This is a genomic window from Pleurocapsa sp. PCC 7319 (genome assembly GCF_000332195.1).
In the GTDB taxonomy this organism is placed as follows: domain Bacteria; phylum Cyanobacteriota; class Cyanobacteriia; order Cyanobacteriales; family Xenococcaceae; genus Waterburya.
This window is the reverse complement of sequence record NZ_KB235922.1, coordinates 4,890,761-4,948,431: the sequence shown is the minus strand read 5'-3', so window position 1 is coordinate 4,948,431 and position 57,671 is coordinate 4,890,761. Positions and strand designations below refer to the sequence as shown.

The 57,671-nt window shown below is 40.4% G+C and carries 48 protein-coding genes, 2 tRNA genes, 3 rRNA genes and 1 pseudogene (2 of these 54 running past the window's edge); 30 read left to right on the top strand and 24 right to left on the bottom strand.

The genetic code is table 11. The features are described from left to right. The 4 genes from PLEUR7319_RS0126590 to PLEUR7319_RS0126575 all read right to left on the bottom strand — a co-directional run. On the bottom strand, nucleotides 1-753 hold the 5' portion of the coding sequence (locus PLEUR7319_RS0126590; protein ID WP_019508272.1) for an Ig-like domain-containing protein. It extends 711 nt beyond the left edge of the window; only the first 753 of its 1,464 coding nucleotides appear in the window; its start codon is at nucleotides 751-753; its stop codon lies off the left edge, out of view. Continuing rightward, nucleotides 750-1,541 (bottom strand): TIGR03943 family protein, encoded by a 792-nt coding sequence (locus tag PLEUR7319_RS0126585; protein WP_019508271.1) that lies wholly within the window; start codon nucleotides 1,539-1,541, stop codon nucleotides 750-752. Before PLEUR7319_RS0126585 ends, PLEUR7319_RS0126590 begins: the two co-directional genes overlap by 4 nt. A gap of 18 nt (nucleotides 1,542-1,559) precedes the next feature. Further along, nucleotides 1,560-2,555, bottom strand: coding sequence for a permease (locus PLEUR7319_RS0126580; protein WP_019508270.1), 996 nt, complete (start codon nucleotides 2,553-2,555; stop codon nucleotides 1,560-1,562). Nucleotides 2,556-3,018: 463 nt separating this feature from the next. Beyond that, nucleotides 3,019-3,900: a LysR family transcriptional regulator gene (locus PLEUR7319_RS0126575; protein ID WP_019508269.1), complete on the bottom strand. Its 882-nt coding sequence runs from the start codon at nucleotides 3,898-3,900 to the stop codon at nucleotides 3,019-3,021. A 107-nt stretch (nucleotides 3,901-4,007) separates the two neighbouring features. Here PLEUR7319_RS0126575 and PLEUR7319_RS0126570 point away from each other — a divergent pair, with 107 nt between their 5' ends. From PLEUR7319_RS0126570 to PLEUR7319_RS0126555, 4 genes are all read left to right on the top strand, one after another. Next, the gene (locus tag PLEUR7319_RS0126570; protein WP_019508268.1) at nucleotides 4,008-4,994 is read left to right on the top strand and encodes a zinc-dependent alcohol dehydrogenase family protein; all 987 of its coding nucleotides are present in this window, start codon (nucleotides 4,008-4,010) and stop codon (nucleotides 4,992-4,994) included. Nucleotides 4,995-5,016: 22 nt separating this feature from the next. After that, on the top strand, nucleotides 5,017-5,994 hold the full coding sequence (locus PLEUR7319_RS0126565) for an LLM class oxidoreductase (protein WP_019508267.1): 978 nt from the start codon (nucleotides 5,017-5,019) through the stop codon (nucleotides 5,992-5,994). After that, complete coding sequence (locus tag PLEUR7319_RS0126560) at nucleotides 5,991-6,785, top strand: SDR family NAD(P)-dependent oxidoreductase (protein ID WP_019508266.1); 795 nt, start codon at nucleotides 5,991-5,993, stop codon at nucleotides 6,783-6,785. The genes PLEUR7319_RS0126565 and PLEUR7319_RS0126560 overlap by 4 nt, the downstream gene beginning before the upstream one ends. A gap of 338 nt (nucleotides 6,786-7,123) precedes the next feature. Continuing rightward, nucleotides 7,124-9,445, top strand: coding sequence for an ATP-dependent helicase (locus PLEUR7319_RS0126555; protein WP_026102802.1), 2,322 nt, complete (start codon nucleotides 7,124-7,126; stop codon nucleotides 9,443-9,445). 51 nt (nucleotides 9,446-9,496) lie between these two features. Here the strand turns inward: PLEUR7319_RS0126555 and PLEUR7319_RS0126550 are convergent, their stop codons facing one another. From PLEUR7319_RS0126550 to PLEUR7319_RS0126535, 4 genes are all read right to left on the bottom strand, one after another. After that, nucleotides 9,497-10,246, bottom strand: coding sequence for an SDR family oxidoreductase (locus PLEUR7319_RS0126550; RefSeq protein ID WP_019508264.1), 750 nt, complete (start codon nucleotides 10,244-10,246; stop codon nucleotides 9,497-9,499). 119 nt (nucleotides 10,247-10,365) lie between these two features. Continuing rightward, a complete protein-coding gene (locus PLEUR7319_RS0126545) occupies nucleotides 10,366-11,028 on the bottom strand; it encodes an NADPH-dependent F420 reductase (RefSeq protein ID WP_019508263.1) in 663 nt (220 codons plus the stop codon). A 40-nt stretch (nucleotides 11,029-11,068) separates the two neighbouring features. Beyond that, nucleotides 11,069-11,632 carry a nuclear transport factor 2 family protein gene (locus tag PLEUR7319_RS0126540; protein ID WP_019508262.1) on the bottom strand — a complete coding sequence of 188 codons (564 nt, stop codon included), beginning with the start codon at nucleotides 11,630-11,632 and terminating at the stop codon, nucleotides 11,069-11,071. Between the two features lie 44 nt (nucleotides 11,633-11,676). After that, nucleotides 11,677-12,435, bottom strand: coding sequence for an SDR family oxidoreductase (locus tag PLEUR7319_RS0126535; protein ID WP_019508261.1), 759 nt, complete (start codon nucleotides 12,433-12,435; stop codon nucleotides 11,677-11,679). A gap of 294 nt (nucleotides 12,436-12,729) precedes the next feature. Between PLEUR7319_RS0126535 and PLEUR7319_RS0126530 the strand changes: the two genes are divergently transcribed. Further along, nucleotides 12,730-13,671, top strand: coding sequence for a LysR family transcriptional regulator (locus tag PLEUR7319_RS0126530; protein ID WP_019508260.1), 942 nt, complete (start codon nucleotides 12,730-12,732; stop codon nucleotides 13,669-13,671). Between the two features lie 234 nt (nucleotides 13,672-13,905). Further along, nucleotides 13,906-14,484 (top strand): annotated as a pseudogene (locus PLEUR7319_RS36805) (RNA-guided endonuclease TnpB family protein); the annotation flags it as partial. A 179-nt stretch (nucleotides 14,485-14,663) separates the two neighbouring features. Here the strand turns inward: PLEUR7319_RS36805 and PLEUR7319_RS38575 are convergent. Both PLEUR7319_RS38575 and PLEUR7319_RS40950 read right to left on the bottom strand, forming a co-directional pair. Continuing rightward, nucleotides 14,664-18,107, bottom strand: coding sequence for a peroxidase family protein (locus tag PLEUR7319_RS38575; RefSeq protein WP_019508258.1), 3,444 nt, complete (start codon nucleotides 18,105-18,107; stop codon nucleotides 14,664-14,666). A 677-nt stretch (nucleotides 18,108-18,784) separates the two neighbouring features. After that, on the bottom strand, nucleotides 18,785-18,970 hold the full coding sequence (locus PLEUR7319_RS40950) for a hypothetical protein (protein WP_144054387.1): 186 nt from the start codon (nucleotides 18,968-18,970) through the stop codon (nucleotides 18,785-18,787). A gap of 257 nt (nucleotides 18,971-19,227) precedes the next feature. Between PLEUR7319_RS40950 and PLEUR7319_RS0126510 the strand changes: the two genes are divergently transcribed. Then, nucleotides 19,228-19,884 (top strand): hypothetical protein, encoded by a 657-nt coding sequence (locus tag PLEUR7319_RS0126510; protein WP_019508257.1) that lies wholly within the window; start codon nucleotides 19,228-19,230, stop codon nucleotides 19,882-19,884. Nucleotides 19,885-19,896: 12 nt separating this feature from the next. Beyond that, a complete protein-coding gene (locus PLEUR7319_RS0126505) occupies nucleotides 19,897-22,920 on the top strand; it encodes an FAD-binding and (Fe-S)-binding domain-containing protein (RefSeq protein ID WP_026102800.1) in 3,024 nt (1,007 codons plus the stop codon). Nucleotides 22,921-23,862: 942 nt separating this feature from the next. On the opposite strand, the gene PLEUR7319_RS0126500 is transcribed toward PLEUR7319_RS0126505, so the two are convergent. Continuing rightward, nucleotides 23,863-24,972, bottom strand: coding sequence for an RNA polymerase sigma factor, RpoD/SigA family (locus tag PLEUR7319_RS0126500; protein ID WP_019508255.1), 1,110 nt, complete (start codon nucleotides 24,970-24,972; stop codon nucleotides 23,863-23,865). Between the two features lie 968 nt (nucleotides 24,973-25,940). On the opposite strand from PLEUR7319_RS0126500, the gene priA reads away from it, so the two are divergent. After that, nucleotides 25,941-28,571 (top strand): primosomal protein N', encoded by a 2,631-nt coding sequence (gene priA, locus PLEUR7319_RS0126495; protein WP_019508254.1) that lies wholly within the window; start codon nucleotides 25,941-25,943, stop codon nucleotides 28,569-28,571. 167 nt (nucleotides 28,572-28,738) lie between these two features. Here priA and PLEUR7319_RS0126490 read toward each other — a convergent pair whose 3' ends face one another. The 4 genes from PLEUR7319_RS0126490 to PLEUR7319_RS0126480 form a co-directional block, all read right to left on the bottom strand. Continuing rightward, a complete protein-coding gene (locus PLEUR7319_RS0126490) occupies nucleotides 28,739-29,137 on the bottom strand; it encodes a type II toxin-antitoxin system VapC family toxin (protein WP_019508253.1) in 399 nt (132 codons plus the stop codon). Next, complete coding sequence (locus tag PLEUR7319_RS0126485) at nucleotides 29,127-29,375, bottom strand: type II toxin-antitoxin system VapB family antitoxin (RefSeq protein ID WP_019508252.1); 249 nt, start codon at nucleotides 29,373-29,375, stop codon at nucleotides 29,127-29,129. Before PLEUR7319_RS0126485 ends, PLEUR7319_RS0126490 begins: the two co-directional genes overlap by 11 nt. Before the next feature lie 49 nt (nucleotides 29,376-29,424). Beyond that, a complete protein-coding gene (locus PLEUR7319_RS42890; protein ID WP_237743621.1) occupies nucleotides 29,425-29,586 on the bottom strand; it encodes a hypothetical protein in 162 nt (53 codons plus the stop codon). 65 nt (nucleotides 29,587-29,651) lie between these two features. Beyond that, nucleotides 29,652-29,873 (bottom strand): hypothetical protein, encoded by a 222-nt coding sequence (locus PLEUR7319_RS0126480; RefSeq protein WP_019508251.1) that lies wholly within the window; start codon nucleotides 29,871-29,873, stop codon nucleotides 29,652-29,654. 91 nt (nucleotides 29,874-29,964) lie between these two features. Between PLEUR7319_RS0126480 and PLEUR7319_RS0126475 the strand changes: the two genes are divergently transcribed. Together PLEUR7319_RS0126475 and PLEUR7319_RS0126470 are read left to right on the top strand one after the other, a co-directional pair. Beyond that, on the top strand, nucleotides 29,965-30,714 hold the full coding sequence (locus tag PLEUR7319_RS0126475) for a TIGR00297 family protein (RefSeq protein ID WP_026102798.1): 750 nt from the start codon (nucleotides 29,965-29,967) through the stop codon (nucleotides 30,712-30,714). 78 nt (nucleotides 30,715-30,792) lie between these two features. After that, nucleotides 30,793-31,428 carry a glutathione S-transferase family protein gene (locus tag PLEUR7319_RS0126470; protein WP_019508249.1) on the top strand — a complete coding sequence of 212 codons (636 nt, stop codon included), beginning with the start codon at nucleotides 30,793-30,795 and terminating at the stop codon, nucleotides 31,426-31,428. 92 nt (nucleotides 31,429-31,520) lie between these two features. Here PLEUR7319_RS0126470 and aat read toward each other — a convergent pair whose 3' ends face one another. Then, a complete protein-coding gene (aat, locus tag PLEUR7319_RS36790; RefSeq protein ID WP_019508248.1) occupies nucleotides 31,521-32,138 on the bottom strand; it encodes a leucyl/phenylalanyl-tRNA--protein transferase in 618 nt (205 codons plus the stop codon). A gap of 128 nt (nucleotides 32,139-32,266) precedes the next feature. On the opposite strand from aat, the gene PLEUR7319_RS0126460 reads away from it, so the two are divergent. The 7 genes from PLEUR7319_RS0126460 (at nucleotide 32,267) to rrf (ending at nucleotide 39,431) form a co-directional block, all read left to right on the top strand. Further along, nucleotides 32,267-32,605: a hypothetical protein gene (locus PLEUR7319_RS0126460; RefSeq protein ID WP_019508247.1), complete on the top strand. Its 339-nt coding sequence runs from the start codon at nucleotides 32,267-32,269 to the stop codon at nucleotides 32,603-32,605. Nucleotides 32,606-32,642: 37 nt separating this feature from the next. Continuing rightward, nucleotides 32,643-33,884 carry a GTPase gene (locus tag PLEUR7319_RS0126455; protein WP_019508246.1) on the top strand — a complete coding sequence of 414 codons (1,242 nt, stop codon included), beginning with the start codon at nucleotides 32,643-32,645 and terminating at the stop codon, nucleotides 33,882-33,884. Between the two features lie 340 nt (nucleotides 33,885-34,224). Next, nucleotides 34,225-35,716 (top strand): 16S ribosomal RNA (locus PLEUR7319_RS0126450). A 141-nt stretch (nucleotides 35,717-35,857) separates the two neighbouring features. Next, a tRNA-Ile gene (locus PLEUR7319_RS0126445) sits at nucleotides 35,858-35,934 on the top strand. Nucleotides 35,935-35,985: 51 nt separating this feature from the next. Continuing rightward, nucleotides 35,986-36,061, top strand: a tRNA-Ala gene (locus tag PLEUR7319_RS0126440). 315 nt (nucleotides 36,062-36,376) lie between these two features. Beyond that, nucleotides 36,377-39,204, top strand: a 23S ribosomal RNA gene (locus PLEUR7319_RS0126435). Between the two features lie 109 nt (nucleotides 39,205-39,313). Further along, nucleotides 39,314-39,431, top strand: a 5S ribosomal RNA gene (gene rrf, locus PLEUR7319_RS0126430). Together the 16S, 23S and 5S rRNA genes with 2 tRNA genes alongside form the textbook arrangement of a ribosomal RNA operon. 70 nt (nucleotides 39,432-39,501) lie before the next feature. Here rrf and PLEUR7319_RS0126425 read toward each other — a convergent pair. Together PLEUR7319_RS0126425 and PLEUR7319_RS0126420 are read right to left on the bottom strand one after the other, a co-directional pair. Continuing rightward, nucleotides 39,502-39,711 (bottom strand): RNA-binding S4 domain-containing protein, encoded by a 210-nt coding sequence (locus tag PLEUR7319_RS0126425; RefSeq protein ID WP_019508245.1) that lies wholly within the window; start codon nucleotides 39,709-39,711, stop codon nucleotides 39,502-39,504. Next, complete coding sequence (locus PLEUR7319_RS0126420) at nucleotides 39,708-40,490, bottom strand: N-acetyltransferase (RefSeq protein ID WP_019508244.1); 783 nt, start codon at nucleotides 40,488-40,490, stop codon at nucleotides 39,708-39,710. The genes PLEUR7319_RS0126425 and PLEUR7319_RS0126420 overlap by 4 nt, the downstream gene beginning before the upstream one ends. 63 nt (nucleotides 40,491-40,553) lie before the next feature. Here PLEUR7319_RS0126420 and PLEUR7319_RS0126415 point away from each other — a divergent pair, with 63 nt between their 5' ends. The 6 genes from PLEUR7319_RS0126415 to PLEUR7319_RS0126390 all read left to right on the top strand — a co-directional run bounded on the left by PLEUR7319_RS0126415 (nucleotide 40,554) and on the right by PLEUR7319_RS0126390 (nucleotide 47,641). Further along, nucleotides 40,554-41,186 (top strand): GUN4 domain-containing protein, encoded by a 633-nt coding sequence (locus tag PLEUR7319_RS0126415; RefSeq protein WP_019508243.1) that lies wholly within the window; start codon nucleotides 40,554-40,556, stop codon nucleotides 41,184-41,186. A 212-nt stretch (nucleotides 41,187-41,398) separates the two neighbouring features. Continuing rightward, complete coding sequence (locus tag PLEUR7319_RS0126410; RefSeq protein WP_019508242.1) at nucleotides 41,399-42,034, top strand: antibiotic biosynthesis monooxygenase; 636 nt, start codon at nucleotides 41,399-41,401, stop codon at nucleotides 42,032-42,034. A gap of 50 nt (nucleotides 42,035-42,084) precedes the next feature. Next, nucleotides 42,085-43,755 (top strand): response regulator, encoded by a 1,671-nt coding sequence (locus PLEUR7319_RS0126405; protein WP_019508241.1) that lies wholly within the window; start codon nucleotides 42,085-42,087, stop codon nucleotides 43,753-43,755. A 396-nt stretch (nucleotides 43,756-44,151) separates the two neighbouring features. Continuing rightward, nucleotides 44,152-44,403, top strand: a complete 252-nt coding sequence (locus PLEUR7319_RS36785) for a DUF1816 domain-containing protein (protein WP_019508240.1) — start codon at nucleotides 44,152-44,154, stop codon at nucleotides 44,401-44,403. Between the two features lie 566 nt (nucleotides 44,404-44,969). Further along, on the top strand, nucleotides 44,970-46,145 hold the full coding sequence (locus PLEUR7319_RS38570) for a sensor histidine kinase KdpD (protein WP_158441883.1): 1,176 nt from the start codon (nucleotides 44,970-44,972) through the stop codon (nucleotides 46,143-46,145). 116 nt (nucleotides 46,146-46,261) lie between these two features. Next, on the top strand, nucleotides 46,262-47,641 hold the full coding sequence (locus PLEUR7319_RS0126390; RefSeq protein WP_019508238.1) for a sensor histidine kinase: 1,380 nt from the start codon (nucleotides 46,262-46,264) through the stop codon (nucleotides 47,639-47,641). A gap of 142 nt (nucleotides 47,642-47,783) precedes the next feature. Here the strand turns inward: PLEUR7319_RS0126390 and plsY are convergent, their stop codons facing one another. The 3 genes from plsY to PLEUR7319_RS0126370 form a co-directional block, all read right to left on the bottom strand. Continuing rightward, a complete protein-coding gene (gene plsY / locus PLEUR7319_RS0126380) occupies nucleotides 47,784-48,422 on the bottom strand; it encodes a glycerol-3-phosphate 1-O-acyltransferase PlsY (protein ID WP_019508237.1) in 639 nt (212 codons plus the stop codon). Between the two features lie 81 nt (nucleotides 48,423-48,503). Further along, nucleotides 48,504-50,003 carry a DUF3086 domain-containing protein gene (locus PLEUR7319_RS0126375; protein WP_019508236.1) on the bottom strand — a complete coding sequence of 500 codons (1,500 nt, stop codon included), beginning with the start codon at nucleotides 50,001-50,003 and terminating at the stop codon, nucleotides 48,504-48,506. 67 nt (nucleotides 50,004-50,070) lie between these two features. Further along, nucleotides 50,071-50,394, bottom strand: coding sequence for a DUF3119 family protein (locus tag PLEUR7319_RS0126370; RefSeq protein WP_371265402.1), 324 nt, complete (start codon nucleotides 50,392-50,394; stop codon nucleotides 50,071-50,073). Here PLEUR7319_RS0126370 and PLEUR7319_RS42885 point away from each other — a divergent pair. Next, entirely contained in the window at nucleotides 50,321-50,566 is a 246-nt protein-coding gene (locus PLEUR7319_RS42885; RefSeq protein ID WP_237743703.1) for a hypothetical protein, read from the top strand. The genes PLEUR7319_RS0126370 and PLEUR7319_RS42885 overlap by 74 nt on opposite strands. A 79-nt stretch (nucleotides 50,567-50,645) precedes the next feature. Here the strand turns inward: PLEUR7319_RS42885 and PLEUR7319_RS0126365 are convergent, their stop codons facing one another. The 3 genes from PLEUR7319_RS0126365 to PLEUR7319_RS0126355 form a co-directional block, all read right to left on the bottom strand. Beyond that, complete coding sequence (locus PLEUR7319_RS0126365; RefSeq protein ID WP_019508234.1) at nucleotides 50,646-51,437, bottom strand: MlaE family lipid ABC transporter permease subunit; 792 nt, start codon at nucleotides 51,435-51,437, stop codon at nucleotides 50,646-50,648. 101 nt (nucleotides 51,438-51,538) lie between these two features. After that, nucleotides 51,539-52,153, bottom strand: a complete 615-nt coding sequence (gene cobO, locus PLEUR7319_RS0126360; RefSeq protein WP_019508233.1) for a cob(I)yrinic acid a,c-diamide adenosyltransferase — start codon at nucleotides 52,151-52,153, stop codon at nucleotides 51,539-51,541. A 47-nt stretch (nucleotides 52,154-52,200) separates the two neighbouring features. After that, complete coding sequence (locus PLEUR7319_RS0126355; RefSeq protein WP_019508232.1) at nucleotides 52,201-53,088, bottom strand: NAD(P)-dependent oxidoreductase; 888 nt, start codon at nucleotides 53,086-53,088, stop codon at nucleotides 52,201-52,203. 391 nt (nucleotides 53,089-53,479) lie between these two features. Here PLEUR7319_RS0126355 and PLEUR7319_RS0126350 point away from each other — a divergent pair, with 391 nt between their 5' ends. From PLEUR7319_RS0126350 to PLEUR7319_RS0126325, 5 genes are all read left to right on the top strand, one after another. After that, complete coding sequence (locus tag PLEUR7319_RS0126350) at nucleotides 53,480-53,692, top strand: type II toxin-antitoxin system VapB family antitoxin (RefSeq protein ID WP_019508231.1); 213 nt, start codon at nucleotides 53,480-53,482, stop codon at nucleotides 53,690-53,692. Beyond that, a complete protein-coding gene (locus PLEUR7319_RS0126345; protein ID WP_019508230.1) occupies nucleotides 53,679-54,080 on the top strand; it encodes a PIN domain-containing protein in 402 nt (133 codons plus the stop codon). Before PLEUR7319_RS0126350 ends, PLEUR7319_RS0126345 begins: the two co-directional genes overlap by 14 nt. Nucleotides 54,081-54,090: 10 nt before the next feature. After that, the gene (locus PLEUR7319_RS0126340; RefSeq protein ID WP_019508229.1) at nucleotides 54,091-55,266 is read left to right on the top strand and encodes an amidase; all 1,176 of its coding nucleotides are present in this window, start codon (nucleotides 54,091-54,093) and stop codon (nucleotides 55,264-55,266) included. A gap of 27 nt (nucleotides 55,267-55,293) precedes the next feature. Continuing rightward, a complete protein-coding gene (locus PLEUR7319_RS0126335) occupies nucleotides 55,294-56,874 on the top strand; it encodes a gamma-glutamyltransferase family protein (protein ID WP_019508228.1) in 1,581 nt (526 codons plus the stop codon). Nucleotides 56,875-57,411: 537 nt separating this feature from the next. Then, nucleotides 57,412-57,671 carry the 5' portion of a hypothetical protein gene (locus PLEUR7319_RS0126325; RefSeq protein WP_019508226.1) on the top strand. 202 nt of this gene lie beyond the right edge of the window, so 260 of the gene's 462 nt are visible here — the first part of the coding sequence; its start codon is at nucleotides 57,412-57,414; the stop codon falls past the right edge of the window.

Below are 57,671 nucleotides of genomic sequence, written 5' to 3'. Positions count from 1 at the left end.
AATAATTTTGCCATCTTGGGAGATATCGAATTTGTTATTTTGATATTTCTGATTGTCTAAAACTAGTTTAATTTTGGGAGTGATTTTGCTGGAAGCATTTAGTTGGGTAGTTACGGTATAGAGTTTTAAATATCTAATTCCTTCTACACCCTGGCTGGTGTCAGCAGCAGAAAACAAGAGAAAATTTCCTTGTGGATCGGGTTTAAAGTCAAATACAGCCAAATTTTTAGGAGTTAAGATTGCTGTTTGCTGGCTCGTCCAATTAGATAAAACTAATCTTCCTTGTTCTTCTCCCTTAGTACCAATATAAGCTAAAGCACGATCTCGACTGTAAAATTCGGCATTAAAAGGCTTAATTTCCTCTCCTGCTTGTTCTTGATGAGAAAATCTATCTCTTGCTCCTGCTAACGTAACCTGATAAGTTTCTCCATAGGTTATGGGGTCATTTAGAGTATAAGCCAGCCGCAAACCCGACCAACTAATTTTGCCTGGTAAGGGAGGAGTAATACTTAAATTCTTTTCGACACTGAGACGATCCATCGGACGATTAAAAGTCAAAATAAAAGCGCGATCTTGTCCGCCAACAGTTTTATTTTCCCAGCTAAAATTACTGACTCTTGCACCTGCATGGAATAGGCATTCATCCTCGCAAGCAGTTCCACCCCAAACTAATAACCCCATAATGAAAGTTAAAAGTACAATTAAAATGATCGCCAGTTTATCTATTGGTTGAGCTAGTCTTGATTGATTCATCGATAACTATAGGGATCGGCAGGAGTGGGAATTGTGGTAATCGAGCGTGCATTTAAGACGACAGAACGTTTTTGAGCAACAGCTTGATCGTCTGCTCGATCTTTGACAGGTATAGTTTCGGCACTCATTACCCCCCGAACAGTCAGCCAACTATCTACAGGATAATTACTACGGCTAGTTTCTAGTTTAACGGGGATACCTATAGGATAGGCATCTACCGCACAACAGGTAACAACAAAGCGAGAAAGCATTATGTAGTTGTTTGGCAGTTCTGGTAAATGTAGGACAAAACCCGTAATGTTGGCTGCTTGTCCACTGTAGGCATCGGGTTCGGGATAGGCGTTAATTGTCCTGATCCATTCGATCAGCGATCGCGATTCGGTTTTAGTAGCGGTACGAAAAGCTTGGGGTTGAATTGTGGTAAAAGGTAAATCTCCCACACCTCTTTTGAGAGCAGTTTGGCTGGTCAAAACTTTCGGTGGAATTAATAATCCTGCGATCGCTACGAGCAATAATAATCTACTGCCCAAACCTGGAGGAAATAAGGTGATGTGTTCGCGATTATTTTGCGCTCTATTTTTGACAATAGACTCAATTTTAATGATGCCCAAAATAATTAAAACTATGCCACTACCTAATACCAAGCTGAAATAGTTAGGATGGATTAATAACTTATACTGTCCTGTCAAGGTATATTTTAAGAGTAAAATTCCCCAGGCTAGTAAACTCAATCCTTCTAACCAAGAGAATAACAAGTTTTTTTTATTTTTAGCAGAAGTCAAACGCATTTTTATATGATAAATAAATTAAAGCAAATAACTATAAATTAAAGTAAAAATAAATGTTAGTTGAGCAACTAAAGTAAAAATATAGATAATAATCTTTGGTTTAAAAATTGATGCCATCAACCCAATACTTTTGATATCGATTGTTGGACCAAACACTAAAAAAGCTAATAAAGAACCGCTCGTAAAAGTAGAGGCAAAAGACAGAGCGAAAAAAGAATCTACAGTAGAACAAATCGAGACGATCGCAGCCAATAACATCATTGCCACAATTGAAGTTATTGTATCTTGACCCAAGCCTAAGACAATCTCACGGGGTATAAATACCTGAATTATGACAGCGATCGCACTCCCTAAAACCAAGATTCCTCCTAGTTCGCTAAATTCTTGGAGTAGGTTGCTAAAAAATAACTGCCATTTTGTCCTAAAATTACTAGTTTTGTCCAGTTTAGTTGTCACTAATAAATCATCATCAAAAGGAATAGATGCACCCTGTCTCAGTAAAAAAGTACCAGATTGTAATAGTAGTGATTTATTTGGTGGAATATTAACTATAGGTTTGAGTCTTTTGGCAAAAGATGTCTGCAACAACTCACGAGCGTCTGGTTGAATACTAAACACACAACCGACGATAGTTGCGATCGCACTAGAAAACAATACCCTACAGATAACAATACTCGGGCGATCGCCAAAAGCGATCCAGGTAGCCCAAATGACAATGGGATTAATAGTCGGTGCTGCCAAAAGAAACGAGATCGCCACCGAAGGAGAAACCCCTGTTAATAATAATCTTCTAGCTAGAGGAACGTTACCGCATTCACAGACAGGAAACAAAAAACCGATACAGCTACCAACTAGCGAACCTAACAAGGGATTTTTAGGTAATTTGGCAATTAACTGCTTTTCGCTAATCAAAAATAACAAACCACTAGAGAGCAATACCCCCAGCAGCAAAAAAGGCATTGCTTCAACCAATAAACTCAAGAACAGCGTGAAAGCATCGTGCAGTTGATTCATAAACGGTAGTTGGTAGTTCGGTTTATCGATTTGTATTTAAATTTCTCGCTCTTCTCAATTTAAACCTCAATTTAAACCTAAAGCTATGCATAGGTAGACTTCTATACATAGTTCTTTCGGGAAACTCAAGCTTTCTAACACATACATAGTTGCAGGCAGCTAGTCGTCGTGACTTATACTCGTTCAGCAGCAGCCAATATTAAAAGTAAAATTCGCGATTGCGCTGTGCGCACCAGCAGAGCCGATCGCCTGAGACAATGACCTAAAAAATAACTATCACAAGACTATATCCTAACGGGTTGAAATATAACACATATGTTATAGCGATCGCGGCAAAATCAGCATAAAGCGATCGCCCGAAAAAACCGAATAGTTCGACTCAAGACTGAGTAATTCTTGTACGCTCAAGTCGAACAGGGGGAGATTTGTATTGACAATCTTTTTCTCAGTTATTTGGTTCTCTCTAACGCTCCCAGGGTGGAATCGGCTGAAACTGTTCGATTAGAAATTTAATCATTACGCGAACTCTTGGTGCAATAATCTGGCGACTTGGATAAAGTAGCCAGATAGACGCTTCTGTGACGAGTGGAAATTCTGGCAGCACTTCAACAAGAAGCCCAGACTTTAGACTTTCGCTAGCATTCCAAACGGACTTCATGCCAATACCCATTCCCTGCTCGAGCATTTTTCGCATTGCCTCACCATCGTTGAGGGTGTTCGAGAACGAAATGCTAATGATTTGTCCGTCTTCAAATTTCCATCTTGTTTCTCCGAGTGTGACGCATCGATGTGCTGCGAGGTCGCCTGGTGTAGTAGGAATACCATATTGTTCGAGATAGGCGGGAGAAGCCACAAGCAGCCGTCTGTCAGCAGCTAGTTTACGTACAATTAATCTACTATCTGCTAAGCTTGCATTTCGGATAATTAGGTCATAAGCGCCTTCGATGACATCAAGGACTTCATCAGATAGTCGCAAGTCAAGCTTAACTTGTGGATAGCGAGATTGAAATTTGTCCAGAAGAGGAATGATATACATCCGTCCGAAGGAGCCAGGCATTGTCATTCGGAGTATTCCCTGTACCAATTCCTCCTGCCCTCTCACTGCATTTAGCCCAGTCTCCAATGTCTCTAAGGTTTGTTGAGCGAAGGGCAAAAATAGCTCTCCATCAGTCGTCAGTGAAACTGCTCTGGTTGTTCTGTTGAATAAGCGAAATCCTACAATTTCTTCGAGTTTAACTAAGCGAGCGCTCGCACTTGCAGGCGAAAGTGAAAGGTCATGTGCTGCTGCCGTGACACCACCCAGTTCGGCAATTCTGATGAATAAGCGGAGTGATAGAATATCCATTTATCAAAAATATCCGAATTATCATTTCGTTTCAAGCCCATTTATCTTTTCAATCCGAATGATTAAGATACAATTATCGCTTCCACAAATTGAAAGGAGACAGCATCATGAAAGCAATGCTTGTAAAAGCGTACGGTGAAAATGCGGAGTTTGAACCTGCGGAAATCGAAAAACCTCAAGTCAAAGCGGGTCATGTCCTGGTGAAGATCGCAGCGTCGAGCGTAAACACGGTCGATACGATGATTCGGAAGATGGGCAAGGAGTTACCCCTCTCGCCCGATACGCCAGCGATTCTGGGTATGGACTTCGCTGGGACGGTCGAGGCTGTTGGCGAGGGTGTCTCAACCTATTCAATTGGCGACGAAGTTTACGGCTGTGCGGGTGGATTAGCAGACTTACCAGGCACGTTGGCTGACAACATAGTGGCGGATGCCAACCTGATTGCCCATAAACCAAAAACCTTGTCGATGCTTGAAGCTGCTGCCTTACCGTTGGTTGCTATTACTGCTTACGAAGGTCTAACTCGTGCGGGTATCAAGCAAGGGCAGAAAGTTCTCGTACATGGAGGTTCTGGTGGCGTTGGCCATGTTGCTTTGCAACTAGCAAAACACTTTGGTGCCGATGTCTATTCTACGGGGGGTGGTGATAAACAGTTAGCCCTAATCGAACAACTGGGTGCAACTGGCATCAACTACAAAACAGAATCGGTTGAAGAGTATGTTTCCAAACACACGGGTGGGACTGGTTTTGATTTAGTTTTCGATTCTGTTGGCGGTGCAAACATGGTTAATTCATTTGAAGCAGCAGCACTTAATGGTCAAGTTGCATCAACCGTTTCGATGTGTGAGCTGGATTTGACCTTAGCTCACTTCAAAGGGTTGTCATTGCATGTCGTGTTTATGCTCATTCCGATGCTGCACAACTTCAAACGAGAACAACACGGGTCAATTCTGCGGAGCATAGCTCAGATTGTCGAGTCAGACGGATTAAAGCCCGTACTTGATGAGGAGTATTATTCGCTGGAACAAGCTGGACAGGCACATGCTCGTTTAGAAAGTGGACAAGCGATGGGCAAGGTCGTTATTAAAAACTAAGATGATTGAGATATCAACTTAAATGAAAGATTTTGAACCGATAAACAGAGGGTATAACAGCGTTTTTCAACCCAACCAGTTGAGTGTGGGAATTGTAGTTCCGATTGAAAATTACGCTCAAAGTCCCGTGCCAACTATGAAGCATCATTTAGCCAGAGTGCAGTTAATCGAGCGACTGGGGTTCAAAGCATTATGGCTGAGAGATGTTCCCTTTAACGTACCGACCTTTGGAGATGCTGGACAAACCTTCGATCCTTTTACCTATCTTGGTTATTTAGCTGGTCAGACAACAGATATTGCTCTAGGAGTCGCCAGTATTGCTTTACCCTTACATCATCCCGTTCATGTGGCAAAATCTGCTGCCACAGTAGATCGATTGTCCGAGGGAAGATTAATTCTAGGGGTGGCATCGGGCGACAGGTACGAGGAGTATCCCGCAATGGGAATAGATTATGAAAATCGAGGAGAACTATTTCGGGAAGCATTTGCCTATATCCGTAAAGCCCAGGAGAGTTTTCCTATTTTGGAATCCAACTACTATGGAAATTCCCCAGGACATATTGATGTACTGCCGAAAGCTACTGCCCACAAAATTCCCTTATTAGTTACTGGAAGTAGTCGGCAAACCTTGGAATGGAATGCCGAAAACGCAGACGGCTGGATGTCTTATCCTAGAGAACTATATCTACAGCAAAACACCATAGCCCAGTGGCGCGATCTGGTGGCAAAAACCCAAACTTACAATAAGCCATTTATGCAACCGTTGTATGTAGACATCCAAACAGACGATGACTTTAAACCCCAAACAATTCACCTAGGTTTGAGGATTGGAGTTAATTATCTAACTGATTATTTGCACCGTATAGAAGACATTGGGGTTAATCATGTGGCGTTAAATCTTCGCTTTAATTCAAGGGATATGGATCGCACGTTAGAACATCTTGCTGAAAAAGTATTACCCCATTTTCATAAAAACCCAATACAGCAAAAAGTATCATGAACATATTAATTACTGGCAGTACCGACGGAATAGGAAAGCTGGTCGGAATAAAACTAGCCGAACAAGGGCATGAAGTTTATTTACATGGCAGAAATAGAGAAAAGCTGAATAAAGTAGTCTCAGAAATCAAAGAAGAAACAAAAAATGAAAATATCAAAGGGTTTGTGGCAGATTTTTCGGATTTAGATGCTGTCAAACAGATGACTCAAGAAATTAAGCAAGACCTATCAAAACTTGATGTACTGATTAATAATGCAGGAGTTTATAACAGCAGTAAAAGTCAAAATAAGGATGGCTTAGATATGCGCTTTGCAGTCAATTACCTAGCCCCTTTTTTACTGATCCATGAGTTAATTTATCTCCTCAAAAAAGCAGAAAAACCTCGCATTATTAATCTGAGTTCGGCTGCTCAATCTCCGATAAACTATGAAGTCTTAACTGGTCATGAGGAGCGTTCTGAAGGTGAAACCTATGCCCAGAGTAAATTGGCTTTGACCATGTGGAGTTTCTATTTAGCTAAAACAGAACCTTCTATAAATGTAATCGCTGTAAACCCAGGTTCGTTGCTCAATACAAAAATGGTTAATGACGCTTTCGGAAAACATTGGTCGTCCGCCGATAAAGGAGCAAATATTCTCTACGAATTGTCAGTTTCAGAAGATTATCAAGATGTTAGTGGAAAGTATTTTGATAACGACCGCGGAACTTTTGCCGAAGCACATCCCGATGCCTATAACGAAACTAAAATCAATAAACTTATTACTACAACGGCTAAAATTCTAGCTGATTGAGCATTCTGTTTCTAGGTTGACTCTTTATCCTTTTTTTTTAAAGCGTCTGAGTTTTGAGGTAGTTTACGTTTACTCTTTTGTTCACATTTTATAGAATTCGCTCTTTCTCAGGTTTTGGCGAATTAATTCTGAAGTTCCCATAACTCCGTTTGCAGGAAAGTATTTTAATTACCAATAATCAGCATTAGGAAAAATTAAATCCTATACCCTACTTAAAGTTAATCCAGAAGATTATTCAAGTACCTTAGTACCAAACAATTGCTACAATCAAATATTACTTTTCTCTGGAATATCAGATGTTATCTAACTCCGAAGAACAGATATTGCCCACCCAATTTCTGGCGAAGGATAAAACGCTAAACCAAGAGCAGTGGTTAAAAACTCAACTTAAGATATTGCGCAATAGTTTACGAACTGGGCAACAGAGTTTGGCAGATTGGCAAGGAGGAGAGATGGCTGTTTCGGCTGTACCTGGGGCAGGAAAGTCTCATAGTCTATCAGTAGCGGCAGCGATCGCTATAGCCAGAAATCAATTACATAGTCGTAGACAGCTAGTAGTTGTCACCTATACTCGTTCAGCAGCAGCCAATATTAAAAGTAAAATTCGCGATCGCCTCAAAGATCTATTGTTGCCTCCAGGTGGTTTTGTGGTTCATACACTCCATGGTTTAGCGCTCAATATTGCTAACTCCAGAAAAGAACTGTCGGGACTCAATTTAGATAATGTCACTATTGTGGTTCCTAATACAGGACACCGCATTATCCGTGGGGCAGTGGAAAGATGGATTGCCGCTCATCCAATTCAATATCAAAGACTACTTGAAGGGGTACAGTTTGATGGCGAAGAAACCGAGAGATTGCGTCGTCAATCTGTGCTGCGAACTGAGGTATTGCCAGGGTTAACTCATACTGTGGTACGAGAAGCAAAAAGTTCGGGGCTATTACCAGAACAGTTAGAAGAATTAAGCCACAATGCTACAGACGAGTATGGGATTTTAAACATCGCCGCCGGGCTTTATACCGAATATCAACAGTTAATGCGATCGCAAGATTTTATTGATTATGATGATCTAATTTTGGCTGCTTTAAAAGTTCTCGAATATCCGCCAATGCGATTATTGTGGCAGAACCAAGTTTATGGAGTATTTGAAGACGAAGCCCAAGATTCTAGCCCACTACAAGAAAAATTGATCGCCATTTTGGCTGGTCATGCCATGCGAACAAATTCGCCTCCCAATTTAGTGCGAGTTGGGGATCCTAATCAGGCAATTAACTCTACTTTTACCCCTGCCGATCCAATCTACTTTAACTGGTTTTGTGAAACCTGCAAACAGCAGCAAAAACTAGCAACCATGAACCAAGCAGGACGCAGCAGTAAAATTATTATCGATGCTGCTAATTTTGTGGTGCAGTGGGTTAATCAAAGGGAGAATAAAGACAAGCCTCATAAACTAGAGGAAACTATTTTACCTTTTCGTCAGCAAAATATTGTATCTGTAGATCCTGAAGACCCCCAACCAGATGCCAATCCGCAGCCAGAAGGCAGTGGAGTAGTAATCTGTAACCCTGATGATATTTATCAGACAGTAGAATTAATTGGCAAACAGGCGATCGCTTTGCTCCAAGCTCATCCTGAGAGAAATGCAGCTATCTTAGTTCGGGAAAATCGTCAGGGACGTTTTTTGGCAGAAGAATTAGCTTACCTAACCAGAGAACATCAAATAAATATCTATGAAGTAGGAGAAAACGAAAGATTTTCTCAGATCCCAGCCGAAATTTTTAAATTACTTCAGTTTCTTGACCGCCCCCATTCCCCAGACAATCTCAAAGCTGCCCTAGAAGTCCTTCAACAGAGAAGCTTAATTCCCACCCAAGATCTTAATGCTTTGGCTACTTCACCCGAACAGTTTCTCTATCCTACTCCTCTCCATCCCGAACATAAACCTCAAGTAATAGAAGCCCGTCGCTATTGTTGTAATTTACTTCGCGCTCGTATGGAGTTGCCTCACTATCAATTGATTCCCTTTTTGGGAATGACATTAAAATATACGGGGTCAGAGTTAGCTACAGTGCAAAAGCTTTCTGAAAAAGTTAATCAGCAAATTACCAGACAAAGTTCTCTCAAAACGACAATCCAAGCTCTAGAAGAGATAGTCACTGCCGAAAATTTTGAGGGTGTAGAAGAAGATCATGGCGATCGCTATACCCGTGCAGGGCAACTAACTATTATTACCATGCACAAAGCTAAAGGACTAGATTGGGACTATGTATTCATTCCCTTTCTCCACCAAGATATTTTGCCAGGTCAACCCTGGATACCTAATTCTAGTAAGTTCTTAGGGAGCTTTACTCTTTCAGAAGTAGCTCGCGCTCAGATTCGAGCTGTGGTACACCATCAATATTTAGCGCCAGAGGAACCGCTGGTCATTCGACAACCAATGACAGCCTGGCAAAATGCTGTAAAACTCAAGCAAGCAGAAGAATATCGTCTGTTATATGTAGCGATGACCAGAGCTAAACGTCTTCTATGGATGTCAGCGGAGCAATTGGGTCCTTTTCGTTGGAGTGTCTTTCGAGCAGATAAACCCAACAGCCTTCAGCAAAAGAAACCTTGTCCCGTATTACCTGCATTAGTTCGTTATTTGAGAACATTATCTTAGAAGCTGTTTTATGGCTACAGCTCACAAATTTTTGTTTATCTTCAGTGTTATTTACCAAGGAAGTACTACTGCACCACCAAATTTGCGCATTTCCGCAAAAAATCCACCTTGCGAGGCTCCATCGAGTAGCGTAGCTAAATAAATTGCTGTTTCTGCGCCCTCATCAGTCGTATAAGGTGCATCTTCTCCCCCAATATCAGTTTTCATCCAGCCAGGAGAGTAGTTATTAACCAGAATATTAGTATCTTTTAGTTCTTTGGCTAGCATAGTCGTCATGGCATTCAAACCCACCTTCGACATTCGATAAGCTGGTGCGGGGGGATAAAAATCTTGAGGAATTTGTTGCAGAGAAGCCATTTCGGTAGAGACATTAACGATTCTGCCGTAACCTCGCTGTTTCATCAGAGGAATTACCGCCTGACACATTCTTAATGCACCGATCGCATTAGTATTAAAAGTATCGAGCATGGTTTCGGCTTTGGCAGTTAAAATACTCGCTTCTTCTGCTACTTGAGAAGGATTCACCCCTGCATTGTTAACTAGAATATCAACGCGACCATAAGCAGAAGTTACCCAATCCATAAAATCATTCACGCTATTAGGATCGGTAACATCTAATTGATGACAGTCTACTTCGATACCTTCTGCTTTTAGCCTTTGTTCCGTTGCTTGGCAATCTGCTTCTTTACGAGACGTGATAATTACCCAGATATCATCTTGTTGAGCTAATTTACAGGCGATCGCTAGTCCCAGTCCTTTATGGCTGCCCGTAATTACCGCTACTTTTCTACTTGTCGTCATAATTGTACTGTTTGACCTGGTGTGTATAAATTTTTGTTGGTTACTCTTCAATCATGTCCGTAGGATTCCAAAAACCAACTAAGTTAGTAATCTTTCCTAATTCATTGGAGAGATGAGGCTTATCTGCCACCTAAATGCTGCTTTTCAGCTTCAGGTAAAGTTTCAACAGAGATAGTTGTATAAGAACCAAGTTTTTGACCAATGATTAGATAACGAATAAAGTCTCCTAATCCTTCCAGAAGTCGAGCAAAACGTAACTCACCACAATCAACCGGGGCAAAACCAATATCTGCTGCCAAACTCATCACAGTTTTTCTCGCATCTTCGTCATCGCCTGCTACGAATACCGAAACGTTATATTCTTTGAGTGGTTGTGGTGCTAGTTCAAAAACTTCTTGCGCCATTGTGTTAAATGCTTTTACTATTCGCGCCTGGGGAACTTCAGAAGCTAATTTCTCTGCCAAAGAATACTCGATCGCTGGATAAGCAAAGTTTTCGGGTATTTCATAGTTATTACAATCAATCATAATTTTGCCATCTAGAACATTAATCGAAGTCAGTACCTCTGAAGGATTAACACCACGAATTGTATATAATAGGACATCTCCAAAAGCTGCTGCTTCATCGTTTGTGCCGCCTTGGGTATTGTTTCCCGCAGATTCTGCTACTGCTTGACCTTTTTCTGTTGTACGCGAGCCAAAAAATATTTCATGTTTTTGCTCCGCCCAAAGAATACCTAAAGAGCGTCCCATATTACCACTACCGATAATGCCAATTTTCATATTTATGCTCCCGTGTTGTTGGACAAATAATTTAAACGTATTAATTCTTTGGTGTTTTGGCTGCTTCTTCCCGCATGGCATTATCTGGTAAATAAGCACCATTAATAGACATCTGTTGATAAATTCGATGTTGTAAATACCAACGAGCTTCTTTTTTTATCCAGCGATCGCAGACAACCCCGTGACCGATAGTTCGAGGCAGTAATGAATCTAGCTTTTCACCAGGAGATTCATTGCGAGATTGAGCAGGAAAAAGTTGCAGCACTAAAATGTAGCTAACCGACTCCGCGGTATCTTGACTAATCCTGCGAGTAATTGAATTCAAACAATTATGTCGTATACCATCAAAACCAGCAGGAGAATTTTTAAACCATTCGATAAAGCTACTAGCACTCTCATGTTTGCCAAATAAAGGATGCTCGTTAATATAGTCATCGACTAAGATTTGCTTTAGTGCCTCGTAATCTCGACTGTCTTCACATAAATAGACACGGTGGAGTAACTCTGTAATTTGAACGCGATCGCTAGTTGAAAGTTGTTGCTCTAGTGTAGTTTCTGGATTGCAGAATCCTGTGGGTAACTCTGTAACATCATGAAATGGCATATTTTTTTACCTCTGAAAGTCTGTCATCCAAGAAAATTCAATTTTTAAATCGCCGTAAAGCCACCATCTACATTAATTCCGTGACCCAAGACAAAAGAAGCCTCATCAGAACAAAGCCAAACAACGGCATTAGCAATTTCATGAGGTTTACCTAATCTACCGATAGGATGCAAGGACTTCATATAGTCGATAGTCGCACTATCACCCTCTGCAAGACCATCGAGCAGTGGAGTTTCTATCGCCCCAGGACAAACCGCATTAACGCGAATTCCTTGTTGAGCGTATTCTAAAGCAGCAGTTTTAGTTAAACCTAGTACAGCGTGTTTAGAAGCTGTATAGGGTGCATGACCAGGATATCCAATTACTCCGGCGATGGAAGAAGTATTAACAATTGCTCCTCCTCCGTTAGCCAACATCTGCTCAATTTCGCATTTCATTGAGTACCAGACCCCTTTAAGATTCACATTTATCACCAGATCGAACGTGGCTTCTGTTTGCTCTGGAGTCATAGCTTGAGGGTCTTCTACTCCTGCGTTATTAAAGGCAGCATCTAAGCCACCATAAGTATCTACCGTATATTGAACTAAATTTTGGACATCTTTTAAGTTGCTAACATCAGTTCGATAGAAACTGGCTTTTCCTCCTGCTTGTTGAATTAAATCTACCGTTTCTTGTCCCGCTTTTTCCTTTCGATTACCAATAACTACCGATGCTCCCTCGGCAGCAAATTTTAGTGCAGTAGCGCGACCAATACCTGAACCGCCCCCAGTAACTAGAGCAACTTTACCTTCAAATCGATTCATAAATTAATCCTGTTTTCTTAGGTTGAGATAGATTCAGAGAATTTGCTATTCAATACTCTTCAAATAGGTCATAAATTCTCTTAGAAAATCGGTGTGGGAGTTAGATGTTAGGGAGGAATTAATTTTTCTGATCTCCTAACCCCTAAAACCTCTTCCCTGTATTAATAGATAAATATTGTTAATCGAACATTTTCAATCTTATAAACCACGATAAATTGCGATTTTCAAGCTGTATCTGTAGATTAGTAAAACTGACTATATTAGTCAAACAAATATCATAGATAATATATATCGATGCCATCGATTCCAGATTCTTTCCCCGTGAATATCGACTACACTAATCTTCGCCAACTAGATTTAAATTTGTTAGTCGCTCTTGATGTATTGATCGCAGAAGCCAGTGTCACCAAAGCTGCTGAAAGGCTTAATATGAGCCAATCAGCAATGAGTTATTCTTTGAAAAGATTGCGAGCTATTTTGAATGACGATATTTTGATTCGCACCGCCAGGGAAATGGAGGTTACACCCTATGCACGGCAAATAAGCGATCGCGTTAGACAAATTTTGGTAGAAATTCAATCGACTTTATTAGACAAGGAAACTTTTGACCCTTTAACGACCAACGAAACTTTTAAAATTGCTGTCAGTGACTATGTTGAAGCGACAATCGGCATTAATTTACTACAACAAGTAGCCAATCAAACCTCGGCTATCCGGATTCGGATCAACAATCTAGACAAAGAAACTGTTATGGATGCCTTGGATGAAAATCGTATCGATATAGCAATTAATCCTAAATTGCCCCTAAAAAGTTGGCACGTCCAAGAAAATTTATATCGAGAAGAGTTGGTTTGTGTTTTCCGTGGTGATGATTCTGTCAGTGAAATAACTCTTGCTGATTACCTAGAGCGATCGCATATCTTAGTATCTTTGCGAGATGATTTTCAAGGCTATTACGATCAAATATTACAGAGTCAACAGCAATCTAGACAGGTGGTTTGGTCTACTCCTCACTTTATGGCAGTTCCCTTTTTGCTAGCTAATTCCGACTGTATGGCGTTACTTCCCAATCGGATGGCTCAACAATGCGCTAAAGCAATGAACCTGAAGATATTACCACCACCAATTCCCATTGAAGGATTTACTGTATCGATGGTTTGGCATCAGCGCAATACTAATAATCCCGCACATCAGTGGTTGCGACAGCAGATAATTGAAGCAGTTAGAGAGATTTAGCTTTCCGTGCGGGAAGTCCCACGTCTGTATTCCCAACGGGGCGTTTAAAGTGCTGAAATAAATTAAGCACGTAGCCCCTCAAGAATGTAGAAATCAGCGTAGGAGGATTTCATACGAAATCCGATTGTCAAAACTAGCGCGTTCCTTCGATGAGGAAACCTCATCAGGGTCGCTCATCAAAATCAACTTTAAATTTTAAGGATAAAATCAACTTGAACCCTCCTGCCTCCTGACTCTTCGAGCCAAAAGAAAGCCTCGAAAGGCACGCGCAGTAGCAGACGTAGATGTCGGCAACTGTTGAAACTGCTGTCGGGGAAAGAGCGAAGGTTTCAGCGTCATATCAACCATGTCATCAGCAAGACAGTAGTAGCTGATGCACTTCAAGCTAACAGCATCATTGCACTTGAAGATCTTACTGGCATTAGAGAAGATACTAATCAACAACCAAGAACTAAGACTGAAAGACGACGCTCTAACTCGTGGGCATTTTTTCAACTTCGACAATTTATCGAGTACAAAGGAATTACTCAAGGAGTTGAAACTTATATTGTTCCACCAGCCTACAGTAGTAAAAGTTGTCATAAATGCCTACACCTTGGTTTAAGAAGTGGAAAGAAATTCAAATGCGCTAATAGTGCGTGTAAATGGTCGGGAGATGCCGATCAAAATGCTAGTCGAGTTCTAGCAATTATTGGAGGGGTTGTAAGCCTCCTTCGAGGTTCGGATTCTTTGTCTTGTACATGGGATTCAGGGCTACTGAAACATTCCACTGACGGCGGAGTGCGAAAGCCCCGTCACTTCAGTGCGGGGTGAGCTTACGGAATAGACATTCTGGCTGATTTGATCCGTAGTATTGAGCAAAAATTGTACCGGGTCTTGATCCAGACTCGGCACAAATCAGAAACTAAATTGTTGAAGCTGAGGCGTGAATCAAAAGCCTCAGCTTCAAACTTTCCATAGTCTATATTGAGACTAGATATGGAGAGTATGGCCTAAACCACTACGTCTTGTGCGGCAATGAAAACATTCTCCTCAAGAGCACCTCTTTCCAAATCAGTATTAAAAGAGATAATGTCGCCTAAATTATGCTGATAGCTAATACCGAAGTGTTCCTCAATCGCTGCCAAATCTTCTAGTTCTGAACCGTTAAGGTGGAAGAATCGGTCGCCATCACGAAGAGCTGTAAACTGGTCGGCCCAGATTGCCCTTTGTAGTTCGCCAAATTCCGAGCCATCCACATGCTTCTCTAAAAGCATACCAGTAAAACCATCAACCAGATCTAAAGCTTGGAGTTCTGTTTCATCTCCGGGAATAAATTCGCGATAAATAGCTTCTACCATAGCTGCCTTAGTTGTTCTGCGGATAGCAGTAACCCCTTCAACTTCTCCGTTAGGAGTAGCTAGTATCTCTGCAATCTGTTGAGGATCGGCGACGACATTTCCGTCTCGATCTAAAACCGCCAGAAAATCGATCATCGCCGGGTCGTTAAGATCTACATCTTCCCAGTTATCGATTAGATGTTCACCATCTATTTCAATTGGGTTTCCATTTAGGTCGAAGCCGTTTAACTCCGTGTCATCTAAGAACTGTTTGATCTCGGCAACATTTTCTCCAGTCATCTCAGTAAAGGAAGTAACTCGCTCCAGCCCATAATCTTCCCGCAGGTCATTATAGAAAGGCATACCATGGTCCCGTCCCCGTTGAATGTCGATGGAGCCTATATCTACCACCCCATCAAACAGATTGACAATTGGGGGACCATCAGTAAATGCTGGATTTTCCTCGAATACTGGAAGTTGAAAGAGAATACTACGTAACTGGTTATCTATTTGTTCGTCATTGTTGTAATTAATTTCTACAAGTCCTTCAAAAGCAGGACCTAAACCAACTTTGGAGATTACACTTGGATTACCAGATTGAGTATTTACTGGTATCTCAATCACTCCCACGTCAAGATCGCCATCTGCCAAAGCTCCCTGTGCTTCCAACATGTCTTTGTCAGCGTCGCTTAGTAATCTGGTGGGGAAATCAAAGTCTCCATGAACCATACTATGGGCACGATAGCCGACAGTGGCAAACTCATTTTGCAGACTGGCATCGACAGTATCGTCATAGCCCTGATAACCATCTAGTTCCACTCCTACTGTAGGTAAGAACTCATTGTAAGTAATGTGCTGCTGGGTTGCAATCACGACCTTACGAGCGATATCGAATTTAGTTTGTTCCTCAAGAACACTTGGCAGAAGACTCACAATGCGATTGTGTTCCCGGGCAAAGAGGGTATGAAGTGAGGTCAAAGCACTATTTTCATTAGCTCGGACATCACCAGCGAAAGCAGCAGCGCCGGGGTCTCCTTGCAAGCGTGACATAAAGGCCATTAGTGGCACTGCACTTAAATCACCACCTGCATATTTATCTGCCAGAAACTGGCGGGTAGGTAAATGGTTATTATCTAATTCCAAGTAAGCGCTATTGTTGTCCGGATTTCCATCTTTGGCTCCTTCCCGCAACCAATCTAATCTGGACTCTTCTCCACCATAAACATTCCAGGAATCGAGATAAGAACTAACCGTATTAATTTGCTCTCTTTGATTGTTGGCATTGGCATCATTATCAACAGAACGGTTAAAAAGAATATGTCCCACTTCATTAGTGAATTCTTCTAAGGGATCATCGCCGTTCCAAGTAATATTTGCTTCTTCTCCTCCTCCTTGTGCTAAACCGAAGGTATGGTCTAAAAACTGTCCCCAACCAAAAACCAAATGGGTCAGTCTGTTTTCCGAAAATAAATTAATATGAAGGTCGTTAAAGACGCGATTGCTAACTTCTCTTGGCTCTGGCCCAGAGACCATTTCACCAAGGCCATCAGCATAATTGGCATCACCCTTTCTGAGGTATATCTCACCAGCTTTACCTTGGATTGGATTTGCTAAGTTATTGCCACTACCGTCTAGACTTTGAATTTCGAAGTCTAAGGCAGGAGCTTTTTCAAAAACAAAATCATGGATATTGATCTTGACACCTTGGAGTTGAGCTAAATCTTCTCCCGTTGAACGGTTGCGAATGAGAGTATTATTGCCTTGGCTTGATATATCAAGATTACCGAACTTTAGTCCACCACCAAGCTGAAGTTTATCCTCTCCATTTATGAAGTCTTTGATAATATTAACTCCACTACCTGGAGTCAGAACAAAGGTATCATTACCTCGACCACCGAAGATATGATCCTGGCCTTGGCCTCCATCGAGGGTATCGTTGCCCTGACCACCGAAGATACTATCGTTGCCATGACCACCCTTGAGATAGTCATTGCCAATTTCACCATCTAGAGTGTCGGCACCACTACCTCCTTCAACATAGTCATCTCCCGCACCGCTTTTGACAAAATCATTACCATCTCTACCAAAGATGCGGTCATTACCCATACCACCAAAGATACGGTCATTACCCGATTCACCATCGAGGGTATCGTCACCATTTCCTCCCTTGACCTCGTCATGGCCAGCTCCAGCTTTGAGTTGGTCATGGCCATTTTCACCATCGAGGGTATCATCACCAAGACCACCTTCAATATAGTCATCCCCCGCACCGCTTTTGACAAAATCATTACCATCTCTACCGAGTATGCGGTCATTACCTATACCACCAAAGATGCGATCGTCTCCAGATTCACCATCGAGGGTATCGTCACCATCTCCACCTTTGACAAGATCATTACCTCGACCACCGAAGATGTGATCCTGACCTTGCCCTCCATCGAGAGTGTCGTCGCCTTGACCACCGAAGATACTATCGTCACCATCTCCACCCTTGACCTCGTCATGACCAATTTCACCGTCTAGAGTGTCAGCACCACTGCCTCCTTCAACATAGTCATCTCCCGCACCGCTTTTGACAAAATCATCACCATCTCTACCAAGGATGCGGTCATTACCCATACCACCAAAGATGCGATCATTTCCAGATTCACCATCGAGGGTATCGTCACCATTTCCTCCCTTGACCTCGTCATGGCCAGCTCCAGCCTTAAGTTGGTCATGGCCATTTTCACCATTGAGGGTATCATCACCCAGACCGCCTTCGATATAGTCATTACCCCTACCACCGAAGATGCGGTCATTACCTAGATCACCGAGGATGCGGTCATTACCTATACCACCGAAGATACGGTCATTACCTCGACCACCATTAAGGGTATCGTCACCATCTCCACCAACTAAGGTATCATCCTCTCCATCTCCAGAAAGTGAATCATTTCCAGCGCCACCATCGAGAGTGTCTTTCCCAGGACCACCTTCTATTGTGTCATTGCCCTCAAATCCTTGGAGCAAATCTCGTCCCAGATCTCCCATTAAAATGTCGTCGCCGATTAGTTCTGACTGTAGGTAAAAAGTTGTAGTGTCATCATTACCTCTAGTTCCAGAAAAGTTAACCATAATGTTTTTTTTCTTGATATAGTTTAAAAATTTATTCGATCAAAAGCAGTTATAAATTATTAGTAATTTATAACTATTAGTTGGTAAGAGATAGATTAAAAAAAAGTATTTTTAGACCTTAAACTGCTTTTGTAAAAGATTTATACATCAAAAGCAAATATTTTGAGCTGATTTTGTTTTGCAGTTTATACCTAATATTGGTAACTAAAAGATATATTGCAAAAGTTATTTCTGATGTCTTATGTAATTAATACTAACTTGAAATACTGAGATGTGGTATAAAATAAGTATGAAGTGTTTATTGGTTTTTTAAACTATTGATAAAGCTGTTTTTGTTTGTAAGGTTTCTATGAAGTATTGAAGTATTTTAAACCTTGATTTTTAAAGAGAAAAAATAATTTAGTTTGGCAATGGCAATCTTGACTGAAAATACAAAAAAAAATATTTGGCTTTATAACCAGTGATTTTTAGAAGAGAATTTAAGGCTAAATTATCAAGAAAATACTAGCCTGACTGATTACCAAAAAGAAAAATAACTTATTGAAAAGGAAAAAATCAAAATATATTACCTTAATAAAAAAAGCAAATAAATAATTAAATTTGCTGAAATAGTCAATGTGTGAAGGGTTGTTTGACGATTGACGAGCTTAAAGTTTTGAGATTTTTAAGGCATATATTTACTGAAGAAAAATATAAGGCTCTACCGAAACTGCCGTGGTAATCACTAAATATAGTGTGGTAGTCAAGAAGAGGAATAGTTTGGGAAGATTTTGGCGATCGCTTAAAGTGGAGAACAGGCGATCAAGAATGTTATCGAACTGAAAATGAACGCGCCAGCAAAACTTACGATTAAAGCATTCCAATTAACTAATTATTGAGACAACGAAACTCGAACCTAAATTTTATGGTTGAGTCAAACCAGCGATCGCAATTGTCTGTGATTTTTTACGCTAGTGGCGATCGCAATAAGAATCCTACTCCAAAATTGAGCAAATAAACTATCCCTGCGAGATACATCATTGTTTTCTAAGCCAAATCTAAACCTAAATTTTACCTAGAAATTGTCTAGCATAATTTATAGAACCTTTGTGCTATTTACTGTTTGTATTTTAGAGCAATGATGCCTGATCAAAGTGAGCTTTTGCCGCCCGTAGAAATTTGCCAGCAATTGGTTGATATTGTCGAGATTAAAAGTATTAATCCTCACAATCCAGTACAAGTATTTCACATTCCTCAACCTTGGCAACTAATAGGGACTGGAAACTATGCTGCTGTATTTACCCATGCTGAATACCTAGAGATCGTAATTAAAATTTATGCTCCAGGGCGACCAGGCTGGGCAGAAGAAGTAGAAGTATATCGTCGTCTAGGTTATCATCAGGCTTTTTCTCAATGTTTCTATGCTGAGGAAAATTGGTTAGTATTAAAGCGGTTACATGGCGTGACTCTCTATGATTGTATGCATATAGGTCAAAAAATTCCTAGACAAGTCATTGAAGATATTGACCGAGCTTTAGATTACGCCAAATCCCAAGGTTTGACTCCCCATGACGTTCATGGAAGAAATGTCATGATGTTTGAAAACAAAGGATTAGTTGTTGATATCTCCGATTTTTTGGACTTATCACCTTGCTGGGCTTGGAAAGATTTGAAAACAGCTTACTATTGGCTATATCTACCCTTATTTTCTTGGCATCGATTGTCTATACCTTATTGGTTACTAGATAAAATTCGTAGTAGTTATCGCTTTTATCGCCATAGGTTGTCTGTAAAATAATAGACTATGCAGATGATTCCTCGCTTACCTCTCAGGGACACTCTAGAAACTGATGTTGATCGCTTTCTCCAGGCACTCGAATGTACCGATTTTTCTGGAGAAATTCGCGCCGATTTTGCCAGTCGTTTACTCTCTTCGACTGATAACAGTATCTATCAAATCTTGCCACAGGCTGTCGTTTTTCCGAAAACTGCAGCAGATATAGTAACAATTTTTCAACTGGCTAATCAGCCTGCTTTCCAAAGGCTAACTTTTTCTCCACGTGGTGGTGGTACTGGTACCAATGGACAGTCACTCTCAACGGGGATTATTCTAGACTGCTCTAAATATATGAACCAGATTTTAGAAGTGAATCTGGAAGCTGGTTGGGTTAAGGTGCAACCTGGTGTCGTATTGGATAGCTTAAATAACCACCTCAAACCTTACGGTGTTTTTTTTGCACCGAACCTATCTCCCAGTAGTCGGGCAACTTTAGGGGGAATGATTAACACTGATGCTTGTGGTATAGGATCTCATATTTACGGTCGCACTAGCGATCATATTTTAGAACTCACTTGGGTACTCACCGATGGAACTACGGCTAGTTCCTATCCAGTTTCTGTCAAAGATCTAGCTCAACTAAAAGTACAGGGTGGTCGCATTGGTCAAATCTATCGACAGGTAGATGAGATTGTTACGACCAAAGAATCTCTGATTGAGCAGCAGTTTCCGAAAATGCCCCGATTTCTTACAGGCTATAACCTAGCAAAAGTTTACGATCCAGAAAGACAATTCTTTGACCTTAATCGGATTTTGGCAGGTTCAGAAGGTACTTTGGCAGTGGTAACAGCAGCCAAACTCAAGCTTACTCCTATTCCAAGGTTCAAAAAGCTGCTAGTGATTCATTATGCTTGTTTTGACCATGCCTTAAACGCATCTCAATCTTTGTTAGCTTTTAACCCTGCTGCGATTGAAACCATTGATGAAACCATTCTTGACCTAGCCAAACAAGATGAAATTTACGATCGCGTCAAAGATTTTATTAAAGATGCTCGGGCAATAAACTTGGTAGAGTTTGTCTCTGATGATACGACTCAACTTCAAGCAACTGTTGAACAATTACAACAAGAATTAAATTCTCATTCTGCTCAGCAGGCGATTGGATATTATCAAACTAGCTCGCCAGGAGAAATCGCTTCTCTTTGGAAATTACGCAAACGGGGTGTAGGCTTACTGGGAAATCGTCCAGGACAACGTAAACCCATTGCTTTTATTGAAGATACCGCAGTTCCACCTGCTAACTTACCTGCCTATATTAAAGAATTTAAAGAGCTGCTGAATGAATACCAACTTGACTACGCTATGTTTGGTCATGTAGATGTAGGTTGTCTTCATGTGCGTCCAGCTTTGAACCTACAAGTTCCCCAGGATGAAGCATTGATTCGTACTATCTCAGATCGGATTGTAACTTTGGTACGCAAATATGGTGGGGTTATGTGGGCAGAACATGGTCGAGGATTTCGTAGTGAATATACCGCACTATTTTTTGGTGAAGAACTTTATCAAGACCTACGTAAAATCAAAGCAGCTTTTGATCCTCATAATCGCTTAAACCCTGGCAAAATAGTTACTCCTTTTGATAGTGAGGAACAAGTCGCCACCTTAGAAGCACCCTTGAGGGGGCATTACGATCGCCAAGTACCAACTGCTATACAAACAGATTATGAAGTCGCGTTCAGTTGTAATGGCAATGGGGCTTGTTTCAATGTGAATCCAGACTATGTGATGTGTCCTTCTTACAAAGGTAGCTTAGAACGCATTCATTCCCCCAAGGGTCGTGCTAGCTTGTTACGGGAATGGCTACGTCAACTTGCCCTTAGCCAGGAGCGGGATTTAGATCGACCTGGGAAGGTCCTCGTTAAATTCTGGAATACCCTCACGAAAACCATTGGACAATACGATTACTCCCACGAAGTTTACGATGGTTTACATGGCTGTCTCTCTTGTAAAGCTTGTGCTAACCAATGTCCTATCCATGTCGATATTCCCAGTCTCAAATCCAAATTCTTGCAGCGTTACTACACTCGCTACCTGCGATCGCCAAGAGATTATTTGATGGGTTACATTGAATACCTAACTCAATGGCAGGGAAAGTTTCCGACCATAACTAATCTGGTGATGCAAAATCCTTTTACTCAAAGATTACTACAGAGTGGGTTGGGCATAATCTCTCCTCAACCAGTAAGTGAAGTCACAATGAGAACCGCTCTTCAATCTAGAAACGTACAGTTTAGTAATCTCGAACAATTGGCGAAAGCTGAACCTAGTAACAGCGTATTTTTGCTCCCAGATTTGTTTACCAGTGTTTATGAAACATCATTGATATTGGCTACCTACGATCTATTTACCCAGTTAGGATTGCAAGTTTATGTACTACCACCCTTAGTAAGCGGTAAACCTCTCCATGTACTGGGCTTCTTAGATAAATTTGCAGTAGTAGCCAGGGAAAATATTGCTTATCTCAATACCCTACAGGAGTTTAATATACCCATCGTTGGGATTGAACCCAGTATGGTGCTTACCTATCGTGATGAATATGCTAATTTCGAGGGGGGAGCTGCCCTTAACATTCAACTACTTCAAGAGTTTCTTGGAGACCAAAGTGTTCTTTTGAAGGGACGTGGCTTCGCCAATCGTTTTCCACCCTCGCAGCGTCCAAGTTCCTACACTCTTCTCGGACACTGTAGTGAAAAAGTCCTGGCACCAGCATCTCAACAGCAATGGCAAGAGGTATTTCAATCGGCTGGATTACAGCTTAATATTTTGGAGACTGGTTGTTGTGGTATGGCAGGCATATATGGTTATGAAGCCGAACATCTAGCAACATCAAGAGATATTTATCAGCTGAGTTGGGATCAACATTTGCCAAGTGACCCCAACACTAGAGTGAATTACCTAGCTACAGGCTTTTCTTGCCGCACCCAGGTAAAAAGGTTTGCTGGATGGTTGCCATTACACCCTATACAAGCCTTACAACAAGAGTTAAAGAAAATTTAATTAGTAATTTCAATATCTTTGCCAATCCAGGATATGAAAAATTGCCATTAGTTAAAGATTAAACTATTTTCTTAACGGTATTTAAACAAAAAAATCTAGTCCACATTTGATAGATAATATGTATTTTGGAGGGGTTGGAATTTACTTGGCTATTGTTTACGAATGTTTACGAAAAATTTGCCCAAGGAATCAAAAATTATTTCTGAATTGGGAAAATTGTATCTGCCCCAAAACCCAAAAAAATTGCCGAATTTATAATTATGAGTGTCATCTTATCTTACGTCGGGCTTTTAACTACTGGGATAGTTATTTTTTTTAGTTTTCAAATTAGAGATGAAGTACACTCTCTAGTTGTTAGATTAATCGCTGCTACAATTTTTCTCTTAAGTTTTCTGTTTAGCCCATTATTTATTAAGTTGCTTCTACTGGGAGCTTTTCTCATGGCTACACCATACATTGGTGAACATCTGAGCTCATATTTTTATCGCCAACTTAAGAAATGATTCATCAGAACTAGAAAACTCAAAACTGACTACATATACTACGCCATTGGGGGATGGTAATGATATTGTTACCAGAACTCCAGCAGGAAAAGGTGGCGACCTGGCTGCCTGACACAAATATCTGAAAGTACTGATCTTTGGTGATCTAAGTTTTTACTTGGATATTCAAAATGGGTCATTTAAACTCTTCATTTTAATACTCTACCTTTATTCCTCAACCTGCGAAATGTCCGGTTTTCCGATACCTATTTCTGTATGGAGATCGCCGATTTGATTTGCCTTCGAGTTTAGCGATCCCCCGTATCACAGCAAGTACAATCCAGTAGAGCGTACCTTTGGCTGATTGGAGCACGCTCTACAACTTGCCAAATAAGTTGTAAAAAAAAAGCTTCAAGACTAAAAGGTGCTTGAAGCTTCTCTCAACAAAATTATTTATTAATTAATTCAGCCATCCTTTGAGACGACGTGCAACCTGAGGACGACGTAGCTTACGCATGGCTTTACTTTGAATCTGACGTACTCTTTCACGGGATAAACTAAACATTCCCCCCACTTCTTCTAAAGTATAGGGTTGACTAGTAGATAAACCGTAGCGTAGACAAATTACGTCTTTTTCTCGCTGTGTTAGCACATCGTCTAGAACATCGGTAATTTCCTGACGCATCATAGTTTCATTCATACGCTCTTCAGGAAGTTGCAGATCGCTATCCTCTAGTAAATCAACTAATTCGGTATCTTCTGCCTTACCAACACGATGATTAAGGGAGAGAGATTGACGACGCAACTCTAATAATTGGCGCAACTGGGTAGGAGATGTTTTTAGTTCTTTGGCCAACTCCAGCTCGCTAGGATTACGTTGCAACTTTTGCTTGAGATTGCGCTGGGCTTTTTTTAGCTTATTTAGTTTCTCAACGATATGAATTGGTAAGCGAATAGTGCGAGCATCATTGGCGATCGTGCGCGTAATTGCCTGGCGAATCCACCAATAGGCGTAAGTAGAAAACTTATAACCTTTGTTGGGGTCGAATTTTTCTGTAGCTCTATTTAAACCAATCGCCCCCTCTTGAATCAAATCTAGGAAAGGAACTCCACGATTGAGATAGCGTTTAGCAATAGATACTACTAAGCGCAGATTAGAACGAATCATTTTGCGCTTAGCAACTTTTCCTCGATACAGCAATAATTCTAATTGCCGTTCCGACTCAAGACCCAATGCTGCTGACAAATCAGCCTTAGTTGGTTGCTGCTGCTGCTCCTCGGCTAGTTTTTTTCGGGTTGTCTCAACTTTAAGCAATAATTTGACATCGTTAGCCAAAGTTATTTCTTCCTCCGCAGTTAATAGAGGGTAACGAGCCATTTCTTTAAAAAAAGCGCCAATATTATCTTCTAATGGAATTTTACGGCGACTAACAGCATCAGGATTATTTCGATCTTCCTCAGAGAATTCTGCTTCAACAAGCTTTAAATCTTCGTCTATCTTGTCAGAATCTTCGGTTAGGGAAATATCTAAGCTGTAGTTAATATTTTCGGTCAAATTCACTGTACTCATTGGCTTCGTTCCTGAAATTTTACTAAAAAAGTATTTGGGTTTTGAGAACAACCTAAAGAAGCATTTTGATCATGGGGAAAAATTTATAATCAATTTTGAATGTTGGAATAAACTGGTATTAAATCAACTTATGTAAATGAGAAGAATGATGAATTTATTTTTATGACAGACTAAGGAAATTATATCGTTCTGGGAAAATATTGCATTTTAGTGCCTAACTTCATACTAACGTTCTAGAATACTTAACCTCTCATGGTTCCTAATTTATTGTTGGAAAAATACAGTATTTCTTAATATTACTTTGCGCAAAAATGCCACAAAAACTTGTTAAATTTTGCCTAACTTTTAGATGATGATTGGGTTAATATTAACATTCGCATAATACTTTTACTTTGTCAGATTACTAATAACAATTTATTATGTTCGGATCCCATTGTGTTCTCATTTAGGAGTCAACTTAATAATATGTCATAAAATCTTGATAGAAAAAGTAATTAAGCTTACACAACATTGAATCTTGTAATAGACTGATAACTTTGATAATTGAGCGACATTGGCAAACACCTCAAATGTTCATAACTATATCCTTTCCATTGTCGTTTTGATGTTGTTATTTACACAAAGTCACAGCACTTTTAGACCATATCGCTGATGATTTTACGTATACAACTAAGTGAAATTACAGAGAAAATAATCAATTCACCAGTCTTGTCTAACAATATTATTGAAATAAAAATAATTATGATTCAGGTGTTGATTAACTAATTGAAAAATAAACAGCAGATTAGAAAATTGCTAATAAATAAGGTTCAAGAACTTTTGGCTTACCTAAATCGTAAAAATTACAAATTCACTGAATACTAATGTAGAATTAATCTCTTGGTAACAAAATTTACTTTTCTGAACTTCTCGCGGAGATTGTAAAATAGTATTTTTGTACGATATAGTAATTTGTTATAAAACTTTAGATGTCAATAGGTACCTCAAAGAATCTATCTCAGCTTAGTTATGACGATTTATCTTTATCTGAATCTATTTCTCAGACTAATCTCATAGCAGCAGAGCCATCAGGTAATTACGATGTAGCTATAGTTCCTCACCAGTGGGTTCAGGTTTTGGTTGATTGCCCCAAAATACAGGGATTGTATACTTACAGCGTTCCCTCAGAACTATCGGTGCGAGCTGGTGACATTGTTAGCATACCTTTCGGAATGCAGGTAACTAGAGGTATTGCCATTGTCTTGATGACTTCACCACCAGATAATTTGGCTCCTAGTCGAATTCGTCCCGTTGAAGATGTCATCACTTCGGGCTTTTTTTCCGATAGTTACTGGCAATTGCTGGTCAAAATTGCCGGTTATTATTGTACTGATTTAATTAGTGCGATCCGGGTCGCCCTTCCTCCTGGATTACTGGGGCGATCGCAAAGAAGAGTTCGTTTAAATACGGAAGCGCTTCCCCCAGGGGCAGAGGTATTTTGTAGCACTGTTGCCGTCCAAATATTAAAACTGCTACAAAATCAAACAGATGGGAACTATAGTGTTAATTATTTAAAAAAGAAAATTAAGGGTGCTAGTCGAGGTATTCGTGAATTAAGCAAACGAGGCTGGATTGAAAATTATCTCGAACCACCTAAACGAGGAAAACCGAAATTAAAAACTGCTGTTACTTTAGCATTACAAAACTTTGACGAAGATCTGACCCCAAGACAGGCAGAAGTACTACAAATACTCAAAAATCATGGTGGAGAACTATGGCTTCAAGAGCTAATTGATCAATGTCGTACTACTTCGACTACGATAAAAAAACTAGAAACTTTAGGTTGTGTGATTCTTTCGTCAAGAGAAATTTTGCGTCAAGAGCAGGGAGTTTACCAAGAAGCAGATCGACCAAAGGAACTAAATCAGGCACAAGCCGAGGCTTTAAAGGTAATTAATGCTCAACAAAATTATGCTCAAATTCTCTTACATGGGGTGACAGGTTCGGGAAAAACTGAAGTATATCTCCAGGCGATCGCTCCAATTTTAGAGCAGAGAAAATCAGCTTTAGTTTTAGTTCCCGAAATTGGCTTAACTCCACAGTTAACAGACCGTTTTCGCGCTCGTTTTGGGAAGCAAGTATGTGTTTATCATAGTCAACTTTCAGATGGTGAACGCTATGATACCTGGCGACAAACTATTCAAGGAGAACCTCAAGTAGTTATTGGCACACGTTCGGCTATCTTTGCTCCCTTACCTAATTTAGGCTTAATTATCCTGGACGAAGAACATGACTCCAGTTTTAAACAAGATCGACCCATGCCTACTTATCACGCCCGAAAAGTCGCTCAATGGCGTGCCGAATCAGAAAATTGCCCTCTTGTTTTGGGGTCTGCCACACCATCTTTAGAAAGTTTGATTGCAGTTACGACAGTAGAGGCTGTTCGCGAACAGCCCATACAAGAGTTGGGACAAGAATTAACTTCCACATCAACCATCAACCATCAACCATCAACTGAGACTAATAAATCATTTTATTTATCCTTGCCAGAAAGAATTGGTTCTCGCCCACTACCTAAGGTGGAAATAGTCGATTTACGCCAGGAGTTAAGTCGGGGTAATCGCTCTATTTTTAGTCTATCTCTGCAAACGGCGATCGCTGATATGCTCGAACAAGGACAACAGGGTATCTTGTTTATTCCTCGACGGGGACACAGCACTTTTGTATCTTGCCGTAGTTGTGGTTATGTAATGGAATGCCCCGACTGTGATGTATCTCTTTCCTATCACTATGCCCATGAGGGTGCTGCTAAACTGTTACGCTGTCATTATTGTAACCATACCCGTGTGCAGCCAGATATCTGTCCTGAATGTAGTTCGCCCTATCTCAAATTTTTTGGCAGTGGTACACAGAAGGTAACTCAGGAATTAGCCAAATTATTTCCTGAACTCAAATGTATTCGGTTTGATAGTGATACTACTAGGAATAAAGGCGCACATCGACAGTTAATCGATCGCTTTGTCAATAAAGAAGCGGATATTTTAATTGGCACCCAAATGCTGACCAAAGGGTTGGATATTGCTGGAGTTACTTTAGTTGGGATTGTCGCTGCCGATGGATTATTACACCGTAATGATTATCGTGCTGCTGAAAGAGCTTTTCAAACCTTAACTCAGGTTGCCGGTAGAGCGGGAAGAGGTGATTTACCAGGAAAAGTCATTGTTCAAACTTATTCTCCAGAACATCCTGTAATTCAAGCTGTCAAAACTCACGATTATAATAATTTTAGTGCTACAGAACTATCTCACAGAGCAGAACTAAACTATCCTCCCTACGGCAAATTAATCTTAATTAAGCTTAGCAGTATTGAACCCAATGAAGTTCAAAAAGCTGCAGAAACTCTAGCCGATTCATTAATAGATATCTTAGGTGCAGAATACGAAATACTAGGTCCAGCCCCAGCGAGTATTATGCGGGTTGCTCGTCGATATCGTTGGCAAATTCTGATCAAGTTTCCCCAAGTAGCCCAAGTTAATTTACCTGATTCAAATAGCTTGCGATCGCATCTTCCTAAATCTGTCAGTATGACCATTGATGTTGACCCTATCAATATGGACTAAATACACTAAATCTTGTTGGTGTAGGTTAATTAGATCAAGGAAGTAATGAGTAATGAGTAATGATTACTCCCCCAGTCTCCCAGTTAGCCTACATAAAACTCTCAAAGTGCGATCGCACTATGGTAACTCTCGATTCAGCAGTCGGGCGATCGCGCTTTTGATAATATTTACGATATCGTAACTGCTGCTGTAACATCAGTCTGGGTAAAATCGTTCCCCTTAAACAATAAAGGTTGTCCAGAAGTCTTACTAAGAGAGTAAGCAAAACAATCGCCAAAATTTAAACTGGCAGGATGTCTGCCTTTGCCGTAATGCTCAAAAGCATAACGAGCCATTTTTAATTGATTTTCATCAAAATTGACTAAATTAATCGCTGCCTTATATAAAAAGAACTCTAATTCCCTGATTCCAGCTTCTTCTTTTCTTGCTTTGATTATAATTGATATTTCTAATGCAGTTCCCATAGACATGAGACGAACCGAATCAGAGGCTATCGCATTAGTAAAGACAGTTGCTTCTGGCTCTAAATTGAGAATCGCTATAATTGCCGAAGTATCAATAACCATCGTCGTAACCCAAAATTTCCTCTTCAGTTCGGTTATCTAAAGTCGGTAAAGCTTGATATCGTTTAGCAATACTCAATAATTCTTCTTGTAGGGGTACAGAAGTAGTTTGTTTGTTTTTTTCTCTCTCTAATCTTTCAGCTAAAGATTTGATGACAGCTTCTGTGATAGTTTCTCCGGTAATTTCGCTTAATTCTCTAGCCAGTTTATCTGCCTCAGCGTTTTTGATATTAATTGCCATTTCTACATTACAGAATTATTTCTTTATTGTAGATAATTTCTCAATTAAATCAAAGTTGAGTTTTGGTAGTGCGATCGCATTTTCTGGGTTTTTTATTTACTATATTAACGCTGGCTGGATATGGGTCGTTAATCATATGTAGCGTATGCTTTATTGTTTCAGGCTTATGCCAACAATCGGGAAAAGTAAACCAGCCATGATATTCATACATTGATAACTTTTTTGTCTTTATATCCTGTTTATGATTACGATTAGGATATTTATCTGAAAAATTGCTTAATCATTCATTTGCTCTTGTAAATAAGTTTGCAACAAACTATCGAGCTTATCTTCAGGGCAACATTCAATCAATGCTTCAAAGGCTTCGTATAGTTTAGCGGCACTATCGCCTAACATGGGTGTGATTCCCCAGACATCTTCTACCCATTCTTTGGGTGGCTGATCGTCAAAAATCATTCGTTCTAGTAGTTGTTTCGCTTCAGCTTTGGAAAGAGACATAGTTGATTGTGGACTAGATTAACAATCTTTCATTATTAAGCATCATCGGTTGTTAAGCTTAAAAACAAAATTACTTTTACGAACTTCAGAAATGCTTGACACTTTTAGCTGGTCTAATCCTTGGATTATTGCCTTAACTCTAAATTCTATATTATTGATAATTGCATTTATTAGTCCAAAAAAGCTTTTAACCCCTATTGGCAATATAAATGGCGCGATATTAGGGATATTAGTTTGGGGAACTTTGGGCTGGCGTGGCTATTTAGTAGTCATATTTTACTTTGTAGTGGGTTCGGGTCTAACTTTTGTAAGAATGGATCAGAAAGAAGCTGAAGGCATAGCCGAAGAACGTTCGGGAATGAGAGGGGCAGGTAATGTCTGGAGTTCGGCATTAACTGCGACAATCTGTGCGATCGCAACTTTGTTCGTGACATCTCCGATCAAAGAATTATTCATTCTGGGTTATGTCGCCAGCTTCTGTACCAAGCTTTCTGATACTACCGCTAGTGAAGTTGGCAAAGCTTACGGAAAAAGAACTTTTTTGATTACTACTCTTAAACCAGTACCTAGAGGAACAGAGGGAGCAGTCAGTTTAGAGGGGACATTGGCAGGAGCAATTGCTTCTCTAGTCTTAGCTGTAATTGCTTGGGTCATTGGCATGATTAGCTGGGTAGGAATTATTTGGTGTGTAATTGCTGCTTTTATTGCCACTACTATTGAGAGTCTAATTGGTGCAACGCTAGAATCTCAGTTTACTTGGTTAACTAACGATATCGTAAATTTTATTAATACTTTGATTGGGGCGATCGCTGCGATTTCATTAGCATGGCTTGTTCAATAGAGACGAATTCACTTGATAAAGTTGAATCAATTGTTGACTATATACAAACCACAAAATTAAGTTTTTACCTTATTGGCAATGATTGTTTATGGTGTTGGTACATTAAGGACTTTAAGGGTGCATTGGACGCTTAAAGAATTAAATTTGTCTTATACAACTGAAGCAATACAATCGCGATCAAGACAAACTCAAACCTCAAATTATACGGCACTACATCCTGGACAAAAAGTACCGTATTTGCAAGATGGTAATCTAGGCATCTCCGAGAGTGCAGCAATTTGTATTTATTTGGCTGAACGTTATGGTGATGGATCGCTCATGCCTGCAGTTAGTAAATTTGAGCAGCGAGCTAGAGTGTTTCAAGCTTGTTTTTATGCCATGACTGAGCTTGATGCACATACACTCTATATAATTGCCAAGCATGGAGGAAGTTTGAGTTCTTACTATAAGCAATCAAAAGAAGCCATCGAAGTTGCCATTGCTGGATTTAACAAACAAATCTGTGTAGCTGATAAATTAATTAGCAATCAAAATCAATATATCTTAGATCAAGAATTTACCGTTGCTGACATTATTTTGGTTACTTGCTTAATTTCTGCGGTTAGATTAGCTCGGCAGTTCGAGCTTGTAATTCCCAACAAACTAATAAAATATGCTAAAAACATACAAAAGCGAGAAGCTTTTAAACTTGCTATTGTAGAAAATAATCGATGATGTTCTTGGTATTCAGAAAAAATCGATTGCATTTGTATTGCTATCCTCAATAATTTCCTGATTCGAGCAACCATCAGCCCACAACAGAAACATCATCTGCGTTTATATGTAAATATATAATTATCCAAATCCACGTTATTAAAAATACAATTTCGTATCATTGCCTGATGTAACAATCGTTTGTACTGTCCCGAGTTAATCACATAAGAGCCAAAACGTTCTAAGTGAGGGTTTTGCAATTGAGCATCAAATAAAACATATTCTTTACGACGTAAATGTTCTACAAGCTTCACCATCGCCACCTTAGAACCTTCAGTAATTCGATAGAACATCGATTCGCCAATAAATACTCCTTTAATAGCAATACCTAATATGCCCCCTGCAAGTCGATCTCCTTGCCAAGTTTCAAAACTGTGTGCCCAACCCGCTTGATGTAGAGCAAAATAGATCCGTAGCAAATCATCAGAAATCCAGGTAGTATCGCGATCAGCGCATCCCTCACAAACTGCTTTAAAATCACGATTAATTGCTACTGAAAACCGTTCTTGATTTAGTACTCGTTGTAAAGATTTAGGATAACGAAAACGATCATCTAAAGGAATTAGGGTACGCTGACGACTAGAATACCAATCTAGTTGTCCATCATCATCAGACATCAAAAAGTAACCTTGGCTATATCCTTCAATGATTGAATCAATATCAATATTCATACCTTTACTATTATCTATTTCTAGATAGTTGTGTTTAGATTTTAAAAATACTCATATCAAATTATCAGTGATTCATAATTGATAGTTAAGAAGTCCAATATAAATTCAACATAACAAAATAAATCATCATGACAGATTCAGCTGAACCGATTGCCCCAATTACCTTACCTGACATACGACATCCTGACAAAGAAGAAGAATGGCTTAGACAGTCATTACACACCTGGCTGGATGAGGAATTTTTACCTGAAACAGTTAACGCCAAAATAGCCCAAAGAGCGTCAAAAATATTTGTGCGCCAGCGTTTAGAAGGAGAAAACGATCTAGGTTCGTTGGTCATTGCTATTATTGCTGAGATGCGTGCTTTTGATTTTAGTCGCAGTTTTTATAGTGAATTTGCCGTTGCCAATGCTGTAAGTGATTTAATTTTAGATAGCCTAGGGATAGATCGTTGTTGCGGTGAATAATTTCAATAGTCAGTGAGCCATGAGCAAATTTGCCTGGATGAATGATTGGAAAAATCGTACATCAAAAAACATTGATGATGTAACACAGCGTTTAAAACAGCTATTTCCTGTTAATCGCCTTACCGAAAAAGCTGCTGATTGGTTTAGTGTTAGTGACGAAAAAGTAGCGGAAATTTTAACTACCGTTAGAGAAAAATTACCAACTACAGAAGCTTTGTTAATTGGCAAGCCTCAAGCTGGTAAAAGTTCAATTGTACGTGGTTTAACAGGAGTATCAGACGAGATTGTAGGGCAAGGATTTCGTCCTCGTACCCAAAATACGGAAAGATATGCTTACCCTTCGGAAGAGCTACCATTACTAATTTTTACCGATACGGTGGGGTTAGGTGATATTAACCAAAATACTCAAACCATTATTCAAGAATTAGAACAAGAATTGAAACGAGAAAGCCAATGCGCTAGAATTCTAATTCTCACAGTTAAAATCAGCGATTTTGCTACTGACACCCTACGACAGATAGCACAGCAACTAAGACACAATCATCCTGATATTCCCTGTTTATTGGCAGTCACTTGCCTTCATGAAGTCTACCCATCTGACGTGGAAGATCATCCAGAATATCCCCCAGTCTACGAAACTATTAATCGTGCTTTTGAGGCAATTCAAAAAGACTTCGACCAACTTTGTGATCGCGCTATTTTAATCGACTTTACCCTAGAAGAAGATGGCTATAATCCAACGTTTTACGGTTTAGAGGCATTAACTGACGCTTTAGCTGAATTACTTCCAGAAGCAGAATCGCGAACTATTTATCAGCTACTCGATAATAATGCTGGAAATGAATTAGGCAATCTATATCGAGACACTGCTAGACGTTATTTAGTTGCCTTTTCTACTATTGCTGCAACTCTAGCTGCTGTTCCTCTTCCTTTTGCTACTATGCCAGTCTTAACCGCATTACAAATATCTTTAGTAGGGCTGTTGGGCAAACTATACGGGCAAACTTTATCTCCTTCTCAAGCTGGTGGAATTGCCAGTGCGATCGCCGGTGGTTTTTTTGCTCAAGCTATTGGCAGAGAACTAATTAAATTTATTCCTGGCTTTGGTAGTGTCATTGCAGCATCTTGGGCAGCAGCTTACACTTGGTCGCTAGGAGAGGGAGCTTGTGTTTATTTTGGTGATCTCATGGGAGGGAAAAAACCCGATCCTCGTAAAATTCAGTTAGTCATGAAAGAAGCATTTGCCTCAGCTAAAAAACAATTTAAAAACATTAAATAACTTAAAGTTATGGTTTTTTCGATTTTCAAAAAAAATTATCGTGTTTATCCTAAGCGGAGTATGTCTTTTGGTGCAAGACAAAATAAATTAGCCAAAAAAGTTTCGCCGAGGGGGTTGACTTATGAATTTAGAATGAGTATATTGGTAAATGCGCGGTTGAGAGAACAACACCTCCCAGCAACGCCCAGAACCAAGACAAATCAATAGTTTGACGGTTTTTAAAACACAGTACTTTAGGAATTAAAAAAACTTAATTCAATCCCCAAGTAAAAGCAATTTTACTCAGGATAACAAAAAACGAAAAGAGTCAAAAAATCAACTGAATTGATGGATTTGATTCATCATGGAGAGTTTGATCCTGGCTCAGGATGAACGCTGGCGGTATGCCTAACACATGCAAGTCGAACGAAATCTTCGGATTTAGTGGCGGACGGGTGAGTAACGCGTGAGAATCTGCCTTCAGGATGGGGACAACAGGGAGAAATCGCTGCTAATACCCAATATGCCCTCGGGTGAAATATTTATAGCCTGGAGAGGAGCTCGCGTCCGATTAGTTAGTTGGTGGGGTAAAAGCCTACCAAGGCGGCGATCGGTAGCTGGTCTGAGAGGATGAGCAGCCACACTGGGACTGAGACACGGCCCAGACTCCTACGGGAGGCAGCAGTGGGGAATTTTCCGCAATGGGCGAAAGCCTGACGGAGCAATACCGCGTGAGGGAGGAAGGCTTTTGGGTTGTAAACCTCTTTTTTCAAGGAAGAAGAAAGTGACGGTACTTGAAGAATAAGCATCGGCTAACTCCGTGCCAGCAGCCGCGGTAATACGGAGGATGCAAGCGTTATCCGGAATCATTGGGCGTAAAGCGTCCGCAGGTGGCTGTACAAGTCTGCTGTTAAAGACAGAAGCTCAACTTCTGGCAAGCGGTGGAAACTGTTCAGCTAGAGTACGGTAGGGGTTGAGGGAATTCCCAGTGTAGCGGTGAAATGCGTAGATATTGGGAAGAACACCAGTGGCGAAGGCGCTCAACTGGGCCGTAACTGACACTCAGGGACGAAAGCTAGGGTAGCGAAAGGGATTAGATACCCCTGTAGTCTTAGCTGTAAACGATGAACACTAGGCGTTGCTTGTATCGACCCGAGCAGTGCCGTAGCCAACGCGTTAAGTGTTCCGCCTGGGGAGTACGCACGCAAGTGTGAAACTCAAAGGAATTGACGGGGGCCCGCACAAGCGGTGGAGTATGTGGTTTAATTCGATGCAACGCGAAGAACCTTACCAGGACTTGACATCTCGAGAAGGAGGCGTAATAGCTTCTGTGCCTTAGGGAACTCGAAGACAGGTGGTGCATGGCTGTCGTCAGCTCGTGTCGTGAGATGTTGGGTTAAGTCCCGCAACGAGCGCAACCCTCATTCTTAGTTGCCAGCATTAAGTTGGGCACTTTAGGAAGACTGCCGGTGACAAACCGGAGGAAGGTGGGGATGACGTCAAGTCAGCATGCCCCTTACGTTCTGGGCTACACACGTACTACAATGGTGGGGACAAAGGGCAGCAAGCGAGCGATCGTAAGCGAATCTCAGCAAACCCCGCCTCAGTTCAGATTGCAGGCTGCAACTCGCCTGCATGAAGGAGGAATCGCTAGTAATCGCAGGTCAGCATACTGCGGTGAATTCGTTCCCGGGCCTTGTACACACCGCCCGTCACACCATGGAAGTTGGCCACGCCCGAAGTCGTTACCCTAACCGCTTATGTGGAGGGGGATGCCGAAGGCAGGGCTGGTGACTAGGGTGAAGTCGTAACAAGGTAGCCGTACCGGAAGGTGTGGCTGGATCACCTCCTTATAGGGAGACCAAAGCCGTGAAGCGAAGACGATTATATAGGTCTCGTTATCACAGGTCAAACCAAAGGTCGATTCCTCAAGTAATTTGTGAAAAACTGTCAAACTGATTGTTCTGGTTCTAGCTCAAACTAGACCAAGATAAGGGCTATTAGCTCAGGTGGTTAGAGCGCACCCCTGATAAGGGTGAGGTCCCTGGTTCAAGTCCAGGATGGCCCACCACAAAATTAAATTCGGAGTTCGGAATTAGAAGTTCGGAGTTTAAAGGAGTTTGGGGGTATAGCTCAGTTGGTAGAGCGCCTGCTTTGCAAGCAGGATGTCAGCGGTTCAAGTCCGCTTACCTCCACCAGAGAAAAAAAAGACCAAGAGTCTAAATAAAGAGATTAAAATTCAGCACTATCATGAATTGCCGAGGCAACAAATGAGGATGCTGGACTTTAAAGAGTTCAGAGGTGAACCTTGAAAACTGCATAATATCTAGAAGAAGTAAGCAGATTCAATTGTCGAAAGACGAAAGAAAAAGTTTATTTGTGATAGAGCCAAAAAAGAACTAAGTAATTAGGTCAAAAAACTAAGACGACAAGTTTGACTTGTCAGAAAAGTCCAAGGTGTAAAAACCTAGAAGTAGAGAAAAGAGAGTATCGAGCAGAAATGCTCAATACAAGGTCAAGCTACAAAGGGCTAACGGTGGATACCTAGGTACACAAAGGCGAAGAAGGACGTGGTGACCGACGAAATGCCTCGGGGAGCTGGAAACAAGCAATGAGCCGAGGGTGTCCGAATGGGGCAACCTGTATGAACGACCTGCTGAATATATAGGCAGGAGCGAGCGAACTCAGCCAACTGAAACATCTTAGTAGCTGAAGGAAGAGAAAGCAAAAGCGATTTCCTTAGTAGCGGCGAGCGAAGCGGAAACAGCCTAAACCACCGACTAAGGTCGGTGGGGTAGTGGGACAGTCGGACGGACTATGAAAGTTAGACGAAGCAGTTGAAAGCTGCACCAGAGGAGGTGAAAGTCCTGTAGTCGAAAACGGAAGTAGCCAGACTGAATCCCGAGTAGCACGGAGCCCGTGGAATTCCGTGTGAATCAGCGAGGACCACCTCGTAAGGCTAAATACTAATGTGTAACCGATAGCGAATAGTACCGCGAGGGAAAGGTGAAAAGAACCCCAGCGAGGGGAGTGAAATAGAACATGAAACCGTTAGCCTACAAGCAATTAGAGCACGATTGAACGTGTGATAGTGTGCCTGTTGAAGAATGAGCCGGCGACTTACAGGTAGTGGCAGGTTAAGGAGTCATATCCGAAGCCAAAGTGAAAGCGAGCCTGACAAGGGCGGTCTGAGTCACTATTTGTAGACCCGAACCCGGGTGATCTAACCATGTCCAGGATGAAGCTTGGGTAAAGCCAAGTGGAGGTCCGAACCGACTGGCGTTGAAAAGCCAGCGGATGAGGTGTGGTTAGGGGTGAAATGCCAATCGAACCCGGAGCTAGCTGGTTCTCCTCGAAATGCGTTTAGGCGCAGCGGTAAGTTATCTCATTAGGGGGTAAAGCACTGTTTCGCTGCGGGCTGCGAGAGCGGTACCAAAGTGAGACAAACTCAGAATACCTAATGAAATTTTACCAGTGAGACGGTGGGGGATAAGCTTCATCGTCGAAAGGGAAACAGCCCAGACCACCAGCTAAGGTCCCCAAGTACACACTAAGTGAGAAAGGAGGTGGGAGTGCATAGACAACCAGGAGGTTTGCTTAGAAGCAGCAATCCTTGAAAGAGTGCGTAATAGCTCACTGGTCTAGCGCTCCTGCGCCGAAAATGAACGGGGCTAAGTGTGTCACCGAAGCTGTGGACTATAGATTTATCTGTAGTGGTAGAGGAGCGTTCTGTATGGGGAGAAGCATTAGCGGCAAGCAGATGTGGACGGTACAGAAGTGAGAATGTCGGCTTAAGTAGCGAAAATATATGTGAGAATCATATACCCCGAAAGCCCAAGGGTTTCTCCGGAAGGCTCGTCCGCGGAGAGTTAGTCGGGACCTAAGGCAAGGCCGAAAGGCGTAGTCGATGGACACAGGGTGAATATTCCCTGACTATTCTGTGGGAGCAATAGACGGGACGCATGAAAAATAACCACGCCCTGATTGGATTGGGAGGAGTCTAAGGACTCTGTGTGGTAAAGCTAGTGCCAAGAAAAGCGTTTGTTGTGTTGAAATCAGAGTACCCGTACCCGAAACCGACACAGGTGGGCAGGTAGAGAATACTAAGGGGCGCGAGATAACTCTCTCTAAGGAACTCGGCAAAATGACCCCGTAACTTCGGGAGAAGGGGTGCCACCGAGAGGTGGTTGCAATAAAGAGGCCCAGGCGACTGTTTACCAAAAACATAGGTCTCTGCGAACTCGAAAGAGGATGTATAGGGGCTGACGCCTGCCCAGTGCCGGAAGGTTAAGGAAGTTGGTCAGTGTTTAGGCATGAAGCTAGCGACCGAAGCCCCGGTGAACGGCGGCCGTAACTATAACGGTCCTAAGGTAGCGAAATTCCTTGTCGGGTAAGTTCCGACCCGCACGAAAGGCGTAACGATCTGGGCGCTGTCTCGGAGAGAGGCTCGGCGAAATAGGATTGTCTGTGAAGATACGGACTACCTACACTTGGACAGAAAGACCCTATGAAGCTTTACTATAGCCTGGAATTGGGTTCGGGTTTTCCTTGCGCAGAATAGGTGGGAGGCGTGGAGAGCAGTCTTGTGGGATTGCAGGAGCCGCAATGTGAGATACCACTCTAGGGAGACTAGAATTCTAACTTAAGCCCGTCAGCCGGGAGAAGAACAGTTTCAGGTGGGTAGTTTGACTGGGGCGGTCGCCTCCAAAAAGGTAACGGAGGCGCACAAAGGTTCCCTCAGGCTGGATGGAAATCAGCCACAGAGTGTAAAGGCAGAAGGGAGCTTGACTGCGAGAGAGACAACTCAAGCAGGGTGGAAACACGGTCTTAGTGATCCGACGGTGCTGCGTGGAAAGGCCGTCGCTCAACGGATAAAAGTTACTCTAGGGATAACAGGCTGATCTCCCCCAAGAGTTCACATCGACGGGGAGGTTTGGCACCTCGATGTCGGCTCATCGCAACCTGGGGCTGAAGTAGGTCCCAAGGGTTGGGCTGTTCGCCCATTAAAGCGGTACGTGAGCTGGGTTCAGAACGTCGTGAGACAGTTCGGTCCATATCCGGTGTAGGCGCAAGAGTATTGAGAGGAGTCTTCCTTAGTACGAGAGGACCGGGAAGAACGCACCGCTGGTGTACCAGTTATCGTGCCAACGGTAGACGCTGGGTAGCCAAGTGCGGAGAGGATAACCGCTGAAAGCATCTAAGTGGGAAGCCCACCTCAAGATGAGTACTCTCATGGCAATTGCCAGTAAGGTCACGGGAAGAACACCCGTTAATAGGCGTTAGGTGGAAGAGCAGCAATGTTTGCAGCCGAGGCGTGCTAACAGACCGAGGGCTTGACCAACTTCAACTCGACTAGACCATTAATAATTACTACTATTCTGATTTGGACTTGAATCATCTAGATTTATGCAGTCTTGAGGGTTGATCTACAGTAAAACCCAGACAGTATTCCTGGTGCTTTTAGCGCAGTGGAACCACTTCGACTCCATCCCGAACTCGACGGTGAAACTCTGTAGCGGCGAAGATACTCGGAGGGTAGCCTCCCGGAAAAATAGCTCAGTGCCAGGTTCATTCTTCTAACCACAAAACCTCCTACTCGAATTAGTTCGTAGGGGGTTTTGTTATTTGCAATTTCTTATTAGTTTAAGTCTACTCTATGGGTTTTTCCTGCAACAGCAACGCGATCGCCAGTAACTAATTTACGCCCTCGTCTAATCTCTTCTTTCCCGTTTACCTCTACTTGTCCTTCTCTAATGATAATTTTGGCTTCTCCTCCAGTTTGGGTAATTCCCTGCAATTTAAGAAACTGATCGAGTTTAATATATGCTCGTTGTGATAAGTTTTTCATGCTTTAGTGCGGTAAAAATACTGGTAAACTTCTGTAAATCCTAATTTATTGTATAAATTTATTGCCTTTAGATTCTTGGCTTCTACTTGAACATAGGCGTGAGTAGCCCCTTTACTTTGTCCCCAATTCAACAGAGTTGAGATTAGTTGCTCAGCGTGTCCTTTACGACGTTGTTTTTTCGCAGTAATAATAAAAAAAAGTCCTAAATAATTATTTTCTAAAACCCCTAAGCCACAACTACAAAATTGATATCTATATTTCAACCAAGCGTAACAAGTTTGAGTAGGAATAATCTGCAATATAGTAGAGAGAGTTTCCCAATGCTGTATTGGTAGACTGGCGGCATGAACAAAATGATCTAGCCACTCTTCGGATAATTCATTATTCAGAGTAACCGAGCGATCGCCACGTCTAATCGTTAGGTAATCATTGTGTAATGCATTGCCGGCGGTTATAGTCTTAACTTGAACGCTAATATTACAGTATTTTTGATATCCTAATTTTTCTAAAGTTTGATCTAAAGTTCTTGATTGGGAAATGTTTGTCAGTCGAAAAATTGGTTTGAGGTTAAAACTCTGGTAGACCTGCTCGCAGCGGTAGATTTTCTGGGTTAGATCCTCTGAACTAGGATATAGAGGAGTAACTGAATTAGCTCGTTTAGTGTATCCCTCAGCAAAGCGTAAAATCCAGCCATCGTACAAAATTTGTTGTAGAGATGGTAAGGCATTGAGAGATAATTCTTCTAAAATCTGAATTTTATTAAAATGTTGAACGTTCACTATTTACTGCTTACTCTTAACTGATAGTGTTACCCTTTTATTGAAGTCTAAGTACATGCACTGATGAGTGACAATCAAGAGCAAATTGTTGAGCAACTTACGGCACAATTATCTGCAATTCAACAGCAGTTAAGCCAACTTTCCAGCCGTTTTGATAACTTAGAAGATAATCTGGGGAAGTTATCTAGTTTACCAGCCAAAATTACTCAACTAGAAGATGATTTAATGTTACTCGGCGATCGCTATCGTTATCAAAATCTTCAGCAATATTTAGCAGAGAGCAATTGGTTTGAAGCAGATAAAGAAACCATCAGATTAGTTTTATCCGTAACAGCCAAAGAGATTGAAGAGTTGACTCCGGAAGATATTAGACATTTTCCCTGTAATGATTTGATGGTGATTGATCGCCTCTGGATGAAATACAGTGATGGTCGTTTCGGTTTTAGTCCTCAATTACAAACATATCAGGAAGTTGGAGGCTCATTGGATACTACGATAGAACAAAATCAACAGCTAATAGAAACTTGGGGTGAAAAGCTGGGATGGCGTAAAGATAAACGTTGGCTTCCCTGTAATGAATTGGATTTTAGCCTCAATGCTCCACTGGGCTGTCATCCTTCTCGTTGGTGGAATTCTCCTTATGGCTCGAAAATGACCAATTTCTTTTTAGGTCGTTTAATAGCTTGCAATATCTGAATTTTAGATAGAGAATCCAAATTAGCTCAAAATTTAAGATAACCCCCTTCTAAGTTACCTGTCCTAGTAATTATTAAACTCGTCTACACAACTACTTCAGCTATCCATTCTCATATCAACGTTTCTTAGTGCAAGATCTGAGTATATTAATCAACATTGATCCCTCAAAATAATCTTGATGACCTACTAGATTGTTAATCATCACTGACATCATGGCTAATCTCTCTTTGGATAACAGTTTAACCACCGTAATTATTATTTTTACGGTTAAACCTGAACAACAGTTAGAACTTATTGACGCAATTAAAGAATTTCTCGAAACCGTCAAAACTCAACCAGGCTTTGTTTCAGCTAATCTACATAAAAGTACTGACGGAGTAAAAGTTGCCAACTACGCTCAGTGGAAAAATATAGAGACTTTCGAAGCTTTTAGAAGTAACCAAGATATACAGACAAAAGCTGCTAAACTATTTGAATTTGATACTCCAGATTCCCATGTCTACGAAATAGTTACTTCAGAATCTAAAGTCGGAACCCCTGAGATAAAAACAGGAGAATATGTTGTCCACTTTGCTGAATTTAGTATGCAACCTGAAAATCAACCTAAAATGGTTGAACTAGCCAAAGAACACATCAAACCAGCAATGGAACAACCTGGTTTGCTCTCCGCCACTTTTCACCGCAGCTTAGATGGTACTCGCGTAATTAACTATGGACAGTGGGAAAATCAACAAGCTATTGAAGAACTAGTTAAAAAGCCAGGCTTTAGTAAAGCAGCACCCTACTGGGAAGGCATCGCCGACAACGAATATCACCTCTACGAAGTAGTTCATACCGTTCACTCCTAAAAATATCTTTGTTTCCTAATTCCTGATCTCTCATATCCTATTCTTTAACAATGGCAAAACCAACGATCCTCACTATCGATGATGATTTAGAAGTATTACAAGCGATCGCGCGTGATTTGAGAAAACAATATGGCGATCGCTTTCGGATTGTGCGAGCCAACTCTGGGGCATCGGCAATTGAGACCTTAGAACAGCTGAAGGTACGAAATGAAACAGTAGCTTTGTTTCTCACTGACCAAAGAATGCCCGAAATGAATGGGGTAGAATTTGTAGAAAAAGCGGCACCGATGTTTCCCGAAGCCAAAAAGGTTTTGCTGACTGCTTATGCGGATACGGATGCGGCAATTAGAGCTATTAATACAGCTCGACTTGATTATTATCTTCTCAAGCCCTGGGATCCTCCCGAAGAAAAGTTATATCCTGTTTTAGATGATTTATTAGAAGATTGGTTAGCCGTCTATCGTCCTACATTTGAAGGCATTAGAGTTATTGGCGATCGCTGGTCGCCCTGTTCCCATAATGTAAAAGACTTTTTAGCACGTAATCAAATTCCCTATCAGTGGATGGATGTGGAAGTTGAACCAGAAGCCAATAAGTTAATTGAATACGTTGCCCATAATAGCACGCAGCCTAAATTACCTTTAGTGTTATTTGCTAATGGCGATAAATTAGAACAGCCTAGCAACCTAGAAGTAGCGGAAAAGATCGGGCTACAAACTCAAGCCGAAAAACCCTTTTATGATTTGGTCATCGTCGGAGGAGGTCCCGCAGGTTTGGCGGCTGCAGTATATGGTGCCTCAGAAGGATTGAGTACAGTAATGATTGAACGTTCTGCACCAGGAGGGCAAGCCGGCTCTAGTTCTCGCATTGAAAATTATCTTGGTTTTCCAGTGGGCTTAAGTGGAGACGATCTCGCTAGAAGAGGTGTTACTCAAGCAAAAAGATTTGGAGTAGAAATCCTTACTCCCCAGGAGGTTGTCGGGGTCAAGGTAGATGATCCCTATCGGATCGTGAAACTAGCTGATGGTAGCGAAATCAACTGCCATGCTTTGTTATTGGCCACAGGGGTATATTGGCGTAGATTAACTCTCCCAGGATGCGATCGCCTAACAGGTAGGGGGATCTACTACGGTGCAGCTAAAACCGAAGCTTTGTCTTGCCAAGATGAACATATTTATTTAGTTGGTGGGGCAAATTCGGCGGGACAAGCAGCAATGTATTTTTCTAAATATGCAGCTCAGGTAACAATGCTGGTCCGTGGAGAATCTTTAACTAAAAGTATGTCTCAATATCTCATCGATCAGATTGATGCTACCGATAACATCAAAGTACTAACCCATACCGAAGTTACCGCAGTACATGGTGAAAACAGTCTGACAGGACTAACTCTGTTACAAAATCAGACAGGAAAAACCGAACAGGTAGAAACCAATTCTTTGTTTATCTTTATTGGAGCCAAACCCGAAACAGATTGGTTAGATGGAATAGTAGCCAAAGATCAACGGGGCTTTATCTATGCTGGAGCAGACTTGAAAAAAAGCACAGATTTTCGCGGTTGGAATCGCGATCGCGAGCCTTTCTTATTAGAAACAAGTGTTCCCGGTATCTTTGTGGCGGGAGATGTGCGACACAACTCAGTTAAACGGGTAGCTTCTGGAGTAGGGGAAGGGTCAATCGCTATTATGTTTGTTCACCGCTACCTAGCCGAAGTTGGGGCGTAAATTCTCATTTGTAAATGTACACTGATAAATAATTTAATTTCTTGCTGATGCTTTTTCTGTCGATAAAAGAAATAAAATGGCACTCTTGTGTTAGATAAATTACAGTTTTCAAGCTAGTTTTTATCGACAAAATATAAAATACTAATATTATTAACAAACTTCAAATATTTTGTCGATATATAATAATCATCTTTGATCTTTGTACTTTTAAATACAGAATTAATGTTGGCGAATATTATATATCTAAGCCATGATATAAGTATTTACCTAATAAAAATAATAATTACGGAAATATATTTCTGAAACTTATGCGTTGCGATCGCTTCATCATATAGAACTGACAAAACAATAGCTGATAATCCTTGCAGTTTAAATTAACTAAATTAATATAAATCAATGAAACTCGATTATAAAATAGCCGAAATACTCGATTCATTAGTTTTTCAAACCCCAAAAACACCATATTGGATTGAAATCAAAACTCAGAATCCTGAGTGTATTTATTATTTTGGGCATTTCGATAGTTCTTTGGCAGCAAAGTTCATGCAGAATGGTTACATCAAGGATCTAATTGAAGAAGAGGCAATAGTGGAAAGTGTAGAATTAAAACAATGTCAGCCTCAGCAGTTAACTATTGCCAAAACATAATACATAACATTTATCATTCTTAGGAAGTACTGTTCAATATTCTTGATTGCTGTTAATAGTTAATATTAATTAGTTAAGTAGCTCCACCTAATAAAACGTCTAATAGAATAGTAAAAAAATTGAAGATGATTCTCCCTAATCCCTAACCCCTATCACCTAACCCCGATCTTAACCATTCCATGTTTAATAAAGTGGATCTACTTAATAGTTGATTGTGTCTACCTCATACATTTAAAGAAAGCAAGATAAAGCGAAAAATTTTTGATGTAGCAAGTTAACTAAAAATATTAATTAAAGCGATCGCTATCCTTGTTGATCACAAATAAACGTTTCAGGGATATTTGTAGCGGAAAATGCTGGTAACACTCAGTCAAAGGGTTAGCTCCAGGTATCGTAGAAAGCTAAATTGTCAAAATTTTTTATCCTCCACCTAGCTGAAATTGATGACTAATTTAAATTCTCTTGAGATCAATCAATAAATTTAGTTTTTAGGGAGAGTGCAAATTCATGTTATATTTATTTACAAATATTTACAAATATTTACAATTCTCGCCAGGGTAAAAAAATTGACTCCAGTCGAAAAAGTCGTAAAAGAAGCTCAAAGTCCTGAATTTCAGGAGAAGTTAGCAACTTTCAAACACATAGAAAGTAATCTAATTAGCGTTATCGGTTACGAGCTATGGAATCCTTTATCGACGATCCAAGTTTGCTTAGAAACTTTGGCTAATGAGTCATCAAGTTCCGTGGAGTTAAATCAAATACTTCTGGAAACTGGTATACAAGATGTCAAATACTTGCGACAGTTAATTCAGGATTGTATTAATATTTCTCAGTCTGATTCAACAGCACAATGCGATCGCTCTAGAGAAATACACAATATTCTAGAAAAATCTTTAGAAAAAATTTTAAATGTATATCAGGTAACGGGTTTTTCCTATCTAGTGCCAAAAAACGACAAAGACTCAAGTTCAAATGAATGCCCTGGAGAAGTTCTAGAACATATTAATAGTAATTTCATTGCTATTGTTGGTCATGAATTAAGAACTCCTTTATGTACGATTCAAGTCTGCCTAGAAAGCTTAAGCAATGAATTAGAAGCATCTGATGAGTGCGAAGAGTACAAGCAAAAAATGTTAGAAATTGCTTTAAACGACTTTGAAAGGTTGAGGCAATTAATCAAAGATTTCTTTATCCTAGCGCGATTAAAACAAGGTCAAGTATACTATCGTCAGGAATATGTTGAAGTTCAAGCTCTTCTGGAATTAGCTTTAACTAGTTTAAAAAATCAAAAATACGATCATCCCTTACCAAAAATTGATATTGAATTACCCTTTTATTTACCGCGAATAAAAACTGATGGAGATAGATTAGTAGAAGCGATAACTAAAGTTTTAGATAATGCTTGTAAATTCAATCAGCCTCAAGGAGAAATCAAAATTCAAGTTAAGCTTCTCAACCAAAATACTGAACAAATATCTAATCTATCTATCTCTGAGAATAAATCTTTTTTGGAGGTAATTATCTCTGATACTGGTCGTGGTATTGCCCCTAATAATTTGAATGCGATTTTTAATTGCTTTTATCAAGAAGAAAATGCTCTTAAGCGAACGGTTAACGGAGTAGGAATTGGCTTAACTATTTGCTATCAAATTATTCAAAGCCTAGGTGGAAAAATTTGGGCTAATTCTGCTGGTAAAGAACAGGGAAGTAGCATTCACTTTACAGTCCCTGTAACAATGTAGATCACTATAGCGGTTCTCAGATAAGTGAGATCTTGTTTTTTGCTTTACAATCAGGACAAAGTTGATCTCAACGCAGCTGATCTTGATTAAGCATTATCTACATTTGAATCATTATCATGCCAAAAACACTTTCAGATTCGGTTCTCTTCCCAATTTTAGAAGAGGAGCATCTCCAAAAATTAGAAGACTGTGGCACAATTTTAAAACTTATGCCCGAACAAATTCTATTTAGTGAAGGAGATGATGCCTGCTGTTTTTACGTAGTTTTGGATGGGCAAATTAAAATAACCAAACAACTTGGTGCAGAAGAACTGGTCATTACTATTCATCAACGCGGTGAATTTACAGGGGATTTGAGCATGCTTACGGGAGGTATATCCCAAGCTACTGCTATAAGCGTTGGTATTAGTCGGGTAATTCAATTTCAAGATTTTAAAGAATTACTTAAAAACTGTCCTCAAAGTGTCGATTTATTTGTCCCGGCATTAGCCGAACGTTCTAAGGAATTGGAAATCAAACTGCGTCAGCAAGAAAAACTAGCTGCCTTGGGCAAGTTATCTGCTGGATTAGCCCATGAATTAAATAATCCCGCAGCGGCAGGTAGAAGGGCAGCTAAACAACTCAACAGTGCGATCGCTTCTCTACAACAGAATATGCTGTCATTACGAGGTAAACAATTTTCGGCTGATCATCGACAATTACTGGCAGAATTACAACAACAGGCAATTAGTCAGCTCAATAATGAACAGTTTTTATCTCCCCTAGAACAAAGCGATCGCGAGGATGAATTAGCAGATTGGCTAGAAAATCGGGGGGTCAATAATGCTTGGGATCTCTCTCCTAGTTTAGTTTGTGCAGGAATAGAGCGATCGCAACTAGAAACCCTCGCTAATGCCATGGAATCTCAGGCTTTTACCGAAGCTTTGGTGTGGCTTGAGGCGACTTTAACGATGAATAGTTTAGTTAATGAAGTAGAACAAAGCACCAGTCGAATCTCTGATTTAGTAGGGGCGATTAAAAATTATTCTTATATGGATCGGGCTGCCCTGCAAGAAGTAAATCTACACGAAGGGTTGGATAACACCCTAAAAATTCTCCATCACAAGCTTAAGTATGGGGTAACAGTTAATAAAGAATATAGTGATAATCTTCCCAAAGTATCTGTTTACGGTAGTGAACTCAATCAGGTATGGACAAACTTAATTGATAATGCGATCGATGCTATGGATGGCAAAGGTGAATTGACTATTCGTACTACTTTGGAAAATAATTGCGTTTTGGTAGAAATTATCGACAATGGCTCAGGTATTCCCCCACAAATCAAGTCCCGTATTTTTGAACCGTTTTTTACTAGCAAAGGAATGGGCAAAGGTAGCGGTTTAGGTTTAGATATTTCGCGTCGTATAGTAGTGCAGAAGCATAAAGGGAATTTGCGTTTTGAATCGCAACCAGGTAGAACGAACTTTCAAGTACGTTTACCTTTAAAAATAAATTAAGACAATCGGATAACGAGAAACTAACCTTAAACTAAAGATTCCAGTAAAAGTAAATATTACTCTTACTGGAATCTCGTCAAACTTCTTTTGAAAGCTCATATTTTATTTGTTGAAATCAACAGCCGTAATCGTCTTGGCTTTTTTATAAAGCTTGACCGATTTTTGGCTCAATACCAGCTAGTAATCGCTGGATATTAGTTTTGTGACGTAAAACCACATATAATCCTGCTAAAGCAGCAAAAATGGCGTAAGGTAGGGGTTGATTCATTGCCAACATTAAAATATTGACGGCGATCGCGCCACAAATTGAACTGAGAGAAACTATTCGGGAGATAGCTAAAATAATCCCAAAACTAGCCAAAGTTCCTAAAGCAACTATCGGATTCATTACCAACAATACACCTAAAGTAGTGGCAACGGATTTACCTCCAGTAAAATTAAGCCAAATAGACTTACTATGACCAATGATGGCACTTAATGCTGCTGCTGTAATTAACCAAGAATACCAACTAGCGGGTAAAAATTCACTGGGTGCAAGAGAATAAACTAAATTAACCAAAGCCAAAGCCAAAGAACCCTTGAGTAAATCTATTGCCAAGACTGCAAGTGCAGCAGATTTACCAACTGTTCGTAAAACATTAGTCGCACCAGTAGAACCAGAACCTTGTTTTCGGATATCAATTCCTTTTAAATAACGTCCAACAATATATCCGGTAGGAATTGATCCCAATAGATAAGCTAGTAAAATTAGTATTGCACAAGTAGTCAATTTAACCTCCATAATTGTTTATTGCATTAAATCTGTAGATTTAGTTTAACGGGATTTTGCAATAAACAAAATACCTATAACAATTAATTTTAATTAATATAAATAATTAGAAGATGTGGATTTACCTATAGGAGCAAATGTTAACCACAGAGGAAATTTAAGAACCGCTAGATTTAATAGTTCTTCGGTCTCATCAATCACGATCATAGGCAACAATTTGTCTTTGATCAAGCGTTCGGCTCTTTGAACCAAAATATCGGGGGAATCAAATAATACGACACCTCGATTAGAGCCAAAGTTGCTGCGTGAGATTCCCAAACAATCTTGTAATCCCCTTCGCCATTCTCCTAAGTTCTCCGGGGTATCAGTCAAGACTAGAACCCGGCAGCGATCGCCATATAGATTGTGAAGAATCGAAATTACGGCAGAAGCAACCAGGATATTTTGTAGACGACTTCCCATACTATCTACAGCACCTCTACCACCCTGGGTAAAAAACCATTCCTGAACTTTTTTGGCATGAACTGGTTCAAAAGTTCGGCGTAATTGCCATGGTGAACCGTAATAGTCTGGACTATTACGATATTTGTCTAAAAGCTGACGAATACGTCTACTTTGATCGGCAAAAGTTGGTTCAGAAAATTGGGCTTGGGCTTGAGCTTGGGGAGATTCATTTCTAGCTCGACCTCGTTCATCTCTTTCTCTTCTTCTTCCCCTATTTCGCTCCTCTCTTCGGGGGTTTTCCCTACTTCTAATTTTCTCTCTCTCTCTCGTTCTGGGATTAGAGGCTTCTACCTTAGCTAATTCGAGTTTTTCCGCAGCAGTTACCAAATCCTGTAAACTACCAACTAAATAGTCTTTAAAGCCTTGAACCCTAATTGCCAACTCTTGGGATGAACCAGCAAAACTACTCCGCATTTCCTGGTTAATGCGATCTTTACGGCGTTCTAACTTTTCAATTTCAATTTGTAAAGCTGTTTTGCGCTCTTTTAATTCTCTAGTTCCCTCTTCGACCATTCGTCCAAGACTGTCCTGAAACTCTTTTACCTGTAGCAGCAGCATTTGCTCTTTTTCTGCTTTTAAAGTCTCTATTTCTCTTTGTAAATTAGATTTCTGCTGTTCTAGATGATTAATTTCATCATCTTCAGCAGTGGTTTGATTTTCAGTTTGAGGGGAATCGGATAAAGGCAATTCAGACTCAGATTCATCTAGCCAGCGATCTACGAATAATTCAGTTTCACTCGCTGATTCCTCGGGAGAATATTTTTCTTCAGACTCAGTTGCAATGTTGCTCTCTAAAATTGTTTCCCTGGGGGATGATTCTAGAAACTCGGGAATTTCTGGCACTAAAGTCACGTTAGCTGAGGAGTTGACCGATTCATCTAATTCAACTTCAACTTCCTGAATCTCTTCAAGAGGTTGTGTATTTGGAGTAGCATCAGGTTCAACGACTTCTTGCTCAGACCAAACATCAGTAATAATTTCTGATGTAGAATCAATCTCCAAATCATCTAATTTTTGTGGTTCTGCTGACTCAATTGACTCAATATTAGTATTTTCAGATTCAGGAATGGGGGGGACTTCAGAATTCATAGGAACACCCAAGTAAATAATAAAGTTAGATAGTTAGCTAAAACAGGATGTTAATCTAGTTAATCTTCTAACGAGGGTAGTATTTTTGCAAACAGTCGGCTAAAACTTTCGGGTCAAAAATGATCGGCAAAAAATGAATGCTATTAACTTCTTTGAAATAAAACAAAATAGGAACTTTTGACCAAAAAATTTCCCAATTCAACCAATCACTATAGGGGAAACTTCGAATTATCTTGCCAGAACGAAGTACGTTAAGCGATTTATCAGTAAATTGCAACCTAATTAAAAACGTCTGGACTGTTAAAAATAAACCTAGTATGGCAACGACTCCAGCTATCCACAGCGAAACCACAGATAAAACACAAGCTCCTAAAATCAAGAATATAGGAATTTTAAAGTTTGGTGAGAGTTCAACGATTTCTGTTGAATTTCCGGCTTCAATCTTAGTATTAGTGGTCATTCAATTAAATATCTTGTTTGACGATCTGCTTGGATATAGCTTGTTACCTATTTTGCCATTCTCAATGATGGAGCGAAAATCGATCCTCTTGCCATATCATTAATTTCCATTGTACAACGACCAAAATCCTAGCTTTTCCCCATGAAAACTAATGGCAAGAGCACTCAACAGCCCTAGTTATCTCAATTCAAAAATTGACGACCTAAACCTTGGAACATTAACCAAGATAGAAAAAAATTGGAAATAAAAATAGCAATTAAAGCCATTACTACTGCCGTAGTAGTAGATTGACCAACACCTTTAGCACCTCCAGTGGTGGTTAATCCCCAATTACAGCCAATTATGGCAATTAATCCGCCAAAAATCACTGCCTTGATTAAAGCACTGATCAAATCCCATATTTGCATGAAGCTCTGTACGGACTCAATGAAGGTAGCTTGAGAAACATTATAGATTGTCTGAGAAACAATAACTCCTCCAAGTAAACCTGTTACCAGAGAAATCATAGTTAAAAGCGGCAACATGGCACAGCAAGCAATCATACGAGGGATGACAAGATAGTCAATGGGATCGCTTCTAAGTACGTAAAGAGCATCAATTTGTTCTGTTACTTTCATGGTGCCAATTTCGGCAGCGAACGCAGAGCCAACTCTCGCCGCCAGTACCACCGCAGTTAATACTGGGGCAAGTTCTCTACTTAGAGCCAAGGCTAAGACTCCACCGATCGCCTGCACTGCACCAAAGTTCAGAAACTCTCGAGCTACTTGAATAGTAAATACCATGCCGACAAAAGCAGCTGTAATTAGGGCGATCGTCAAAGAATCTGGTCCCACAATTGCCATTTGCTCTAAAGTGTTACGACGATTTATTTTTCCTTGCAGGAGGTGAACAACAACTTGTCCTGTCAAAAACAGGGCTGCTAAAGAACGTTGCAGCCACACTTGAATCCCTTTACTCGAAGTTTTACTAGTCATTAAATGATTACAGTACTAATGGCAAAAAGAAGGCAAGAGGGAGAATACTTTGCTAATACTTATTACTCATTACTTATTACTCATTACTTATTACTCATTACTTAAAATTCAATCCCTGGTTGAGCTTTAATACCTTGTTCGCGGAATGGGTGTTTAACCAAAGACATTTCCGTAACTAGATCGGCGATCTCAATTAATTCGGCTGGTGCGCCTCTCCCTGTCAAAATGACGTGAGAATCTGCGGGTTTTTGCTTCAAACCTTGAATCACAGTATTAATGTCCAGATATCCTAGCTTCAGAGCAATATTAACTTCATCCAGTAATACTAATCTATATTCAGGATTAAGAATATAGTCTAATCCTTTTTCCCAGGCGGCGATCGCTTTTTCGGTATCTCGTTCTCGATCTTGGGTTTCCCAAGTAAATCCTTCTCCCATAGCATGGAATTTTAACTGCTCTGACCATCGTTCCAATACTGCTTTTTCCGCTGGTTCCCAAGCACCTTTAATAAATTGCACTATTGCTACCTTGTAACCATGACCAAGCGATCGCATTACCATGCCCAGAGCTGCCGTGGTTTTACCCTTACCATTACCTGTATTAACAATAATTAAACCTTTTTCAGGAATTTTTTCTGCTAAACGCTTTTCTTGAACCTCCTTGCGACGTTGCATCTTTTGCTTGTGCTGTTCGTTGCTAACTGTCGATTCACTCATAGGTATTGATTACTGATTACTGATTACTGTTTACTGATTACTAAGTACTAAATACTCTGTTTATAGGCACGAATCATAGCTTGTGTTCCTTGTTCTTTGCCCTGTCCGTTATCCATTGCTTGAACTGTTTTAAACAGGCGATCGGCTAATTCGGTACCAGGGAGATTATCTCCTGAAGTTTGATTGATTTCCTGAACTAACCGTAAATCTTTAACAATGTGCTTAATCGCAAAGCCTGGCGCGTAATCATCGTTAATAATCTTTTCACCTAGATTAGACAAAGCCCAGGAACCTGCTGCCCCCGTACCACAAACCTCCACTATTAACTGAGGATCTATCCCCTGTTGCTTAGCTAGCTGCATTGCCTCGCACAGTCCTACCATATATAGCGAACAAAGAATCTGATTACACATTTTTACTCCCTGACCACTGCCAATCTCGCCACAAAGAGTAATATTTTTTCCCATAGCTGCCAACAGAGGTTTACACTCAGTAAAGTCAGCATCGCTTCCACCAACCATAATGGTTAACGTGCCATTTTTGGCACCGATATCACCCCCAGATACCGGCGCATCCATAAACCTTAATTGCTGCTGTTGTAATTCTTGACCAATTTTCTTGGCTGCATCACTACCGATGGTACTCATATCTATAATTAAAGTATTTGGTTGAGCATATTGAACCACCCCTGCTTGACCTAACAAAACTTCTTCCACATCGGGAACATCCCCCACACAGCTAAAGACAATCTCTACATCTTTTACGGCTGCTTGAATTGAATCTACTATAGTTGCCCCCCCCTCTTGGGCGACAGTTACTTCAGGGCGATCGCTTGTTCGATTCCAAGCCTTTACTTGATACCCATGACGCGCCAGATTAGCCGCCATTGCCCCACCCATTAAGCCTAATCCTAAAAAAGCTACTTGTTTGGTCATTTTTTGTTATTGCTGATTTAGAGTATAAATCTGATGATAATACTGTTTTTAGTTCTAAGTTCTAAGCCATAAGCTTTAAGCTATTTTTTCGTCTCAATTCTCTTGCAAGAAACTCAATTTTTTAAGTAAGTGGGTGTAATTAAATATAAAATGCCTACAACAAGAGAACAGGGAACAGGGAATAGAGAAACAGCTTAATAGTATGGTTTTATAAATTATTCTGCTTACCTTAAAAAGCTTTAAGCTATTGAGTTTAAGGCTCCAACCTATAGGGTTGTCTACAATTAGGGAGGGTTAAAGCCCCTTCTAATTGGCTGATAGCTGATAGCTGATGAAACGCTTGTGTGTAAATAACATATAATCATGTGTATTATACTCACAGCAAATAATTATGAGAACTAATATTGAGTTAGACGATCAGCTGGTAGAAAAGGCTTTCGCCTTAACAGGAATCAGAACTAAAAAGGAATTAGTAAATTTTGCTCTCAAAGAATTGATTAAATCGCGATCGCCAAAAGATTTATTAGATTTAGCTGGACAGATTGAATTTACTGAAGGATTCAGTACGGATACAGTGAGAGCTAATCGCTATGTTGTTGATTGATACTTCAGTATGGATTAATGTTCTACCAGATAAATCTGGTAATGCCAAAGCAAATTTTCAAAGTAAAATCGGCGAGCGCCAATATTATTTGCCTATTTTTTGTCAAATGGAACTCCTTCAAGGTTGCAAAGATGAAGCAGAATGGCAAAAATTGTATCAGTATTTATCAGTACAGCGATATGTTGTTCCAGATTATTCCCAAATTTGGTTCAATGCAGCCAGACTTTACTTTGAATTAAGACGTAAAGGAATTACAGTTCGCAGTAATATTGATTGCGCGATCGCTTTATGCGCTATGGAAAATAATTTGCTTTTGTATCATTGCGATCGCAATTTTGAACAAATCGCTCAGTACACTGTTCTTAAACAAAACAGATTGGAATTATAAATTACTATTGATGACTGTTAAAAGCCCAGAGTTTGTCTACATTTGCGACCCTCCTTCAAAAAATGCTCAGGGCAGCTTGAGTGGTTTGCGTTTGGGAGTTAAAGACCTGTTTCATATTGCTGGAATACCTACTGGAGCGGGTAATCCTGAATGGCTTTCCAGCCATCATCAGCCAGCAGATGTCACTTCACCAGTTGTTTCTGCTCTTTTGCAAGCAGGAGCAACTTTGCTAGGCAAAACCCTTACTGATGAACTAGCTTATAGTCTCGAAGGATTAAATCAGCACTATGGCACACCGACAAACCCAAAAGCACCAAACCGCATTCCTGGTGGTTCCAGCAGCGGCTCAGCAGTGGCGGTGGCTAATGGCAGTATTGATATCGGTTTAGGAACAGATACCGGTGGCTCGATCCGTGTACCCGCTAGTTACAATGGTCTTTACGGTTTTCGTCCCAGTCATGGTGCAATAAGCTGCAAGCATCTGGTAGCTCTATCACCACGCTTTGATACTGTTGGCTGGTTAACCCGCGATCTTCCTACCATGAAACAAGTTGCTGAAGTACTCTTGCCGGCAAGTACCGAAAGCAGTTTATCTCACCTGGTGGTCTGTAATATCGAAGGCGTAGAATCTTGGAAACAAGCTCGACAGCAGTTATTAAAGGCTCTGACAAGTCAGTTTTTATCCGTTAAATATATTGATCTGAGTGATGAACAATTGACCAAAGCGAGTGCTGCTTTTCGAGTCTTACAGGGTCGAGAAATTTGGCGCGTTCATGGTCCGTGGATTGAACAGCAACAGCCTAACTTCGCCTCTGATATTAGCGATCGCTTTACCTGGTGTAAAAGTCTCAGAGAAATTGATGAAGAACAAGCAGAAATTTCAGCTCAAGAATTTGTTAACTTTTGGCATAGTCATGTTTTACCTAGCGATAATCATGTGCTAATTATTCCTACTACACCAGGAGCCGCACCACTACTGGATATGTCAGCATCGGCGCAGTTAAAGTACCGTAATCGTCTGCTTGGTCTAACTGCTCCAGCAGGTTTAACGGAGTCACCACAAATTAATCTGCCATACTTAGAAAGTGAACAAGCTCCTTGGGGAGTATCGCTGCTAGCACGTTCTAGTTGTGACAGATCCTTATTAACCTGCGTTCACAAACTAGATAAAATCTTTAAACTTTAAGCTAAATCTACCGAATGTATCGTTACCATGCCAACAGTTGCTTTTACAGCTCCTCATTATCAAGCCTCTGAGGTTGGTCTTGCTATCCTAAAAGAGGGTGGCAGTGCGGTAGATGCTATGGTGGCAGCAGCAGCAACTATAGCCGTGGTTTATCCTCATATGAACAGCTTGGGTGGGGACAGTTTTTGGATAATTCATTATCCTGGTAAAAAAACTGTAGCGATCGATGCCTCTGGTTACGCTGCCACAAAAGCAAATATTGATTGGTATCACCAACAAGGTTTGCAGAGTATTCCTACTCGTGGTGCTAGGGCAGCACTAACTGTGGCTGGCACTATCGGCGGTTGGCTCAAAGCTCGTCAAGTAGATGCAAAATTCAGTGATAACTTGCCTCTTACTAGACTTTTAAACCCAGCGACGGAACTGGCACACAAGGGGATTAGCGTTAGTAAAAGTTTGCAGTTGGCTTCAGAAAAAACTATTACTGATTTAAAAGATATCAGCAGTTTTGCTTCAGTTTATCTTCCTCAAGGGAAAAGTTTGCAAGCTGGTGAAATTCTAACTAATAGACCATTAGCCCAGTTACTCAGTACTCTAGCTGCCAAAGGTTTAGACGATTTTTATCGTGGTGAAACGGCACAGGCGATCGCCGAAAGCCTATCTCAAGCTGGTAGTCCGATTCAATTGTCAGATCTCCATAATTTTCACGCTGAAGTGGTGGAGCCATTAAACGTCAAGATTAGTCAAGGTCAGTTGTTTAATACTTCAGCACCCACTCAAGGTATTGCTTCATTAATTATTCTGGCACTATACAATCGAGTCTATCAAAGTGACTGGAACGAGCTAGAAAGAATTCACCATTTATTGGAATGTACTAAACAAGCCTTTAAAATTCGCGATCGCTTTGTTACCGATCCTAGTCGTCTGGCAGAAGACTGGTCAAAATTATTAACTAATAAGTATCTTGACCAGTTAGCAGATAACATTGACCCTGGGCAAGCATTGCCCAGGCCTTATCCATCTCAACTAGGAGATACCGTCTGGATGGGTGCATTAGATCGAGATGGTGCAATAGTATCTTTTATTCAAAGCATCTATTGGGAATTTGGTTCTGGTCTAGTAATATCTGAGCTAGGTTTGTTATGGAATAATCGTGGTCTAAGCTTTTCTCTCGACCCAAATCATCACAATAGTCTCGCTCCCAAATTAAAACCTTTTCATACTCTTAACCCAGCATTTGCTCTGCTCAACGATGGTCGTCGCTTTGTCTACGGTACTATGAGTGGAGACGGTCAACCGCAAACTCAAGCAGCATTGTTTACTCGCCACATCTACGATGGATTGCCATTAGCTCAGGCGATCGCCCAAGACCGTTGGTTATTAGGTCGCACTTGGGGTGATATCAGCCATAATTTGAAGTTAGAACAAAATCTTGCTGACAAAGTAGGCGCAGCTCTGTCTGCATTGGGACACGATGTCGCAACTGTGAGCAGCAATAACGAAATGATGGGTCATGCAGGGGGAATCATTATTGCCCCTGACGGTTCTTTAGAAACCGCAACAGATCCTCGTAGTGACGGTGCGGCATTAACCGTAGAGATACCTTAGTATTTATCAAAAATGAAGAAAGCAAGTGTCAGAAATAGCTACAAAGACTGTAAAATAATTTATGTCAATAGTCTTTTTGAAAGGACATTTCAAGCTTTTCATAAACCTTGCACAATTATTTATATACTCTCTTTTCCAGTTCTGGTTTGAATACCTTTATACTATTCCAGTACTTTTCTGCATCAATAATTAGTTCCTAGTATTTATATTGACCTAGAACTGATAAAGAGTTCTTGGTTATTTTTTGTATAAAACCAAGAGTCACTTCTTTTTGTTCTTTAGTTTCTGAATTAGTAACTAATATACAGTAATTTGATTTTAATTCTAGTTTTAAAGATAAAACCATAATTGTGCAGGAGAAGCCTAGGAAGTTTAATTTTATCGTGCTTTAATTTCAATAAAACAGGTGTGATCTCAAGTTTTCAGTTTTTATAAAATTATTATTCAATCATCATAGTTAAGATGATCGCTATCACAGTCAATAACCATACAAGTATATTAACTTACAAATACACTTAAATACTATAGATACAAGAAATGAAGCTGAAGCGAGAGGAATTAGAAAAAACTATACTAGAGCAATATCCCCTGTTGAGACTTTCTAATCTTAAGGCATTAAAAAAGGAGCAATTGGAAACATTGATAGCCAATAAAGAGATAATGCTTCCTGTTGAAACTTTAGTCAAGATATTTGCCGAACGGAATGAAAGAGCAGATGTCAACAAAAAATTAAATAGGGAAAACTTTGGCTTAAATGCAAAAATTGGTAGTTTAACTAACTGGTCAAAGAGTGAAAT

Coding starts and splice junctions, on each gene's coding strand:
- PLEUR7319_RS0126390 (WP_019508238.1), top strand. CDS start 46,262: ATGCCAAAAACACTTTCAGATTCGGTTCTCTTCCCAATTTTAGAAGAG.
- PLEUR7319_RS0126480 (WP_019508251.1), bottom strand. CDS start 29,873: ATGTCTCTTTCCAAAGCTGAAGCGAAACAACTACTAGAACGAATGATT.
- PLEUR7319_RS38575 (WP_019508258.1), bottom strand. CDS start 18,107: ATGGTTAACTTTTCTGGAACTAGAGGTAATGATGACACTACAACTTTT.
- PLEUR7319_RS0126565 (WP_019508267.1), top strand. CDS start 5,017: ATGAAAGATTTTGAACCGATAAACAGAGGGTATAACAGCGTTTTTCAA.
- PLEUR7319_RS0126560 (WP_019508266.1), top strand. CDS start 5,991: ATGAACATATTAATTACTGGCAGTACCGACGGAATAGGAAAGCTGGTC.
- PLEUR7319_RS0126345 (WP_019508230.1), top strand. CDS start 53,679: ATGTTGTTGATTGATACTTCAGTATGGATTAATGTTCTACCAGATAAA.
- cobO (WP_019508233.1), bottom strand. CDS start 52,153: ATGAGTGAATCGACAGTTAGCAACGAACAGCACAAGCAAAAGATGCAA.
- PLEUR7319_RS0126500 (WP_019508255.1), bottom strand. CDS start 24,972: ATGAGTACAGTGAATTTGACCGAAAATATTAACTACAGCTTAGATATT.
- PLEUR7319_RS0126530 (WP_019508260.1), top strand. CDS start 12,730: ATGCCATCGATTCCAGATTCTTTCCCCGTGAATATCGACTACACTAAT.
- PLEUR7319_RS0126575 (WP_019508269.1), bottom strand. CDS start 3,900: ATGGATATTCTATCACTCCGCTTATTCATCAGAATTGCCGAACTGGGT.
- PLEUR7319_RS0126455 (WP_019508246.1), top strand. CDS start 32,643: ATGAATGATTGGAAAAATCGTACATCAAAAAACATTGATGATGTAACA.
- PLEUR7319_RS0126340 (WP_019508229.1), top strand. CDS start 54,091: ATGACTGTTAAAAGCCCAGAGTTTGTCTACATTTGCGACCCTCCTTCA.
- PLEUR7319_RS0126355 (WP_019508232.1), bottom strand. CDS start 53,088: ATGACCAAACAAGTAGCTTTTTTAGGATTAGGCTTAATGGGTGGGGCA.
- PLEUR7319_RS0126470 (WP_019508249.1), top strand. CDS start 30,793: ATGATTGTTTATGGTGTTGGTACATTAAGGACTTTAAGGGTGCATTGG.
- PLEUR7319_RS0126540 (WP_019508262.1), bottom strand. CDS start 11,632: ATGCCATTTCATGATGTTACAGAGTTACCCACAGGATTCTGCAATCCA.
- PLEUR7319_RS0126490 (WP_019508253.1), bottom strand. CDS start 29,137: ATGGTTATTGATACTTCGGCAATTATAGCGATTCTCAATTTAGAGCCA.
- PLEUR7319_RS0126585 (WP_019508271.1), bottom strand. CDS start 1,541: ATGCGTTTGACTTCTGCTAAAAATAAAAAAAACTTGTTATTCTCTTGG.
- PLEUR7319_RS0126475 (WP_026102798.1), top strand. CDS start 29,965: ATGCTTGACACTTTTAGCTGGTCTAATCCTTGGATTATTGCCTTAACT.
- PLEUR7319_RS42890 (WP_237743621.1), bottom strand. CDS start 29,586: ATGTATGAATATCATGGCTGGTTTACTTTTCCCGATTGTTGGCATAAG.
- PLEUR7319_RS0126410 (WP_019508242.1), top strand. CDS start 41,399: ATGGCTAATCTCTCTTTGGATAACAGTTTAACCACCGTAATTATTATT.
- PLEUR7319_RS0126405 (WP_019508241.1), top strand. CDS start 42,085: ATGGCAAAACCAACGATCCTCACTATCGATGATGATTTAGAAGTATTA.
- PLEUR7319_RS0126485 (WP_019508252.1), bottom strand. CDS start 29,375: ATGGCAATTAATATCAAAAACGCTGAGGCAGATAAACTGGCTAGAGAA.
- PLEUR7319_RS0126580 (WP_019508270.1), bottom strand. CDS start 2,555: ATGAATCAACTGCACGATGCTTTCACGCTGTTCTTGAGTTTATTGGTT.
- PLEUR7319_RS0126545 (WP_019508263.1), bottom strand. CDS start 11,028: ATGAAAATTGGCATTATCGGTAGTGGTAATATGGGACGCTCTTTAGGT.
- priA (WP_019508254.1), top strand. CDS start 25,941: ATGTCAATAGGTACCTCAAAGAATCTATCTCAGCTTAGTTATGACGAT.
- PLEUR7319_RS0126425 (WP_019508245.1), bottom strand. CDS start 39,711: ATGAAAAACTTATCACAACGAGCATATATTAAACTCGATCAGTTTCTT.
- PLEUR7319_RS0126510 (WP_019508257.1), top strand. CDS start 19,228: ATGCCTGATCAAAGTGAGCTTTTGCCGCCCGTAGAAATTTGCCAGCAA.
- PLEUR7319_RS0126550 (WP_019508264.1), bottom strand. CDS start 10,246: ATGACGACAAGTAGAAAAGTAGCGGTAATTACGGGCAGCCATAAAGGA.
- PLEUR7319_RS0126570 (WP_019508268.1), top strand. CDS start 4,008: ATGAAAGCAATGCTTGTAAAAGCGTACGGTGAAAATGCGGAGTTTGAA.
- PLEUR7319_RS0126460 (WP_019508247.1), top strand. CDS start 32,267: ATGACAGATTCAGCTGAACCGATTGCCCCAATTACCTTACCTGACATA.
- PLEUR7319_RS42885 (WP_237743703.1), top strand. CDS start 50,321: ATGGCAACGACTCCAGCTATCCACAGCGAAACCACAGATAAAACACAA.
- PLEUR7319_RS0126335 (WP_019508228.1), top strand. CDS start 55,294: ATGCCAACAGTTGCTTTTACAGCTCCTCATTATCAAGCCTCTGAGGTT.
- aat (WP_019508248.1), bottom strand. CDS start 32,138: ATGAATATTGATATTGATTCAATCATTGAAGGATATAGCCAAGGTTAC.
- plsY (WP_019508237.1), bottom strand. CDS start 48,422: ATGGAGGTTAAATTGACTACTTGTGCAATACTAATTTTACTAGCTTAT.
- PLEUR7319_RS0126415 (WP_019508243.1), top strand. CDS start 40,554: ATGAGTGACAATCAAGAGCAAATTGTTGAGCAACTTACGGCACAATTA.
- PLEUR7319_RS0126505 (WP_026102800.1), top strand. CDS start 19,897: ATGATTCCTCGCTTACCTCTCAGGGACACTCTAGAAACTGATGTTGAT.
- PLEUR7319_RS0126350 (WP_019508231.1), top strand. CDS start 53,480: ATGAGAACTAATATTGAGTTAGACGATCAGCTGGTAGAAAAGGCTTTC.
- PLEUR7319_RS36785 (WP_019508240.1), top strand. CDS start 44,152: ATGAAACTCGATTATAAAATAGCCGAAATACTCGATTCATTAGTTTTT.
- PLEUR7319_RS0126375 (WP_019508236.1), bottom strand. CDS start 50,003: ATGAATTCTGAAGTCCCCCCCATTCCTGAATCTGAAAATACTAATATT.
- PLEUR7319_RS0126365 (WP_019508234.1), bottom strand. CDS start 51,437: ATGACTAGTAAAACTTCGAGTAAAGGGATTCAAGTGTGGCTGCAACGT.
- PLEUR7319_RS0126535 (WP_019508261.1), bottom strand. CDS start 12,435: ATGAATCGATTTGAAGGTAAAGTTGCTCTAGTTACTGGGGGCGGTTCA.